The sequence below is a fragment of the Kovacikia sp. CALU 1929 genome (assembly GCF_056784235.1).
The window spans coordinates 1-44,580 of record NZ_JBXBCF010000096.1; the positions used below are offsets into that span (position 1 = coordinate 1).

The window sequence follows — 44,580 nt, forward strand, 5'->3', positions numbered from 1 at the left end:
GACAGGTTTTGCAGAGGTAATTTTGTTTACCTCTTTGCTTGCCGTTCTTACTGATGTCAGTTGAGCCACATTCGGGACATTGCATCGGTTTCACCCTGATTTCATATTCCCATTATGCAACGCCTAAATTTGATTTCACCTACCTATTTATCTATCCCCAAACAAAAGGAAAGAGGCGTAACCTTTACGCCTCTACTTGCTTAAAGTTTATCCCCCAGGCATTTGCTGCCAGTGCCTGGGTAGGCACAACAAATTTCCCTGTACCCCTGATTCTGTAAGCCGTACCCCTTTTGTACCCTCCCTAAAAAACTATCCGAAAAAGTCCTGGGTTTAGGGTTGGGCTTTGGAAGTTTGTTTCGAATAAGCTTTAAGCCAGAGCGGGCACCGGAATATTCAAATGAGGGTAGAGGGGAAACCGAGAACAAAGGTTAGCCACTCGTTTCTGGCAATCCTGGGCGATCGCCTCGTCTTCAGGATTCAGTAGCCGATCAGCAATAATATTGCCAATCTCAGTAAATTCGGCAGTTCCCATGCCGCGTGTGGTCATGGCGGGAGACCCTAACCGCAGACCGCTGGTGACAAAGGGCGACTCTGGGTCAAAGGGAACGGTGTTTTTGTTGGCTGTAATGTTCACTTTACTCACCAGTTGGTCTGCCACTTTGCCGGTCATACCAATCGATCGCAAGTCCACCAGCATTAAATGGTTATCGGTGCCATCAGAAACAATCTTGAAACCCCGATTTTGCAGTTGGGTTGCCAGGGCACGAGCATTGTCAATCACCTGTCCACAATAGGTTTTGAACTCTGGCTTGAGTGCCTCACCAAAGGCAACCGCTTTAGCTGCAATCACATGCTCCAGAGGTCCCCCCTGGCTACCTGGGAAGACTGCTTTGTCAAATTTCTTGCCCAGTTCAGGATCACGGGTAAGGATTAAGCCGCCGCGAGGACCACGCAGGGTTTTGTGGGTAGTGGTCGTGACGACATCGCAGTAAGGGATAGGGTTTGGGTGGTGACCACTGGCAACTAGTCCAGCAATGTGAGCAATATCTGCCATCAGATAGGCACCCACTTCGTCAGCGATCGCTCGAAACTTATCAAACTCGATTACACGGGAATAGGCAGAGTAGCCACAGATAATCAGCTTGGGACGATGCTGAAGCACCAGATCCCGGATCTGGTCATAGTCCAGTCGCTCCGTCTCTTTGCTAACCCCGTAATGCTGCTTATTGAACCAAAGACCCGACACATTCACGGGAGAGCCATGGGTCAGGTGCCCCCCGTGGGACAGATCCATGCCCATGAAGGTGTCTCCCGGTTGCAACAGCGCTAGGAAAACGGCAAAATTTGCCTGTGCCCCAGAGTGGGATTGCACATTGGCATGGGCAGCTCCAAACAGTTGCTTAATCCGATCAATCGCCAATTGCTCTGCCTGGTCAATAAATTCACATCCTCCGTAATATCGCTTACCCGGAAGCCCTTCGGCGTATTTATTGGTCAGTACCGAACCCTGGGCAGCCATTACAGCGGCAGAAGTAAAGTTTTCGCTGGCAATCAGTTCCAGGTGATCCCGCTGGCGCTGAAGTTCGTGTTGTAGAATTTCGGCGATCGCCGGATCGGTTTCAGTCAGAAAATCTAGGTTCGTTCGAGTCACAGCAATAAGCCCCTCAGAAAACATTGAACTGGATCAGCAAGCGATAGCGGATGAAAGAGGTTAAGGATCAGGGTGGAAAGGCAATAGTCCAAGCGCGACACCTGCCACTTGTCCCTATCCCGATGGCTCCTGGCATACCAGCAAGCCATGCAAGATGGGTGCCTACTAACCATCCTAACGACAATTGCAGGGGTAACAAATCTCACCCGGACAAATCATAATACTTTGAGCTGATTCAATTAAGCCATTATTAAGTTGACAGAGATTTTTCATGTTTCCAGATTGACTCAGGCGATACTTTGGAGATCGGTTCAAGCATATTAAGCTTGTGTGTATGCTCCCGCCTTTTGTGGAGGCAGGATTAGAATGGAATCAGGGAATTGGGAGTTTACAGGAGGTGTGCCATGCTTGTCATCCTCATGGACGATCAGCTAATTCCCCCTCAAAAGGTTTGCCAAAGTTGCTTGATGGCTGATCAGAGTGGTCAACCCCGCTGGAACGGAGGGCAGCTTCGCTGTGGTCACGCCATTCACAAGTTAAGTGAGCAACAGCCAGAGCAGTTTGAGTGTGCTATGGGCTTTCGGATTGCCAATATTGAGTAAAGAGCTGGTGTTCATTGATCGGTACTAGCGTACTGACCAATGAACGAGAACCAACTTTAAAGCTAAACCTTCTCCAGCACTGCCACTTTTTCTAATTTCAGCTTAGAACGCTTCACAGGTTCGGGAACGGGTACCGGATAATCCCCCGTGAAGCAGGCTGAGCAGAAATTGTCAGGGTCGTTGTGGGTTTCTCCTAACATGCCTTCCCAACTCAGGTAGCTGAGAGAATCCACTCCAATCTGAGCGGCAATTTCTGCGACCGATTTGGTGGCGGCAATTAACTGATCTTGATTGTCTGTATCAATACCGTAAAAGCAGGGGTGAGTTACGGGAGGGGAAGAGATCCGCATATGAACTTCAAGTGCGCCTGCATCCCGCAAGGCTTTGACAATTTTGCGGCTGGTTGTGCCGCGAACAATGGAATCGTCAACAATCACGACCCGTTTTCCATTCAGCACATCTTTCAGCGGGTTTAGCTTCATACGAATGCCTGATTCCCGCATCGTCTGGGTTGGTTGAATGAAGGTACGCCCCACATAGCGGTTTTTAATTAACCCCTCGGCATAAGGAATACCCGATGTTTGGGAAAAGCCGATCGCCGCCGGAATGCCTGAGTCGGGCACTGCAATCACCAGATCTGCTTTGACTGGAGATTCTGCTGCCAGCCGCCGACCAATTCGCATCCGATAACTGTAAAGGCTTTCATCATCCATCACACTATCGGGGCGGGCAAAGTAAATCATTTCAAAAATGCAAAGCTTTGGCTTTGGCTGCTGCGCCCAATGAAAGGACGCCAGTCCTTCCTCGGTGATCCAAACCAGTTCACCCGGTTCCACATTTCTTAAAAACTCTGCGCCAATGATATCCAAGCCACAGGTTTCAGATGCCAGGACATAACGGGTTGGATCCGTCGGTGAATGCTGGGGCAACGTGCCAATCACCAGAGGGCGAATTCCGTTGGAATCGCGGACACCCATCATGCCAACAGGCGTGCCAATTACCAGGCTAAAGGCTCCCTGACAACGATTGAAGGCACTAATAGCACCCTCCAGCCAGCTTTTGCCCGTGCTAATTTCCTCGGAAATCGCCAGCACAATCAGTTCCGAATCCGTTGTGGTAAGCAAATTGTAGTTACTCCGCAACAGATCTTCCCGCAGTTGAACCGTATTCACCAGATTGCCATTGTGGGCAAGGGCTAGAGTGCCCAGGCGAGTTTCAGTAATCGCTGGTTGGGCATTGACTACCCGGCTAGAACCTGTCGTGGAATAACGAGTATGCCCGATCGCAAGATTACCTGGCATTTCACCCAAAATGGTTTCGCTAAAGACCTGGGAGACTAAGCCCATATCCTTGTGTAAACGAACCCGCTCTCCTTCATAGACAGCGATCCCAGCGGACTCCTGCCCCCGATGCTGGAGGGCAAACAGCCCAAAATAGGTGAGCTTAGCAACGTCCTCTTCTGGGGCAAAGACCCCAAAAACCCCACAGGCTTCCTCTGGTTTATCTGGTCGGTCTGAGGTGGAAACCGACAAATCAGGGTTGGACTGAGCCGTGGGATCACCGGCAGAAAGAGGAGAGTGAGAGTTCATGCTTCAGTTCAACTCCTGTAAGGAATGGGTTCAGAACGAGGTCGCTTAGAACGACACCTAAAGATTTATGAATCTTAAGATTACTTTAATCTTCTCATCATCTAACGCTTACATCCTAACAATTTGAAAAGATTTTCTGGCTGATATATCCCTATCTGACTGATTTGACCCACCTATGAGTCAGCTTTTCAGGTAGCGATCAATTGCGTTGTGCCAGCGATCGCCCATCTCCTTAAGTCCAACCTTGATTAAGGGAAGGTTATCAGCAGCCACAATCCGCAGGATGGCATCTTGATTAACCACTGATCCCAACCTCTGCCAGTCATGTCCTAACTGTTGGTTCAAGTAGGATTCCCAAATTTCCTGGCGGTTGATTGGCACAGAAACTAAAATTCGTGCGCCACCTTCAGCGAACAGCAGGTGATCCCAACGGGAGGGAGGGTGGTGGGGTGGCGGGGTGGTGGGGTGGGGAGAAGAGGGGGAGGTTTGTGGGCTGTGGCTCATTGGGAGATGAATGGTTGCTCCCAGTCCACCGCTAATGCAGCACTCCGCCAGGGCAATCGCCAGTCCACCTTCAGCACAATCATGGGCAGAGTGAATCCACCCCTGGCGAATTCCGACACGGCAGGCTGTCTGTACGCGGCGCTCCAGATCAAAGTCAACAACTGGGGGTTGTCCCGCCACCAGTCCATGAATGATGGCTAAATACTCTGAACCTCCCAAGGTTGCACTCTGATCAACGGATTGCTCATGCCGTTTTTCCAAACGCAGTCCCAGCAAATAAATCAGGTCAGTCTCGGCTTTCCATCCCTGACCACAGATTTTGGTCAGATCGGGAATCATTCCAACCATGCCCACTACAGGGGTGGGGTAGATGGGTTGGGGGGTGCCATCCGCAGCCAGCGTTTCATTGTAGAGAGAGACATTGCCGCCTGTAACCGGCGTACTGAACTCACGGCAGGCTTTTGCCAGTCCCCGGCAGGCTTCTGCTAGTTGCCAGTAGCCGATCGCCTTCTCCGGGCTACCAAAATTCAAATTATCCGTCACCGCAACCGGGTCTGCCCCCACGCAACTCAGATTACGGGCAGCTTCAGCGACCGCAGCCTTAGCCCCTTCAAACGGATTCAGATAGACATAGCGAGAATTGCAGTCCACCGTAGCTGCAACACCTTTGTTGAGCGTTTTGGGTTGAGAATTTTGAGTCGAGAGTTTTGCGTTGAGAATTTTGAGTTGAGCGTTGAAAGTTTTGCGTTGAGAGGTTTGAGTTACTCTCGGCTCCTCCGCTTCCTTAACTTCCCCAACTTCCTTAACTTCCCCATCCCCAACTTCCCCAACGCTCTCCTCCAGTGAGCGAATGCGAATAATAGTGGCATCTGCTCCACCGGGAAGCATGACCGTATTGTTCTGCACTTGATGATCGTACTGCCGGTAAACCCAGCGCTTAGAGGCGATCGACGGGGTTGCCAACAGTTGCAGCAGGATGTCATTCCAGGTCTGAAACTGGTTCTGAACTTCGATACCCTTTGGGCTACAGGGTGGCAGGCTGTCTTCGGACCATGCCCAGGCTTGGCGGGCATATTCCGGTGGTTGCTTCAGGAGTTCCCGCTGGTAAATTGGGGTATTGTCTGCCAGGGCAGTGGCGGGAATTTCGGCAGCGACTTCTCCTTCAAACAGGATACGAACGATCGGGTCAGAAATCACCGTTCCAGCAACGACGGCATGAAGTCCCCAGCGCTCAAAGATGTCAATCAGTTCCTGTTCTCGCCCGTCATGGGCTACAAACAGCATCCGTTCCTGGGATTCGGACAGCAAATATTCGTAAGGCACCATGCCCGTTTCACGCACCGGGATCTTGTCCAGGTCGAGTTCAATTCCAACGCCGCCTTTAGCTGCCATTTCAGAGGTAGAGCAGGTGATGCCGGCGGCTCCCATGTCCTGGGCAGCGACCACAGCGCCCGTTTTGAATGCTTCCAGACAGGCTTCAATCAGGGATTTTTCCAGAAAGGGATCGCCTACCTGCACAGCAGGGCGATCGTCCATCGACTCATCACTCAGTTCGGCGCTGGCAAAGCTGGCTCCGCCCATGCCATCCCGCCCAGTGGTGGAGCCAACATAGAGAACTGGATTGCCGATGCCTTTTGCACCAGATTTGACAATCTCTAATGTCTCCATTAGCCCTAGTGCCATGACATTGACCAGGGGATTGCCAGAGTAAGCGGGGTCAAAATAGATCTCGCCGCCAACGGTGGGGACTCCGACGCAGTTACCGTAGTGAGCAATGCCTGAGACAACACCACTAAACAATCGACGGGTACGGGCATCCTCCAGGGAACCGAAGCGGAGGGAGTTCAAAATGGCGATCGGGCGGGCACCCATTGTGAAAATGTCTCGCAGGATGCCACCCACGCCAGTGGCAGCCCCCTGGAAGGGCTCAACCGCCGAAGGATGGTTATGGGACTCAATTTTAAATGCCAGCCGCAATCCATCGCCTAAATCCACCACTCCTGCATTCTCTCCGGGACCCACCAGAATGCGATCGCCCTCAGTCGGAAATTGCTTCAGCAGCGGGCGGGAGTTTTTATAGCAACAGTGTTCCGACCACATCACCCCAAACATACCGAGTTCCGCCTTGTTGGGATGGCGACCTAAGCGTCGAACGATTTCTTCATACTCCTCTGGTTTAATGCCCTCAGCGGCAATTTCTTCAGGGGAAAAGGGAGCGGATGCGAGAGCAGTCATAGGAGGTGAGTTTTGGGAATGCCAGTAATCAACGAAATGGCTCTATTCTATCGGGATTTACATTTCTTCAGGTATTGAGTTTCAAAGTTTCTTCAGGTTGGGGATTGGGGACAGTTGAAAGTTGAAAGTTGAGAGTTTATAGGCGATGACAATGGGTAATTGATGGCTGTTGGTCATTGGTTCTTGGTCATTGGTTCTTGGTCATTGGTTCTTGGTCATTGGTCGTCTGTAAATATCACTGACCACTGACCACTGACCACTTTCTAACAACTAACAACCCTTCACCCCTGACTCCTGACTTCTGACTCCTCACCCAAAGCTGTTGCAAGTCCAGTTTTTTGGAGTATAAATAGGACGCGAGTACTATCCCTCGCCCCCCAACTTCCATGATTAAGATCCTCCATCTGTCTGATATTCACCTGGGAAGTGGTTTTTCCCACGGGCGCGTGAATCCCGAAACGGGACTCAATACTCGCCTGGAAGACTTTGTTTGCACCCTGGGATGTTGCATGGACCGGGCGATCGCTGAACCCGTAGACCTCGTCCTGTTTGGTGGCGATGCCTTTCCCGATGCTACGCCGCCGCCCTTTGTGCAGGAAGCCTTTGCCAGCCAATTTCGCCGCCTGGTGGATGCTCAAATTCCAACGGTTTTACTGGTTGGCAACCATGACCAGCACGCCCAGGGCACTGGCGGCGCAAGCCTTTGCATCTACCGTACTTTGGGAGTGCCAGGGTTTGTCGTTGGCGATCGCCTGAAAACGCACCTCATTCAGACTCGTAACGGTGCCGTTCAGGTAATTACCCTGCCCTGGCTGACCCGTTCGACCCTGCTCACCCGTCCAGAGGCAGAAGGGCGATCGATGGGTGAAGTTGGACAGTTGTTGATTGATCGTCTGCGCGTTGCCCTGGAAGGAGAAATTCGTCAACTTGACCCTACCGTTCCCACGGTCCTGCTGGCACACCTGATGGCAGACAATGCCCGTTACGGGGCAGAGCGCTTTCTAGCAGTGGGCAAGGGGTTTACCGTTCCGGTTGCCCTGCTTGCTCGTCCCTGCTTTGACTATGTGGCATTGGGGCATGTTCACCGCCACCAGGTTCTCTGTGAACAGCCGCCTATCATCTACCCTGGCAGCATTGAGCGTGTCGATTTTAGCGAAGAAAAGGAAGATAAGGGGTTTGTCTTAGTTGAACTGGAGCAGGGCAATACCCGATTTGAGTTTTGCCCTCTGCCGGTTCGCCCCTTCCGCACTATTGAAGTGGACTTGTCTGAAGCAGAAGACCCCCAGGCAAAACTGCTGCGAGCGCTAAAACCAAAACTGATTCAGGATGCGGTGGTTCGCCTGGTCTACCGGCTCCGCTCGGAGCAAATTGACCAGATTGAAAACTCCATGCTGTATGAGGCATTGAGTCCTGCCCATAGCTATACGATTCATCCAGAACTGGTCAGCCAGCTTGCCCGTCCCCGCTTACCAGAACTGGGCGTTGGCAACACTGTTGACCCAATGGAAGCGCTCAAAGCATACTTGACCAACCGGGAAGACCTGCGAGAGCTTGCCACAGATATGCTGCAAGTTGCTAAAGGTTTACTATCCAATGGGCAGGAGGACTGGCTGCAACGGACAGGGTTAGCAGCAGAATCCATAGCTGCAAACTCTATCACTGACGCTGAAATGCCAGAGGAACCGGATACTCAGCTACGCCTGCTGTGAAGGCTTACGCAGACCTCGGAGGTTTGAGCCAGAATAAGCATCCTCAGTAAGATCATGCCTAAACCTCCGAGGTCTTGGTCAAACGCGATCGCTCTTTTACCTATCTGGGGCACTTTATAGAAGTCCCCCAGCGCCCCCGGCAACTTTGCCCATGAGAAGCAGGTTAAAGAGAACAGTCATTCGCCCTGGTAAGCAGCCTTTGGCAGAGGCGGTTCAAGAGTTTTGGGATTATCGCGATCTACTATGGATGCTAACTGTTCGCCAAGTCAGTTTGCGCTATAAACAAACCGTAATCGGAATTGCCTGGGTATTGCTGCAACCGCTGGTAGCGATGGCAATTTTCACCGTTATCTTCGGCTACTTTGCCCAGCTTGCCACCGATGGGCTACCTTACCCCATTTTTATCTACTCTGCTCTGGTGCTGTGGACGCTTTTTTCGGAAGGTATTTCGCGGGCTGGCACCAGCTTGATTGCAGACGAAAAACTGATCACAAAGGTTTATTTCCCTCGCATCATCATTCCTCTAGCTGCGATCGGTTCTGCCTGGGTTGATTTTGTCGTATCTCTGGTGGTGCTAATACCGCTGATTTACTTCTATGGACTCAGACCCACCTGGAGCTTGTTGCTGCTCCCCGTAGCCATGCTGATTACGATGATGCTGTCCTCCGGTGTAGGCATGATGATGGCAGCGTTAAATGTAAAATACCGAGATTTTCAGTACACGGTTCCTTTTCTGCTACAAATCTGGCTGTATGCTTCGCCAGTGGTCTACTCCACCAGTATCGTCCCAGAATCAGTGCGTCCGTTTTATTACCTCAATCCAATGGCTGGGCTGATTGACCTATCCCGGTTTGCCATCACTGGACAGGGCAGCATTCCCTGGATGGGACTGGGAATTTCTGTGGCAATGGCGATCGCTTTTTTCTTACTCGGCTCTGCCATATTTCGGCAAGTCGAGCGCAGCTTTGCAGATATTATCTAGGAGAGGTATGAATCCCATCATTTCAGTTAGAGATCTGGGCAAATCCTACCGAATCCAGACGCGGGAGCGAAAGCGCTATCATACCCTGCGAGACGATCTGGCAGAAGCATGGAATGGATTGCTGCGGGGCAAATGGGGGCGATCGCAAACCGAGACCTTCTGGGCACTGAAGGACATTGACCTGGACATTTACCCTGGTGAAGTAGTAGGGATTATCGGGCGGAATGGTGCGGGTAAAAGCACCCTGCTGAAAATCCTGTCGCGGGTGGTTCAACCGACAGTGGGTGAGGCGATGTTAAACGGTCAAATTGCCTCTTTATTAGAAGTAGGAACTGGATTTCATCCTGAGCTGACTGGGCGGGAAAATATTTTCATGAGTGGTGCTGTTTTGGGTATGCAGCGTTCAGAAACTCGGCGCAAGTTTGACGAAATCGTAGCATTTGCCGAAGTTGAGAAATTTTTAGATACGCCTGTAAAACGGTATTCATCGGGTATGTATGTGCGACTTGCCTTTGCCGTTGCCGCCCATTTAGAACCTGACATTCTTCTGGTTGATGAAGTGTTAGCGGTAGGAGATGCCGCTTTTCAGAAGAAATGTTTGGGCAAGATGGAAGACGTAGCCACCAAAGAAGGGCGAACCGTATTGTTTGTTAGCCACAATATGGGAGTTATCCAGTCTCTTTGTAAAAAAGCCTATTGGTTAGAGCAGGGAAAGCTTGTTGATCAAGGAAAGACTACTGATGTGATTAATAACTATTTGCAGTCTTCTATTTCAACAAAGACGACACCCCTTTCAGAGCGGCATGATCGTTCAGGCGATGGCTCTGCACAATTCACATCACTACAAATCAATAGTACGGATGACGATGGTGTAATTCGATGCGGTAGTCGCTTGAAATTTACAATTAAATACCAAAGCCAAAAGCCAATTCTTTATCCTCAATTTCTGATTGGAATTTATGATTACTCCAATACAGGTATATTTTTGCTAGATAGTGATGCGGTTGGGAAACTGCCAGAATCGCTGCCGTCTGAAGGGACGATTACTTGCATTACCGATCCGATCAATCTAACTCCTGGTCAGTGTTATATCAATATTGCCTTACTCAAAGGGGGCGCAATGGCTGACTACATCCAACACGCCGCCCAGTTTGATGTAGAAATTGGTAGTGTCTATGAATCTGGCAAAATCCCTCCCCGCAGTTGGGTAATGTGCGTTTTACAACATGAGTGGTCATGCAATGGAAACTAATGTGACTAAAATTCATCTTTCTCACAATGACGTTGCTTTTCATCCTTTGTCCTACGGGGACAGAAATGGCAGGCTTTTTTATTGGAAAGATGAGCTGTATCGTGCAGTATCAGTACGCAACGCCTCTCTCTACCTGGAGCTATTCAGCAAGGGTATTGTGCAGAGTTTAGTGGACAAGAAGATGTTAATACCCACTCAAATTGCATCTCTTGAACTAGACAACTACGCTCTTGTCTTGCAACATCAAAAACTTCCTTTTGTTTCCTATGCCTATGAATGGGGTGCTGCCATGCTCAAAGATGCAGCCCTCCTACTCATTGCTCTGAATTTAGAACTTGCACCCTATGGTTTGTGTCTTCAAGATGCTCATCCCTGGAATATTTTATTTAATGGGACGACTCCATACTATGTAGATTTTGGCTCAATCGCACCGGTAGAGACCATTAAGCCTTTCCCAGCATACGAAGAATTTTGCAACTTCTTCCTGTATCCCCTTCTACTGATGAGTAAAGGACATCAGAGGATAGTGCGATCGCTGTTAAAAGATGAACAAGGTGGAGTTCATCGATCTAATTTTGTTGCATTGAGTCACCCACCTTTGACAGGTTTATCATTGACGAAATTGAGAGAAGCTGCGCTTTTAACTGCCAAAAATATTTTACCGAAACAGCTTCGCTCCAACCTCAGAGACTATCTTTCTACAAGGACCAAACTTGCAACTTCTAGCGTTACGATAAAATCTCGAATAGTTTTTCTTGAGCAGCTAAGACAAAAGATTGAAAACATTCCCGTATTAGAATCTAAAACCGAATGGTCAAACTACTATGACAATTTCTTTCCACCATTCTCTCCTGGTAATGAATGGACGGAGAAACATCATAGTGTCTTTCAAGTCTTATCACGCCTGAAGCCTCAGTCTGTACTGGATATTGGCAGCAATCGGGGTTGGTATGCTCAACTTGCAGCGCATTGCGGGAATCAAGTGGTCGCTTTCGACGTAGATGAGGCATCGGTCAATAAGCTATATCAGGACGCTAAGAAAAATAGTTTTTCTATTCTTCCGCTAGTCATGAGTTTTAGCCAACCCTCGCCTGAATATGGCATATGTGGACAGTGGTCTGAGGCTGCAATGACTCGGTTCCAATGTGATATGGTTTTTGCCCTTGCTCTAGTGCATCATTTGGTCTTTAAGCAACTGCTCAATTTCGATCAAATTGTGCAGGGTCTAGCTTGCTTTTCCAAGCGATCGCTACTAGTAGAATTCATCCCAGCAGAAGATCGCTTTGTCCAAGAGTGGTGGACTGAAGAATACAGATGGTACACGCTAGAGAATTTTTTAACTGTTTTGCGGCAATATTTTTGTGAGGTTGAGATTTTAGAATCCGATCCTTCGCCGCGAGTACTTTTGCTGTGTAGCAAGTAATTATTTGGCAATTAAGAATTAGAAGCAGTTTTTATGCATTCATTTAAATCATTGGTTAAGGAATTAATTCCACCTGTTCTCACAAGAATGTATCAACGTGTGTCAAAGCCTTATGGCTACTTTGGTGATTATCATTCCTGGCAAGAAGCCTATCAAAAGAGTACAGGTTACGATGCTGAAATGATTTTAGAAAAGGTAAAAAGCTCTCTCTTGGAGGTTAAGTCAGGGAAAGCGGTTTACGCACGGGATGGAATGATTTTTGATCAACTTTATTATCCATTTCCTTTACTAGCTACCTTTCTAAAAATTGCTGTAGAGAATGACAACAAGCTAAACATTTTAGATTTTGGGGGTTCTTTAGGCACTTCTTATTTTCAGTGTAAGAACTTTCTTTCAAGCCTCAAGGATTTAAAGTGGAGTATTGTAGAGCAAGCTAATTTTGTCACCTGTGGAAAGCAATTCTTTGAGGACGATACCCTAAAGTTTTTCTATGACATCATCACCTGCTTGAAAGTAGAAAACCCAGATGTGATATTACTATCAGGTGTGATTCAATGCCTGGAAAACCCCTATGGCTTTTTAGAAGAATTAATAGGCTATAATTTTACACATATTGTTATTGATAGAACTCCATTTATAAAATCAGGAAAAGATCGGCTCACAATACAAAAAGTTTTACCTGAAATCTATCCTGCAAGCTACCCTTCCTGGTTTTTTGATTTAGAAAAATTCCTTAGCTTTTTTTCGGCGGAATATGATTTGATGTTTGAATTTGATGCGCTTGACCGGGCAAACATCCCCTCTCAATATAAAGGTTTCTACTTTAGAAAGAAGTGACGACTAACTTCTCTACTACTGAACATTTCTGCACCTTGTTTGATAGCAATTATTTGCCTCAAGGTCTTGCGCTTTATCAATCTCTGATAACCCATGCTCCAAATTTTCACCTTTGGGTGGTGTGTATGGATGAACTGGTGGAACAACAGTTGCAGCAGCTTTCCCTGCCGCAGGTTACAGCCATTCCTTTGAGCCAGGTAGAAACAGCAGAATTGTTGGCTGTCAAGTCTCAGCGCAGTCGGGGTGAATATTGCTGGACCCTAACCCCATTTACCTTTCAGGCAGTTTTCGATCGCGATACCACGGTACAACAGGTAACCTATCTCGATGCTGATTTGTACTTTTTCGCTAATCCCAGAGTATTACTGCAAGAACTGGCTGAGGATCGGCATGTGTTATTTACTGAGCACGCCTATGCCCCTGAGTATGACCAGTCTGAAATTAGCGGACGTTTTTGTGTGCAATTTCTCACCTTCAGACGCACAGCAAAAGCTGTCAGGGTGATGCAGTGGTGGCAAGATCGCTGTCTGGAGTGGTGTTTTAATCGGGTTGAGGACGGGAAATTTGGAGACCAAAAATATCTCGATGCCTGGACAGAATTGTTTGGTCAGGATGTTCAAATCGTTCAGCAAATTGAGAAAACGCTGGCTCCCTGGAATGTTCGTTTTTTTGAACAAAGGTTAGCGGGAAAGTTGGCCCCTGTTTTTTATCATTTTCATGGTTTGAAAATTACCAGTTCTGACAAGATTCAGCTCTATTCCCAGTATCAGATTGGCAAACAGGGGCTAAAGCTTTACGACGTTTATATCAGAGCAATTCACACCAGTTTGCAACAACTTCAGTCTATTCAAGCTCCAATTCCCTACTTACCCCTGTCTGGGGAAATCAAAGAAGTGTTGCGTCGTTGGAAGCGATCGCTGACTCAAGAGACAAAGTTTTGCAGAATTGGATGATGGTTCTAATGCCTGATTCAAACCCCACCCTTTCCCATGAATGCTCTATCTGAGAAAACAATCACCATCATCATTCCGGTTCACAATCGGAAACTCCTCACCCTGTCATGTTTAGAAAACCTGAAACACACTGGGGATCTAGAAAAATTCCAGGTGTTGATTGTGGATGATGGCTCAACCGACGGAACAAGTGAGGCAATTTGTTCACAATATCCAGAGGTAGAAGTCCTGAAGGGAGATGGCAGTTTGTGGTGGACAGGGGCGATCGCCCTGGGGATGAAACACGCCTATGAGCGGGGAGCAGAGTACCTGATCTGGTTGAATGATGACTGCCAGCCCTCCCCCCATACCATCAGCAACTTAGTACAGTTTTGCCAGGAACATCCAGGGGCGATCGCGGGTGCCCAGGGAGTAGAGCGGGATCAACCAGAGCGCCTTGCATTCGGTGGCAAAGTCAAGACCTGGAAAGGGTTCCGTTTTTTGCAGGTTCCTCCAGGGCAAGTTCAGGAGTGTGATTTGTTGAGTGGCAATCTGGTGTGTTTGCCCCGTGCTTTAGTGGATGCGATCGGCTATCCGGATCCTAAAATCACTCCCCACTATGGGGGTGATTCCCTGTTTTTAATCCGAGCAAAGAAAGCCGGATTTCACATTTTTGTGGATGCCCGGTATCCCGTTCTCAATTCACCAGGTGAACCCAGGCTCTATCCTGCAAACTGGCTAACTACCGGGGGAAAACCCTCGAGACTTTTGAAAATGGTGTTTGTGCCCCAATCAGGTTTAAGTTGGCGGGTATGGTGGCAGTTGAATTGGGAAGCCTATTCGGTATGGGGAGTTGTGATGTTTATCAAGAAGTTCAGTTCGATTCTCCTGATTACTTTGTTGCGATACTTACCCCTTCATCTGCGAAAAAAATGTTGACGAGCTAATTCAGCAACTTAAAAAATTCCATTCCAAGTTGGAAAATTAATAGAATTATGGAAACCGCTAACCCTACCGTCAGTGTCGTGATGACCTGCTATTCAGAAGGCGAATTGCTATTTGAGGCAGTTGCAAGCATTCAAAATCAAACGGTACAGCCCTTAGAAATCATTATTGTGAATGATGCTTCCACTGATCCAGAAACAATTGAGGTGTGTCGTCAGTTAGAAGCCAATTCTCAAATCGATCTCATTTGGCGTAAACAAAATGGGGGACCATCCGTTGCCAGAGATGATGGATTTCGGGCTGCCAGAGGCAATATTTTTATTCCCTTAGATGCAGATGATGTGTTGCCACCGAACGCGATTGAACTCATTAGTCGAACATTTCAGACCCATCCTGATGCTGGATTTGTCTATGGCAAGTATTGTCGGCAAAGTTCGCCGGAAGACAACACGATTGTGGAACTCGGTGATATTTCCTTGAAACGAATGCTGAGTTCCCGCCGATTTTCTCCCAGTTCTCAATGGAGTCTGATTGGCACAACGCCCCTGCGGCGATCGCTGTGGGAAGCGATCGGTGGTTACGATCCCGCCTTTGGCAAGCAGGACTTACATGATGTGGAGTTTTGGATTCGTGCTATATCTGCCCCTGGTTTTCGCTATTACTATATTCCAGAGGTTATTTACATCTGGCGCAAATATTTAGGTAGTAATAGTCGCCAGGTTACACCTCTCTCCTGGTATCGGATTGCCCAAAAATACTTCGATATCTATTGCCAAAATGGACTGGAATATCGTGCCTATGAACTATTACTGCTGGGTAGTAAATGGCTCAATCATTCAGACGAGATGCGGAAGTATACTAGAGAACTTCTGCGTTGTATTGGAAAAGGACAATTTCGCTTTTCTACCCTAACTGTGCTGTTGATTCCAGCCTTTCTCCTGCGCTTCATGGGCAGTTACGCCGCCAAGAAGCGTTAGGACTCAAGGCAAAAAGCAGAGGGTAGAAGACAAAAAGGGGAATTCACTTTCATCATTGGTGGTGAACTCAAGATCATGCACAACTGCATTGATCCTCATCCTTCCTTCTGCACTCTGCCTTCATCCTTCGCTCTTCACCCTTTCCCCGCTGCCTTTATCCTTCTGCCTTAAAACCTACCCCAGTGCCACATCCAAAAACATCATCACGACGAACCCTACCATAATGCCGATCGTCCCTTCCTTCTCCAACCCTTTACGATGGGACTCCGGGATAATTTCGTCACTGATCACAAACAGCATCGCTCCGGCAGCAAATGCCATTGCCCAGGGCAATATGACATTACTCACACTAACCACAGCAGCTCCGACCAATCCCCCAATGGGTTCAACCAGCCCAGTTAACAGGGAAACCAGTAGCGCATAACGTGCCGTGTACCCTTTAGAAACCAGGGCAACGGCAACCACCAGTCCCTCTGGCATATTCTGTAAGCCAATGCCGATCGCGACGGGTAAGCCTGTAGAGGCATCTCCACTGCCAAAACTGACCCCCACTGCCAGTCCTTCTGGAAAGTTATGCAGGGTAATAGCGATGATGAACAGCCAGATCCGCGCCAGCGCAGCATCATGGTTCCCATCTTCGCCTTTAAAGAAGTGTTCGTGGGGAAAGTTAGCGTGGATAAAGTTCAGACACCAACCCCCAAACAGAATACCCAGCACCATAATCAGAGCTGCGATCGCCTGGGAATTTCCCTGCTCAACGGCTGCTGCCGTTCCTGGCACAATCAACGAAAATGCGGTTGCTGCCAGCATCACGCCGCCCCCAAACCCCAACAAGATCCCTTCTGCCCGTTGGCTGATTGTAGGAATGAACAGAACTGGCAACGCCCCAATGAAGGTTCCTAATCCAGCCAGCAGACTGGCAACAAACCCAAGCAAAATCGTGTTCATGGACAAGTAGCGGTAGGGGTTGAGGATAGACGATCTTCCCGCCTGAGCATATCAGCTTCCGTAACTGGAACACAGCAACAGGACGGACACTATGATTGAATGAAGGACTATCACCCTTACCAACGGAACCTATGACCTTCTTTCAACCGCTATTATCGATACAGACTGAAAATGCTAACAAATACTTTTTCCCCTGGCGGGTGGTTTATCGCTTGTGTTCCTTCCTGCTGGTCATTCTAAGTTGCTGGACTATGGTTGGAACTGCCCCTGCGTTTGCGGGTCTGCACGACGATCGCTTTGATGGCGAAATTTTTGCCCTCTACGCCGGAAATGGTTCTCTGGTGCCTCCCAGGGTTACTCTAGCAAACGCATTTCAGCGCAAACGCCCAATCCTGTTGGTCTTTTACGTTGATGATAGCCAGGACTGTAAAGAGTACTCCCTGGTTGTTTCCCAACTCCAGCAGTTCTATGGCAAGGAAGCTGAAATTATGCCGGTCCGAGCAGACGTGTTACCCCAAAAGCAAACCTATACCCCGACTGAGTTTGGCTACTACTACCGAGGTTTGGTTCCCCAAACAGTAGTGTTTGACTCATCTGGTAAAGTGACGCTCGACGAAACTGGACAAGTTCCCTTTGAGCGGATCGATGATGTATTCCGCGAAGCGTTTAACTTGCTACCACGAACAGAATCCGTGGAGTTAAAACGGCGATCGGTGAATGAGCTGACGACGGAGTTAGTGAAATGAGGAAAGATGAGGGAAGGGATGAAGGATGAAGGATGAGGGATGAGGGATGAAGAGATTTGACTCAGTCTTTAGCCTTTAGCCTTCATCCTTATCTAAGGGTCGCCTGTTACCTATCGTCATCACAGAATCAAACCTACATGAGGGGTTGGCTGATGTCAGTGGTCTACAGTACTGAGGACTTGATCAAGATTTTGGCAGATGAACGCCGTGCCTGTATCAACGGTCAACGTTTGAGTCTGAAAGCCAGTCCTTCGGGGTTCAGTCCCTTCATCGACCAGTTTTTGAAAATGGATGGTATTCAAAAGTTCACGGCTTACAATGACTTTCGGGCGGCCGTTCACCAGTACCAGCGGGAGCATCAAGTATCGGGGATCATCTGGCAAAGTCTGACGGTCAAGGAAAAAACACTTTGTTTCCCTAAGGTGGATGACCAGTTAGTTGGGCTACCAAGTGATTTGATTACCCTACGGGCGGCGAAGGATGGGATCATTGCTTTTTGGCATGAGGTAACCGTGAATATGGACTTTTACCTCAGTCTGAACGGGGGGAAGTTGCACCAGCCAATCACCGGTTCAGATGTCGATAGAGTAGTACAGCGAAGCGAGTGGGCAAGCCTTTGTAAGTTGGGTAAGGACCCATCCTTAGAACTGATTTTGCAATTAGGGTGGGGCAAGCCCGATCAGGCATCTTTCCGCCAGGGATGGCCCGACTCAGGTAGTGAGTGTGTTCATGCGGTAATCCCTGGCAGTCATCCAATTGGATAGAACTTTTACTTATTTGAACCATTTGTGTTGAACTTTTATTAGAAGTGAACTTCTGTTAAATGCCGTCTTCCATCAAACATTCGTAATGCTATCTTTTATATAGACACAAAGAGCGAACATCCTCTTCTAAAGGCGGCTCAAGGGACTGTGTCTCCTTCCCAGAGCACCTGCGTGAGTCAGTTGATCTGTAAGCAAGTTGATTGTCTGTCATAATCACGTTTTGCTGATCATTGCGTACTCTGTGTAACGCTTATTAACTGGCTTTGTACCAGTTGGCTTGTTAGTCTACTCCACTAAAAAAAGGAGGGCTGTGTTTTTGCCTTATAATCTGGCGATCGCAGGATTGGTTTAGTTAACTTCATCGATTGATTTAGTTCTTAACCTCACTATGTTTTAACCTGGCAGATCCCTGCCAGGTTTTAGATTTTTTAAGGTTAATTTCCCGATTTATTTTATGCTTGTTTTCATGTGAATTGGATAAGCTGAAATCGAGGCTTTTAAGAGGCAGCTCAAATGGCAATCATCTCCCAAATTCCTACTAAAAAACCGATGTGGCAAGCAGCGGTATTGTTTACTCTAATGTTTTGGCTTAGCGGTAGCTTAATCTTAGATACTGTCGTCATGCCAGTACTTTATACGTCTGGAATGATGGGTGAATCTGGATTTGCAGCGACTGGGTATTCTCTGTTCTGGGTATTTAACCGAGTTGAACTATTATGCGCGGCTGTCGTTTTAACCGGAATACTCATCCGCTATCGACTGTTGAATGTAGAGAGCAGATTGGATCAAAAACCAATCTTTCTGGCAGCTATTCTATTAATGGTTGCTTTAGTCTACACCTATGGCTTAACTCCCCAAATGAGTAGCCTGGGGCTTCAGCTTAACCTGTTTAATGCACCGGCAGAGACTCCCATCTTAATGAACTCTCTCCATGTTGGCTATTGGCTGCTGGAACTGTTGAAACTGTTTGTGGGAGCCATCTTACTGAGAACCTGTATGGATTCTGAAGAAGTTTTGCAGTAGTTAGTCCCCCAAGTTTCAAACCCCCAGAATCTCAAAGATTCTGGGGGTTTGGTTTTGGTCAATGCTTTTCTAATTCAAACCAAGCTCAAAATTGGGTAGAGAGGGTTTCAAACGCTGGAGAAGTGTTTAATGATTCATTGGAAGTTGGAAGACGACGCAAAGTTCTTAACTCTGCTTCCAGGTTCTCGATCCGTTCTTGAAGTTGCTGGTTTGCCTCAGTTAGTTCCTGAGCCTTAGAACTGAAGTGGGGATTATTTTCCCACCAGTTAATGCCAATTTCCTTCGCTTTATCGACAGAGGAAATGAGCAAACGGATACGAATGTTGAGCAGTTCTGTATTGGCAACGGAAACGGAGATGTCGCCAGCAATGACGATGCCCTTATCTAACACACGCTCTAACACATCTGCCAGCGTGGAACCCTGAGTAGAAGTGCTCATTGCTCTGGCAGAATCTTTGCTGGAAAGGGCGGAACCGGGAAGTCCCCTGGTTGGGGTTGCAGTTGCCATGATTAAGCCTCCGTGAGTTTGTAGAGGCGATCGCGCAGCACAATGTCGCCCTTCTCGATTAGAATTCGTAGGGTATCCACCGTTTGGAACCGATCCAGTTTCAGAGCACGTTCGATCTGGCTCAATCGGGCACCAGCAGATTTTTTGAGAAAGTTCACGATTTCCTGTTCATAGGCGGTTGCTGTGGTTTCTGGAATCGTTTTTGCTTCAGACGGGATGGTTTGTTGAACTGGTGCTTCAGGTGCTTCAGCGATCGCCCCAGGCTCTGTTACCACCAAGTCTGGGGAACTAGCCTCAGCAGCAGACAGTCCTAACAAATCCAGTTCGCTAAAGCCAAATCTGGCGGGATGGTTCAATAAATCCCAGAGAATTTTGGTTGCCTCTTCCAACGGCAGTCCTGACCGTGACAGCATGACATCACAACAAACATCCCGAAAATCAGCATTCTCTGGAGTCACGATAATCTCGTGATCCTGACAGACTTTCGCCAGCATCAGGCAAGAGCGTAAACCAGAAGTTTTTTCGTTGCCGGTAGCAGTTCGGAAGGCTTTCACCAAACGGACAATCAATAATGCACTTACCCGCTCAACTTCAGTTTTTTGAACGACGATTTCTTGCTGGGTCAGTTCATCGGGTTCAGGGATGTTAATCGTCACTAGCCTATCCAGCAAGGCATCCTGAGTGGCATGAACGCCGACATACTCTTCTGGGTTTGAGGTAAAGATGGCGCGGAAATGAGGGCTGACCCGAATATATTCACTCCGGTTATTGCTGGGCGGTAACACTAAGAGTTTCTCTTCCAGAGCTGAAAGCAAAACGTTGTTTACCTCTGGGCGAGAACGGTTGAACTCATCATAGACCAGAGTAAAACCCTCACGGCAGGCTAGGGTGAGGCGAGAATCAACCCAGTTCTGTCTTAGTTCATCTTCAACTTTGACCACGCTGTGGATATAGTTATCAACAACCTTTTTGCGGGTGTAGCCGGACTGATTGCCAATCAGATCAGATGTTTTGAATTCGTCATCCCCAAAGATCAGCATAATGGGGTGGGCAAGCAGGTCTGCCAGATGCAATGCGAGCGTTGTTTTTCCGGTTCCGGCGGGTCCCCGCAGGTGAACAGAATAACCCGACTGAAGATAGCGCAGGGCACGATTGGCAATTCGTTCAACAGCAGGAGTGCTGACAAAGCGGCGGGGGCTGGCACGAAGTACAGTTGTCACAGTTGAACCTCAAAGGGAAGAATGAAAGATGAAGGATGAAGAACTTTTAGCCTTTATTTAGCCTTCAGCTTTCATCCTTCATCCTTGTAAAGGTGCCTTTTAAGCAATTTGCTCTTGGGTGAGATAGATGCGATCGCGCTGGGTAATCAGTCCCTTTTTAATTAATGCTCTCAGGGCATCGACAGCCTGAAAGCGGTTAATTCCCAGGGAAGATTCAATTTGGGTCAGACGTGCGCCATGAGCATCGTGGATGAAGTTATAGACTTCTTTTTCGTAGGCAATGCCTTCGTTGACAGGAGGTTTGACAGGTTTTGCTGGCAATACGGCAATAGAATCACCGTGCTGAAATGCTCCAATCCTGGTTGGTACTGGAATAGAAGGTACGGATGCAGGTGGTTTGCTGACAGGCGGAGAGACTAATTTAGCAGTGGGTTCTTTGATTGAAATCGGTTGGGGTGTAGAAGCAGTTGCACTGCCCCAAACTTGATTTGATAAAGTATCCCGGAACTGACGAAGTTCGCTACGAAATGTGGCAAAGCGTTGAAACATTACCTCCACGTCGGCTTCACGGTCTAACCGACTTTGGGCTAATTCTTGCTGCAACTGCTCTGCGCGGTGTTCACGGATGGCTTCTACCTGCTCCAGGTAGCTGTGTACCTCAGTCCGGAGTGCTTGCACAAAGGCAGTCAGTTCGGTTTCGAGTTGCTGCGCCATCAATACCCTGTCAGCGGTTGTTTCTGAGAGGAACTGTGCCATTTCCTGCTGAATTTGTTGCACAAATGTATTGAGTTGCAGGGCAAGCTCTTTTGCCTGAATCTGACGGCGATCGCTGGCAGCCTCTAAAAAATGTTGTACCTGGTTTTGCAGTTGCCCACAGAACTCCTGTAGCCCTGCCTGAAATTGTTGAAACTGGGCGCGACGTACCTGGTCATCGGAGGCGATCGCTTCCCGAAATAAGCTAAGCTCATCCCGCAGTTGGGCAGCTTTTATCTGACGTTCCTGCCGGGCAGTTTCCAGTGCCTGCTGAACCCTATGTTGTCGTTGCACAACCTCTTGCTGGCGCTGTTGTCGCTGCTGTTGCCAGAACTCTTTTAGGGACATGGTTAATTCTCCCAATTGCATAAGTAAGCTGGGAAACCCGGTTGGATTTCCCAGCACAGAACCACTAAGCAGCAGGAACAGCCGCTTGAGCCGTTAAACCAACGGCTTCAGCGTACTTCAGATAGGTTTCAACTGAAGCAATCACAACACGAGCTTCAATTGCTAGCAGTTCAATCCCAACCAAAGATACACGAACCCAGGCATCCACAACGATGCCTTTGTCTAAAATGCGGTCAACAACTTCAGCCAAGCTAGAGGAAGAGTTTACTTTTTCGACAGCCATTGCTTTATTCCCTATGAAACGGACTAAATGGAACCTTGGTGTGCCTCCCCGCCGCCCGTCGATGGGTTTGATGGGGTTTATTGGCTTCCGAATCTACAATAGACGCACGAACTCGGAGAAAAACCGTCGCAAACACGGAAACTCACTCACAGTTATTTTGGTTGAACCGCACAATTACTGAGATATTTAAACTTCTTGAAGAAGTCGACATGAACTTTTACCAAACTTTTGAAAAAAAGCTTCCAGCCTGAGTTGTTACTCTGCCTTCTCTAGCTTTTGATTAGCTGCCGGATCAGTGTTTACCGAGGAAGTTCAGCCTAAAGTAGCAAACTATTTACTCAACATTTAGTCAAAATATCGAAAACAATCGAGTCATATCTTTATTTTTTACAGTCATTGCTATCTGGCTTGACTACAACTGGTACCCAATATCCGATACCAATAGACCTACTGCTGGCATTGAAGCGTTAAACATATATAGCGTTTCCTTTCTGGGTGAGGTACATCTTATCTGTTTGAATCGAGGGTTCTACGGCTATCCACGTACCTCACTGGATTCAAAAACGCTATAGGTAAATATTGCATCTCTGACTTATGAAAGATGATGAGCCGCCTGCACCTTAGATACCTTCCTAGAGATAGCAAAGTAACTGAATAGTAAAGATGCATGAGGAAAAGACAATGTCAGACACAACATTAAGAAGAGACCTGCCAGAGATTGATCCAACAGAGATTGAGGATCAACGAGCATTGATTGCGGCTGAACATCGCTCATTTCTTGAAAAGGTCATGAGCCAGGGCAAGTTCGCAGACCCTTATGATGCCAGAGACTTCACTGAAGTTGTCTTCCGTGTGATGCGAGATTTAATGAGTACGGAAGCATCGGAACGGGTTGCAGACGAACTGCACCAAGAGGTGATGGAGACAAAGGAAAAAAGGCTTCAGATGGAAGTGTCCGATCTCTGGAAAGATACGAACCCAATTGTGAGCTTTTTGAGTCAGGTGCGTCCACCCTGGCAAGGTCCAGGCATCTTCAAGATTGACTCCGATCGCTTCTTTTTCCGAGTGGCTAATGAAGGCGGATTTGAGAGAGGGTTTGAAAACAAGGACGCTGAACGCAAACACGCTGTCAAAGCGGTCTTTTCCGCCACTAAGGACGAATTATCTGAACAGCGGATCCAGGAGATTGCCAGTTGGCTACCCGAAAATGGAGTTCGAGAACTCTGGGAAGAGGCTTAGGAAATTGAAAAAGGCAGAGGGCAGAAACAGGGCTTTAGCATTTCCATCTGCCTTCTGCCTCCTCGTTCTGTGCTATCTAAAGTAGGACTTTAGATGTTGCCTTCTGCCTTAACTAAAGCATCACCCGTTTGAACATCGAACCACTGCGTCAGGTCAGGTGGGAGGGTAAGGGTTAAGTCGCGATTAGACCAGTGAGCGGGTGGCAGCAATGCCCGCAGAATAATTGGCTCTCCCTGGGAATTAGATACCCGCATACTCGCCAGGTTGTTCATGCCCAGGTTTTCGACTAAAAATACTTTTCCTTTGACTATAGGTGAAGAGGGCATTTCCTCCGATTCAACGGGGTAGAGGTGGTCGGGGCGGATTCCCAGAACAACCGTTGAGGGCGGGGCAGCCAATTTGGGTAGCGGAATTTTGAAGTCTCCCAACAGGGCATAGTTTCCCTGGCAGGGTAGCGTCAGTAAATTCATCTGAGGACTACCGACAAACCCCGCAACAAACTGGTTTGCTGGGTGGTTGTAAATATCTTCAGGGGCAGCCAGTTGCTGCACATAGCCGCTATTTAGAACGGCAACTCTAGTAGATAGGGTCATTGCCTCTGTTTGATCGTGGGTAACGTAAACCACAGGAGCGTTTTGGGATAAGAAGATTTGCTTTAAATCTGCCCGCACATGTTCTCGCAGGAGGGCATCCAGGTTGCTCAGCGGTTCATCCAGCAGAAATACATCGGAACGCCTTACCAGGGCACGCCCTACAGCTACCCGCTGCCGTTGCCCGCCGGAAAGTTTGCCGGGTTTACGTTGCATCAGTTCATCCAATCCCAGAATGCGGGAAACCTCTTTAATCCGTTGATCAATCTCTCCCTGGGGCACTTTTTTCAACCGCAGACCAGCGGAGAGGTTGTCGTGTACGGTCATGTGGGGATAGAGCGCGTAGCTCTGAAACACCATCGCAATGTTGCGATCGCCCGGTTTCAAATACGTCACATCCCTGTCACCAATTAACACCTGTCCCTTTGTTGGTTCCTCCAGTCCGGCAATCATCCGTAATACGGTCGATTTACCACAGCCAGACGGTCCCAGTAAGGTCAGGACTTCCCCATCTTCGACCGCAAGGCTGACATCCTTAACCGGGACAATTTTTGGGGTAAAGGTTTTGTTGAGGTTGATCAGTTGGAGCTTAGACATTGTATTAGGTGAGGAGTGAGGGGTGAGGGGTGAAAAAACAGGTCAAATAGTGGTTTGCTGTTTTTGAATTAGGGATTTACGAAGTCCATTAACATTCGGTCAATAGCTGCCAATTCATGATCTAAAGATTTATAGGTAGATTCAGATAGATAACCAATGTGATAAGCAATTTCAAGTTGAGTGTCTATTTCACTAATGGAGCCAATTGCGATTCGGACAAATTGAATAAATTCTGTAATCCTTCTTGCAGCTCCCTCAGCTAAATTACTAGAAATCGATACAGCCGTCCGCCGCATTTGGGATGCCAATCCATAACGTTCGTAGTCAGGAAATGAGTTTGTCACTTTATAAATTTCAGTCGCAAAATCAATACTTCTCTGCCAAACCTCCAGCTTTCTATGTGGTTTTTCCATTGCTTCAATCTCCTTTGCTCCTCACTCCACCCTGCGGAAACGCCAAAGACGAACACTCTTCACCCCTCATCCCTCACTGCTTATCCTTTCACTGCCCCTGCCGTTAAGCCTTGAATGATTTGTCGCTGGAAGAAGAGTACCAGTATTACCAGGGGAAGGGTGCCCACCACAGTAGCGGCGGCGATCGGACCATAGGGAATTTCAAAGGTTGTGGTGCCGCCAATTTGGGCAGAGGCAACTGGAATCGTTTTCATGGTTTCTTCAGTAATGAAGGTGAGGGCAAAGATGAATTCATTCCAGGAAAAGATGAAAGTGAGAATGCCGGTCGTCACCAGGGCAGGGAGTGTGAGCGGCATGACAATTTTGATTAGCATTTGCAAGGTGCTGTATCCATCCACTCGGGCAGCATCTTCCAGGTCTTTAGGCAACTGTTCGTAAAAACTCCGCATGACCAGAATGGTGAGGGGCAGGTTAATGGCGGTGTAAGGGATAATCAGAGCCAGGTAGCGGTTGCCCAGATTAAACGCTTGAACAATTTCTAAAAGTCCCTGGAGCAAAAGAATGCTGGGAAATAGCGTAATTAGCAAAATACCCGCCTGGATAATTCTGCCCCCCAGGGGACGGAGACGTGCCAGGGCATAGGCAGCAGGAGCACCAATCACCAGACAGGTAATAGTTGAAGCGACCGACACAAAAGCACTGTTAAAGATATACCGAACAAATGGACGACGGGTGAATAACTCAATGTAGTGATCAAGCGTCAACCGAGTGGGAAAGTAAACATTGGGGATGGCGGAAATGTCTTCATTCACCTTAAACGAGGTCAACACCTGCCATAGGATAGGCGCAAGGCAGAAGACCACGATCGCTACCACCACCAGCCAAAAAAGTATTGCTCCCAACGTTAATCTACGAGGTCTTGCTGGAGGGGACTCTGAAGCAATGGGAATGTTGGAATCGAGAGTGGTGCTCATGGGGGAGAGATTTGAGTTGAAAGTTTTGAGTTGAAAATTGAAAGTTTTGAGTTTTGAGTTGAAAGTAAAGAGTTTTAAGTGGGTAATTGAGAGTTGAGAGATTTCAGCTTTCGGGATTACAGGCTATTGACCAGTGACGAACGACGAATGACCAATGACCAATGACTAACAACTCCACCCTGCGGGAACGCCGTAAGCGAACACCCCACACCACACACTCCTCACACCGTTTTGGATCGGTAACGGGAAATCAAATAGGCACAAATCAAAACTGCGATAATTAGTAGCAGAAAGGTGACAACAACCATTGCCGCACTGTAGCCAAAGTCCAGATAGCGCATGGCAGTGGCATAGATGTAGAGGGACACCACCTCTGTTGAGCCGCCAGGACCGCCGCCGGTCATCACTGCCATCAAATCGAAGATGCCGAATGCCTGGGCAAAGCGGAACAGCATAGCAATGATGATTTGAGGCATCAGCAGCGGTAGGGTGATGCGGTAAAAGCTCTGCCAGGGAGTTGCCCCTTCCAATGCATGGGCTTCGTAAAGGTCGCCAGGGATAGACTGTAACCCTGCCAGCAGCAGAATGCTAATAAAAGGAGTCGTCTTCCAAACATCTGCAACGATGAGAGCAAGGTTTGCGGTAAAGGGGGAACCGAGCCAGTTAATCCCTTGTTGAATCAGTCCCAGGCGCAGCAGAATGTCATTGGCGATGCCGTACTGATCGTTGAAAATCCACGTCCAACCGAGGGCAATCAGAGCTGTGGGAAGTGCCCAGGGCAGGATGGCGATCGTCCGCACGACATTTCGCCCCCGAAATGCCCGGTTCAGCACCAGGGCAATCCCCATTCCCAGAATCAGTTCCAGGACAACGGTGATTACTGTAAATCGGGTTGTAATCCAAAAACTCTGCCAGAAGCGTCCGTCACCTGCAATCCGGGCATAGTTGTTCAGTCCAGCAAAGATAGGCTCTAAGCCAGTTGCCAGGTTTTGGTCAAATAGGCTGAGCCAGAGCGATCGCCCAATCGGGTAGGCAAATACCAGCAACAGCATAATGACAGACGGGATGAGCAAGTAAAGCCCAGTTCGCCGGTCCCGCGCTCGAATTGTATCGACTTTGATGGATGACATTGGGAAGTGAGGGGTGAGAAGTGGTGGTTAGTGGCTAGTGGTTAGTCATTAATCATTGGTCATTGGTCATTGGTCATTTTCAACTCTTAACTTCATCCTTTATCCTTCATCCTTCATCCTTCACGCTGCTTGATTTCTCCGTCCTGCCTCTAACAGTAGGCGGGTTTCTCTGGCGGCTTCTTGCATGGCCCGTTCAGCCGTTATTTGGTTAGTCAGGGCAGCACTCAGGTAGCGTTGCAAAATATCTGAAGCCTGCGCATACTGGGCGATCGGAGGACGTAAAACAGCCCTTTGAACCACTTCTAAAAACTGAGGGAAGTAGTTGTACTTAGCAACAATATCCGATTCAGTAAATAGATCCCGGCGGCTTGGCACGTAGCCTGCTTCCAGAATGAACTGTTTTTGGGGTCCCCCCTGAGTCAGAAACCGAATGGCTTGCAAAGCTTCTTTGCGATGCCGAGAAGTCTTTGAGATACCCAGACCCCAGCCGCCCAGACAGGAGCCGCCCTCATTTCCTTTGGAAGGGATCATCGGCATGATGCCAAGCCTCCCCTGAATCGGAGAATTGTCAGCATTGGCAAGCGACCACACGTAAGGCCAACTGCGGAGAAAAGCCGCTTCCCCATTTTGAAAAATACGCCGGGTGTCTTCCTCGATATAGGTGGTCACGCCAGGAGGAGATACCCCTTCCCGGATCGTTCCTAACAGAAATTCCACTGCCCGAATTGCCTCTGGACGATCCAGCCCTACGTCCAAAGTGTCGGGATTCACCCAATAGCCGCCAAATCCTTTCAGGACTTCAACAAACATGGCGGCTGCCCCTTCATACTGACGACCCTGCCACAGGTAACCCCACCGCACCAATCCTTTACTTTGTAAATCTTTCGAGATTTTGATTAGTTCCTCGAAGGTTTGTGGTGGTTGATAACCTGCCTTTTCCAGGAGATCAGTGCGGTAGTAAAGCATTCCGGCATCCGAACGGATGGGCAAACGATATAGCTTGTCCTGGTATTTACCTCCCTCTACATCGGGTGCAGAAAAAGCTGCCAATTCTCCCTGGGAAAACTCATCGGTTAAATCTACCAACCAGCCTGCTGCGGCAAATTTTGGGGTCCAGATCACGTCCATGTTGATCAGGTCGTAGGGGGAATCACCCAGCAGAAAGGCAGAGGTGTAAAGGTCCTCAATCAGGTTGGTCGCATTCGGTCCTTCAATGATTTGTAGTCGAATGCCCGGATTTTGCTCTTCAAAGGCTTTCACCATCACCGCATTCCAGGGAGGCACATCTGGAGCCGCCATTAATACTCTCAGGGTTATCGGCTGGGAAAGTGCATGGGCAATAATCAAACCTGCACTGATGAGGAAAAGGGCCAAAAAGCTAAACCAGCGAACTAGGCGGGATGGTTGCCAGTGTTTTTGGGGGGATGGTTTCAAACCTGAAAAGGGTGCCATGAGTCATCACAAATGACATTGTGCCGTTGAGTAAATTAGCCTTCTTCTGTAAGATTTCTACAAAAGGCTGATCTTCGATCGCGTTGCCTATGCAACAGGAAGTAGGCATAAGAATAAAAAATTTGTAGCATGAAACACATCTCTCTCTAGAATTATTTGAATCGAGAATTTTGTTAATTTTGCTCAAGAAACTAATAGTTTGTTTAATTAATTCAAGCAGTGATCCTAATTGACTCTTACTAAAGCTCTCATGAGATATTGCATATTCCCCTAAAGCAGATGGAACCTGGGGTGTATTTAGATCCAGAAGACCCAGATGAATGCTAAGAAACAAAAAAGCACGTCAAAATTAAAAACGCCTCAGACAGGTGTCTTGAGGCGTGAAATTCTTAAGCTTTTGTATTTAGAGAAAGAGTTAAAGATATTTCTCTAATGTATTTGCCAGAGTTGTCTTCGGAACTGCGCCAACGACCATATCGACTCGTTGACCACCCTTGAAAATCATCAATGTTGGAATACTGCGAATGCCATACTGACTGGCAACGCTGGGATTTTCATCCGTATTGACCTTAACAACCTTGATCTGCCCTTCGTACTGCGCTGCAATCTCATCAACAATTGGCGCAACCATACGGCAGGGACCGCACCAGGGAGCCCAGAAATCTACTAGAACTGGAACTTCACTTTCAAGAACTTCTTGCTTAAAAGTGGAATCTGTGACAGACGCGGCTGCTGACATTCTTGAAATCCTTGCCTATATCGTTTTATGGAATTCTACCATAGCGAAAACAAGGCTCTGGTGCTGAATCGTCTATACATTTAGACATATTTGGTGGCTAGGAATGACTAATGAGTAAGGTAGGTGGTGAGTAGTAAGTGTTAGAGGGGGCAGAAGAGAGAAGTCAGCAAGCAAGTCCCGCAGGTGAAATGACCCACAATACTTAACCCAAAACTCTTAACGCTCTTCAAAACTCTTAACGCTCTTCCATCACCTCTACCGATCCCTTTGGTCTCTTGCTCCCCTTTAAAGAGGAACCGCCCGAACGAAACGTTCAGGCGGAGTGTGGTGTGAGGAGTGAACGGAAACATGCGTCTCCGCTTTCTTCATTCTAAACGACCCATTTATGTTTTCCAGGGTTTCTTAAGGAGAGTGGAAAAAGTCTTAAGAATTTGATCAGAAAGTCTTGGAAGAGAATTGCAATCCTGACTTCTGGCTTCTGAGTTCTCTCCTATTTCCCCATTCCCAATTGCTGGGCTTTCTGGTAAACCTTTCCTTCAGTTAACAAGGATGGGGCAATCACTACTTCAACCTGTTGCATTTCTTTAATATCTTTTGCCCCTAAAGTGCCCATGCTGGTTTGCAGTGCGCCCAAAAGATTATGGGTACCGTCATCTAACTGAGCCGGCCCGCGTAGAATTTGCTCTAGAGTGCCCGTCGTACTAACCCGAATACGAGTACCGCGCGGCAAAACGGGGCTGGGGGTTGCCATACCCCAGTGGTACCCACGACCGGGAGCTTCCTGAGCACGGGCAAAGGGTGAGCCTATCATAACGCCATCGGCACCGCAGGCGATGCACTTACAGATATCGCCCCCAGTGATTAAACCACCGTCAGCAATGATGGGGACGTAGTTGCCAGTTTCGCGATAGTAGTCTTCGCGAGCAGCCGCACAGTCTGCGATCGCGGTTGCCTGGGGCACACCCACGCCCAGCACCCCACGTGAGGTGCAGGCAGCACCGGGACCAATTCCAACCAGCACTCCGGCGGCTCCTGCCTTCATCAGGTTGAGGGCAACCTCGTAGGTGACACAGTTGCCAAGCACCACTGGGATGGGCATCTCTTGACAGAAGTGAGCGAGGTCAAGAGGGGTGACAGATTCGGGCGACAAATGGGCAGTTGAAACAACAGTTGCCTGGACAAAGAAGAGATCGGCTTCAGCTTTAGCAACTGCCGCCCCGTATTTGAGCGCTCCGGCGGGAGTCGCACTGACCGCAGCAATTCCACCCTGCGCTTTAATATCTTGAATTCGCCGTTCAATTAATTCTGGCTTGATCGGCTCCGCATAAAGACGCTGCATCAGGGTGACAAAATCTTCCTTACCCACAGAGGCAATTTCGTCCAAAATCGGGTTGGGGTCTACGTAACGGGTCTGGATCCCTTCCAGGTTCAGTACTCCCAGTGCCCCCAGTTTGGATAGCGCGACTGCCATGCCCACGTCAACGACTCCATCCATTGCGCTGGCAATGATCGGAATTTCACGGTCAATACCGCCGATGCGCCAGTGAGTATCTGCCAGGGATGGGTCAAGGGTTCTTGGTCCTGGAGCCAGCGCAATTTCATCAATACCGTATGCTCTGCGGGCAGATTTGCCCCTTCCAATTTGAATTTCCACCGTTGTGCGTCCCCAGGTCTGCTTAGTTGATCTGCTTTAGTTAAACAAAGGCATTGAGAAACTATCCAAAAAACTTCTTGGGTTGAATACCCAGTTTTAGTAGCCCGGTCTTTTGGAATAGGCTTTCAGCCCAGTATTTAAGTTAGGGTAACAAATTTTGAAGGCAGCTTCTCAGGACGGTGACTAACTGTTGCAGGTGAACCGTTTTGTGAGTTGCCATGACAGTTAAACGGAGGCGGCTTGTGGGCACAGTCGGAGGACGAACGGCAGAGGCGAAGATGCCGGACTCAAGCAGCGATCGCCCCAGTTGCAGCGCTGTAGCAGGACTGTCTACCTGAAGGCAAAGGATCGGTGAGACGGAGGAAAGGAGGGTAAAGGCTGAAGGGGTAAAGGAATGAAGGGAAAGTTCCTGGGCAAGGGTTTGTTGGAGCCATTGGACGTTTTGCCACAGGTGATGTCGGCGTTGGGGTTCCTGCCGGATGATTTGAACCGCCGCCAGAGCAGCGGCAGTGTCTGCGGGGGATAAACCCGTCGTGTAGATCCAACTCGCAGCACGGTTTCTGAGGAAATCGATCAGGCGGTTAGAGCCTGCAACATAACCACCCAGACTACCCAGAGCTTTGCTGAGGGTGCCCATTTGAATCAGGGATCGCCCGCTACAGCCAGCGTGTTCCACACAACCTGCACCAGTTGTCCCCATAATTCCAGTCGCGTGCGCCTCGTCCACCAGGAGCATGCTGTTAAATTGCTCTGCTAAATCTAATAGCTCTGGGAGGGGACATAGATCACCATCCATGCTGAAAACGGTATCGGTCAGAATCAAACAGCGCCGGTAGCGATCGCGCTGCTTCACTAACAGGGCTTTGACACTGGCAGAATCACCATGAGGATAGTCCAGGCAAGTTGCTCCGCTGAGGATGGCACCGTTTTTTAGACTGGAGTGATTGTACTGATCGGACAAGACCAGGTCGCGTTTGCCGACCAGGGCACTGATAGCGCCCAGATTTGCCAGATAACCAGAGCTAAAGACCAGGGCATCTTCCGTCTGCTTTAGATGGGCGATCGCCCGTTCCAATTCCCGGTGCAGTTCCCGATGTCCACTAATCAGGCGAGAGCCAGTGCTGCCAGTGCCGTATTGCTGGGTAGCCGCGATCGCCGCTTGAATCAACCGCAGATCCCCTGCCAAACCCAGGTAATCGTTACTGGCAAAGTTGATAACCGACTTCCCTTCCAACGTAATGACTGCTCCAGGCAGCCCCTCAATCGTCTTAACTGAGCGATGCCAGTTGGCTCGGTGTATCGTTTCCAGTGCCGAGTCTATCCAGGCATAGGGATCAGTTGCAACACTCATCTGTCCAGCCGTTCCTCCTCGGATGGGGCTTCCTTATACCGAATTTCGGCGCTTTTACCTCTGACGGGTGGCAGACGGTCAACCAACCCCATTTCAAAGGCAATGCTGGGTAGCTGTCCGGCGTAGTAAACCCCAGGTTCAAAGACTCTTCCTGGCGTAAAGCAAAACTGCCGCAGTTCCACCAGGTCACTGGGTCCAAAAAGTCCTTGATACAGTCGGTGTTCCATTGACATCGCAAATTTTCCAACGTGCGCAAGAATTGCTATATCTACAGTCTGACCTCAATTTATTCCGCAAGCCCTTGCAGTTGCATGTAGCTAAGGAGCCAGTTGGCGATCGTTGCTCGACGGGTTTTGCGGGGCACCAGTTCGTTCACTTTGTAGCCTTCAAACCCCAGCTTTTCTTTCAGCAATTGCTTGTTCTCCGGCGGGATAGAACGGGTCAGCTTCACCGTTGCCGGACGGCTCTCAATGAAGTTGGGCGGCTCTGGATAAGCCTCCTGCCACTCAGTCGCTACGGCAGAACTATCCCACGTATTAGTGTTTGAGTTGAACTGGTAGCCCAAACAATTCCAAACAAGCGCGTTTGCTGTGACATCGTCTACCGTATCGTTGATAATGCCCCAAATGGTGTCAGTGCTCAGGGGGGGCAATGAGTTAAGCGGACTTAGTAAGGTCATACCAGGCTCGAAGATAGAGGTGCGGTATAGGGTAGGAACTAGGAGTTTGGCGTTAAGAATTTTGAGTTGGCGATACTCATTTCTTCATTCTTCACTCTAAACTGCTCTCCGGTACCCCTTACCCTGTACCTTATACCCCATACCCTACACCCTATTCCTATGGAACTGATCCGTATCCACGCTTTCGTCTCTGGCGTTGTTCAAGGAGTGGGTTACCGCTTTACAACTCAGGATGTTGCAACACAGCTTGGAGTCAGAGGTTGGGTGCGAAACCTTCCCGATGGACGGGTGGAAGCTATCTTTGAGGGACCCAAAGAACAGGTGGAGGAAATGGTGCGCTGGTGTTACCAGGGACCTCGTGGAGCAATTGTGCGGAATGTGGATGTAGAGCATGAAACACCAGAAGGGCTGAAGGGATTCGAGATTCGACGTTATTAGTAGCAAAAATTAGACCAAAAATAGCCCTGATGATTTCCCTTCCTAGACCCTGTAAAACCCCAAAAGCTCCCCCGATTAAGTCTCAAGGGATCAAGACAAAACTTGTGCCTTTGATCCTGGCGAATGTCCAGTGGAATGGCAAAGGTCGCTGGATTGAGCCATTTCTTGGATCGGGGGCTGTTCTTTTTAACATTCAACCGGATAAAGCATTGATAGCAGAAACCAATCTCTATCTCATCGAGGTTTATAAAGCAATTCAAACGGGTGAAATGTCGCCTACTTCACTCAGGAAATTTTTAGAAGGAGAAGGGGCAAAGCTAGAGTTTCAAGGTGAAGAATATTATTATGAAGTGCGTGAAAGGTTTAACACTTCAGGAGATCCATTCGACTTTGTTTTTCTGAATCGTGCTTCATTTAATGGGGTGATTCGGTTTAATTCAAAAGGGAAATTCAACGTTCCTTTTTGCAAGAAAACAGATAGATTCCGGTTGGCTTATATCACCAAAATTTGTAATCAAGTCGCCTGGGCCGCCAATATGTTACAGGGTAAAGACTGGACTTTTATTGTGCAAGATTGGAGAGAAACGCTTGCTTGCGTAACCTGTGATGACTTTGTTTATCTCGATCCGCCCTATGTTGGCAGACATACTGATTATTTCAGCAAGTGGAGCGACGCTGATGCCGATGAGTTAGCAGAAGCTATTAAAAAGCTATCCTGTGGCTTTGCTTACTCTATGTGGAAGAAAAATAAATATCGTGAAAATGAGCATTTGAGTAAACACTTCTCAAACTATCCATTTGTGACCTATCACCACCACTACCATGTGGGTTCAACAGAAAATTTGCGAAATGCAATGGAAGAGGCTCTCGTGATAAGCCCCAAATATCTAGCGTCTCATGCCTCCCGGCAAAGGCTTTAAGCGGGTACTTTAAAAGCCCAGATCCAGGTGCATTGGTATCTATTCACGCAGGATTCCGCAGGGTAGACGTGTCTATAACAGACAAGATCTGCCTCCGCAGGTTACGGAACCCCTTGATTTCCTCAGTCCACGTCGGCGGACCTGGTTCGTGTAGTCGAGGGTTTAACCGGCGAAAACTTTTCTTTACTCCTTGCAATAGCTGCCAAACCCTTTGCCCATATTTGAGTCAGAGTCGCCACACTTCACAACTCCTAATACTTTCTTCCCCCTCCACCCTTTTACCCACGCCCCCTTGATCCTTACCCCGTAAGGACTTCCAGCTTCCAGCCAATCCCCTCTCAGCCAAATTCTAAAAAAAAATTCAGAGGTTGATATGTTAGCCCGGTTAGCGGGGTACGTTACATCCAGGAGTTAGAACCAAGTACCCCGCATCTTAAAGGAGAAACCTCTCATGAAATCTGAATTCAAAGCAAAGTTCATCCAGCACCTGGCTCAAAAGAAGCAAGAAGAAGGCTTCACCCTGATTGAACTGTTAGTCGTTATCATCATCATCGGTATTCTGGCTGCTATCGCACTGCCTTCTTTCCTGAACCAGGCAAACAAAGCGAAGGAATCTGAGTCCAAGCAGTACGTAGGTTCTATGAACCGCACCCAGCAAGCTTACTTCCTGGAGAAAAACACCTTCACCAGCGATATTGGTCGTTTGGGTCTGGGTATCAAAACTGATAGCGTTAACTACTCTTACTCTATCCCAGTAGTAGGTAACTCAGGGGTCAAAAACGTGTCTTATCCCAAGAACACCACTACCCTGCGGGCACATACTGGTGGAGTTCAAATCGGTGTCACTTCTGAAGCTGCTGGAGAAGGCGAAGCAACCACCCTGGCAATTCTGTGCCAAAGCTCGAAGCCCGCTGCTGGTGACCCCGCAGGTGTAGGTTTCTCTGGTGCAACCACCAGCGCAGGTCCTAGCTGTGCTGGTACCTTTGAGCCTCTGCTCAACTAAGAGAGGGGATCATAACTCCTTGGTAGCGATTTTTCGTTAGAGGCTGATGAGAGTGGGTAGTGACTACCCACTCTCATTGTTTTTGGGAGTCTGACTTCTGTCTCTTCCCAAACCTCGCTGATTCCTGGACAATCAAGAACGTTAGTCTGCACGTAAGAGATTGAGAAATGGATCCCCAACTGGCTCAACTGTTTGTAAATGGCGTTTCGGTGGGCAGCATTATTGCCCTGGCTGCCGTTGGACTGACACTGACCTATGGGATTCTGCGGCTATCCAATTTTGCCCACGGGGATTTCATGACGTTAGGAGCCTATATGACCCTGGTAGCAAATGCGACCGGGTTAAATATTTGGCTCTCGATGATTCTAGGAATTTTAGGGACGATCGCCGGGGTGTTACTGAGTGAGAAACTGATCTGGTCTCCCATGCGCACCCAACGGGCTTCTTCCACAACGCTAATCATTATTTCGATTGGACTGGCACTGTTTCTCCGCAATGGCATCATTCTGGTCTGGGGTGGCAGCAATCAACGCTACAACCTGCCAGTTGCCGAAGCCATATCATTTCTGGGGTTGAGAATTCCTTACTACAATCTCGTGGTGATGGGAATGGCAGTACTGGCGATCGCTGCCCTTCACTACCTGTTACAAAACACTCGCATTGGCAAAGCCATGCGGGCAGTTGCCGACGATATTGACCTTGCCCGCGTTACGGGAATTAATGTGAATCAGGTCGTCATCTGGACCTGGGTCATTGCTGGTGGACTGACCGCCCTCGGTGGCGGAATGCTGGGACTAGTTCAGGCAGTGCGCCCCAACATGGGTTGGTTTTTAATCCTACCGATGTTTGCGGCTGTCATCCTGGGTGGCATTGGAAATCCCTATGGCGCGATCGCGGGTGCCCTTATCATTGGCATTGTTCAGGAAATTAGCACCTACTGGCTCCCAACGGAATACAAGCTGGGGGTTGCCCTGGCAGTGATGGTTTTAGTGCTGTTGGTTCGTCCCCAGGGTTTGTTTAGGGGAACCTTGTAGCAGATCAGGATGGGAAGGAAGAAGGCAGGAATCAGAAATCAAAAATCAGGAGCCAGAATCCAGGATTCAGAATGACTTATCCATTCTGGCTCCCAGTTTCTGGCTCCTGGATTCCTATTCCACGAAAAACCTATCTTAAATAGCCGTAGTAGTAAGCTGCCACGACAAAGTTAATCGCCAGCAGAAGCAATGCCCAACTTGCACGGAACACATAAGTGGGTTTTTTAGCTTGAGCCATGAAAACTCTCCTCGTAAGAATGGATTGACCTTCTTAAGAAATAGCAAACAGTGTCGCAATCATTCGTGAATTTCGGTTAAGAAAATGGGTGGCAGGTGATAGGTGGCAGCGGACTAAAACTCTCAACTCTCAACTCTCAACTCACCCTCCGCCTCTTCCCCCGCGTGGTAGGAACTCCGCACAAGGGGACCAGAGCGGACATGAGAAAAGCCCATTTCGTGAGCGATCGCTCCCAGATGGTCGAACTCAGCAGGTGTCCAATATCTCTGGACGGAGAGATGATCCAGGGAGGGGCGCATATACTGTCCAATGGTGAGGCGATCGCATCCGCTCGCCCGTAAGTCCACCATTGCCTCAATCACTTCGTCCTCAGTCTCTCCGTGTCCCAGCATCAGCCCAGACTTGGTGGGAATAGATGGGTCGAGTTCTTTGACGATTTGCAGAACCCGCAGCGATCGCTCATACTTTGCCCCCCGTCGTACAGGACCCTGCAAGCGGCGAACGGTTTCAATATTATGGTTATAGCAAGCAGGCTTTAGGGTAACGATGGTAGAAATTCGCTGTCGTTGCAGGTCGTCTAGTGATAGCCCTCCATCCTGCCTGCCCCAGAAATCAGGGGTTAGTACTTCTACCTGAGTGCCAGGATTGGCTGCACGAATCTGGGCGATCGTTTCTGCAAACCAACCTGCTCCCCCATCGGCTAGATCATCCCGGGCAACGGAAGTGAGTACCACGTAGCGCAACCCCAATAGCTTCACCGATTCGGCAATTTTCTCAGGCTCCTCTGGGTCAAGCGGCATGGGGGCATGTCCCTTATCTACCTGGCAAAAGGCACAGGCACGGGTACAGGTTGGACCCATTAACAGAAAGGTAGCCGTGCCCTGGGCATAGCACTCAGCCCGGTTAGGACACCGCCCTTCCTCGCAGATGGTATGGATCTGGCGTTGCTTGATAATACGCTGCACAGCAGAAAGCTCACTGGCTTTGCCCACCGGACGGCGCAACCAGTCTGGCATACTCTCAATTTCAGCCCTGCGACGGGAGGAATTTGAAGAAATTGGAGAAAAATTCGTTTCAGTGGGCATAAAGTTGGGAATAATAGCCGTTGAACAGGATAGAGAAATGGAAAAAATTGCAACGCAGGAGGTGTGAAACCGGCAACCTGGCAGCAGCCAACGAAAAGGAATCCTTCAAATTCTAAAGGATGGCAACCAGCCCATTGCTGGAACAAATTTTACAAAACTAACCGTTCTAAAACCTTAGAGGATGTTTAGAAGTACCAAAATGTCATGCTGTAGCTTGCTTTCCACCGGGTAGCAGCTCAATTCGGAGCTAAAGCCCTGGATTCTAAACCTTTGACAGGCTTTACCAACATTCCGTTTCGCTCCATTTAGAATGACAAAATCGGCTTCTAAGCCATCCTCTTGTGAGAATCATTCTGCGCTGTAGACGCTAAACTAGTTGATGCTGTGGCAAATTCAACGGTTAAACCTCACCAAGCTAGAACCCCGAAGTTTTTCCTGGGAAAAATCTCCAGTCCTCAACTTGAATCAGGTTTATCCCCAAATTCAGCCCTCTAAGTTGAACAGTTTCGATAAATTGTTAATATTTACTTCAATTTGTGGAAAAAGCCAGTTTTTCCCTTTCAGGGTTTCATCCTCCCTCCGGATCGAATAGCCGTCATGTTGAAAAACTGTGACCTTTAACCTTACTCATTCGTCTTTGCAGTCACTACCAGAGGAGTTCAGTTGTGGCAAGTCACAAGATCCTGGTCATCGATGACAGCAACGTCATCCGGAATATGGTGCGAGATATGTTGCCAAAGGGCAATTTTGAGGTGCTGGAGGCTAAGGACGGCGTTCAGGGGCTTAATCTAATCCGACAGGAGCGCCCCAACTTGATCATGCTCGATTTCTTGCTGCCTCGCATGAGCGGCTGGGAAGTTTTCCAGCAAATCCAGGCAAGCCAGGAACTCCAAACAATTCCGTTGGTGCTCATGTCTGGTCGAAAAGAAGAGGTGACAGAGAAGCTCCAGGAGCCGTTTGAGTTTTTTGAATTCGTTCAGAAGCCGTTTGATCAGAAGGAACTGATTGATGCGATTAAGACAGCGATGGCGAAGGCAAAACGCCGTCCTGCTGCGATCGCGGTGGCTGCGCCCAGCGGGACAGGTGCCCCAGCGGGAGATATCCAGGCTTTGAATGAAAAAATCGTCCGAATGCAAGCCGAGATTGACGGGCTGAAGAAGCAGATGGCTCAGATTCTGGCATTTATCAAGCAGAAGTTGAGGTAGTTACTCCTTAAAGCCTATCTGAAAAGCCCTGGTAGACTACGGCGTAAGTTGATAACCCTGGTTCAGCCAGGGCAAGGTTTGGAGTGCGAATTAGGTCAGCATATCCAGGTTTTCCCTTGTGAGTACTGGTGGCTCACCAAAGGAACTTTGCCTGGTAACCTAAACCCAGAAAAACCAATTTGCGGGGTTTTGAAAGGTTGAAATTAATCCAAAAAGTTTTCAGATAGGTGTTTAATCCAACTCACGCCGACCCTCCAGCGCTCTGGCGAGGGTTACTTCGTCTGCGTACTCCAGATCACCACCCATGGGTAGCCCGAAGGCAATTCGGGTCACACGGGTAAACGGCTTGAGTAGATGACCCACATACAGAGTGGTAGTTTCACCCTCAACACTCGGGCTAATGGCAATAATGACTTCCTCAATCTTCTGTTGACTAACCCGCCGCACTAACGGCTGGATGTGAAGCTGATCGGGACCAATCCCATCCATTGGTGAAATTAATCCACCCAGGACATGGTATTTGCCCCGATACTCGCGGGTTTTTTCCAGGGCAATCACATCCCTTGAGTCGGCAACAACGCAGATCAGGTTGTTGTCCCGGTTAGGGGCACGGCAAATCTCACAGACAGGTTCAGCAGACAGATGAAAGCAGACAGAGCAGTAGCCCACCTGCTGCTTTGCCTCCATCAATGCCATTGCCAGGGCTTTCACCTCATCCTCTGGACGTTTGAGGATATGGAGCGCCAATCTCTGAGCAGATTTGGGACCAATGCCAGGTAAATGTTGAAGTTGCTCAATTAAACGAGCAAGGGGGCGTGTGTAAACCGTTGCCGTTCCTCCAGCTATTTATAGTAATTTTAGCGTTACTCCTTACTCCTCACCCTGGTGGCCATCCCATCTGCCGCCCTCCCAGGATGTGAAGGTGGAGGTGATACACGGTTTGACCGCCGTCGGCCCCGTTGTTGATGACGATACGGTAACCGTCTGTTAGTCCTACCTGGTCTGCAACTCGTTTGGCGGTCAGTAGCAGGTGCCCCATGAGAGCGTGATCCTGGGACTCGGCATCTGCCAGTTTGGCGATGGGCTGTTTGGGAATGACAAGGATATGGACAGGAGCTTGAGGATTAACGTCTCTAAAGGCGATCGCCAGATTATCTTCGTAAACAATGTCAGCGGGGATTTCCTTGCGGGCAATTTTGCCAAAAATTGTATCGGTTGTTTCGCTCATGCTGAATGAGGGGATGGGTGAGGGGGTGGATGGGTAAGGCGGCGGATGAGTGGGTGGGTGGATGAGTAGGTGAGTGAATGGGTAAAACTTTCGCAGGGAAGCACTAGTGGTCTGTCAAGAATTATTTTTGGGTTGAAAACCCCAAACTAATCACCCCTTTCACATTCCAGACTCACAACCACAAAATTGACAAACCACTAGATGAAATTTTAGAGGGAGATGGCGGTTTTCTCACGTCGTTTTGCTACTTGTGAGGCTGTGGAGGGAAAAAGTCCCTGATTTCCAAGGGGGTGGGTTCGCCCCCTTCGACTGTCCTCTGGACAAGTCGATTAACCCACAGGTTAAAAGTTGAGCAATGAGCACAGTCGGAACCTAACCATATGACACCGCGAACAAATGTTGCCTATCGCCTGCTATTGAGCTTCTGAACGGAGACTCGATCTCTCTTAATACTCTGAAGGCGATTTAATATATCTGTATGTTCCAAACCGTTTAAATTGTTTTTGCGGTGACTTGGCTTCAGGGTTCTAGGGTTAACCTCCCAAAGTTCATACCCATTTTCCTATCTGAGGTTTCTGTGTCACAACGTAACAATTCTCGTTTCTTGTTAAGAAATGTTGCAGGCTTTTGATCCCCTTGTTAGCTTGATTTCGTGTCTAACCCGGGTTCAGACCAAGAAACCCAACGATGAGTATAGGACTCAAAGGAGGACTGTTATGTTGACCCTAGCGCTTGTTGTCTTTACTGGTTGGCTACTAGCTGCCACGATCGGAAGCTGGGCGTACTTCGCTGGTGAAGGTAGTCCAGACGATTCAAATGCGTAGATTTTCCTGTTGAAGCGCTTGGCGCTGTGTGTTCGTAATGAGTGCTGAGGGCTTCCCTGGTGAGTGATCGGGGAAGCCCTTCCTGATATAAGTGATGTAAGCTAGTGGTCTGATTGGTCGAATTTGATTCATCACTGTGGCACAGGTTGTTTTAGAGAACGTTTACAAAAGCTTTCAAAAGGGGGCAATGGATCGGAAGCAGGGAACAGGGGCAGAGTCTTTATTACTGACTGCCCATGCCCCCTCCCATCCTTTAGCTGTCCTTCGCGCCATCAACCTCACCATTCAGGATGGGGAGTTTATGGTGCTGGTGGGTCCATCGGGCTGTGGCAAAAGCACATTGTTGCGTTTGATTGCTGGATTGGAGGATCTGACGGGAGGCAATATTTATGTCGGCGATCGCCTGATCAATGACCTTCCTCCCAAAGAGCGTGACATCGCAATGGTGTTCCAAAACTACGCCCTTTATCCCCACATGACGGTATATGACAACCTGGCGTTTGGGCTGAGAAGAACAATGAAGCCGGGAAGCCAGGACGGAGTGAGAGACCAGCAGCCAGTTGGGAAAGCCTTTAATATCGCACGCGAACCGGAAATTAAGAGCTTTGAAAGGAATCAGGGGAGTCATTCATCCCGTTCATCCCTGCCACTGTGGGCAGAGAACTTTTTGATTTCTTCAACCCGGAAGTTACCCAAGGGGCTGCACTATCAATCGGAGCGGGAAAAGGAAATTGATCAGCGAGTGCGGCAGGTGGCTCAGGTGCTTCAAATTGAAGCATTTCTGAACCGGCTACCGAAACAGCTTTCGGGAGGTCAAAAGCAGCGGGTAGCGCTGGGGCGGGCGATGGCGCGATACCCTCAAGTTTTTCTAATGGATGAGCCACTGTCAAACCTGGATGCCAAGCTCCGGGCGGAGACTCGATCTCAAATCGTGAAACTTCAGCGACGGTTAGGGACAACGACTATTTATGTCACCCATGACCAGACAGAAGCCATGACTATGGGCGATCGGATTGCGGTCATGAATGCGGGACAAATTCAGCAAATTGCCTCCCCTCTGGAGTTATACAACCGTCCGGCAAACCGCTTCGTTGCGGAGTTCATCGGTTCTCCCCCCATGAACTTTTTGCCCGTCCAGTTCAAAGCTCCTCTATTGATTACCCATCCCCAATTTCGCTTGACCTTACCCGAACCCTGGGCAGGTTGTCTCCAACAATACGATGGACAAACCCTGACCCTCGGTATTCGCCCAGAGCATCTCAGTATCAGTCCCCCCGCTCCCAAAAACCTGCCGGTTCAGGTTGAACTGGTAGAGGCATTAGGCAGCGAAACCTATCTGTTTGTTCGTCTGGTTAGTTCTGACTCAGCAACGCCCTCTCTCCAGGCACGGATTGAGAGCGATCGCCCCGTCCAAATTGGCGAACAACTCTGGCTTTCCCTGGCACCGGACAGGCTTCACTTATTTGATAGTGAGACTGGGCAGGCATTGTGTCCAGATTAGGGAATGAACTCTGGCAGTTTCCCAGCCAAATAGCCTGCGATCGCTGCTACCAGAACCACAGCAATGATCATGCCAAACCCAATCCATAGGAGGGGAATTCCTCGCCAGGAGATAATCTCTAAACTGCCCGATGGCAGAAAGGTAATTTGAAACCTTGCCAGCGGCGGAAGCGGTTCAACTCCACCTGGTTCAATGGGAGAACGGAGTAGATCGGGTAAGGGAGTTTGATGGACGTGATCCAACGCAGATTGATCGAGGGATTCGTAAACGGCTATTACCCCAGTTTCATCCACTCCGATCTGATAGATGAGGGGGCGATCGCTGCTAATTTCCTGGTTCCATGCCTGGTTCAGCCGTCGCTCTAACTGTTCCACTAGTGACTGAACTTTTCCATAATCCCGTATCTCTGGTGCTGTTGCCAGTAATGAGTGGCGGGAATAGACTGTTCCAGTCGTTCGTTTGGACAGGAAACAGAGGGCGATCGCCTGAGTGGTGCCAAATGCCCCCGCCCCCAGAACCCTGGCATCCAGAGGTAACAAAAGTCCTGTCTGGGAGAGGAACAGGCTGCCTGCAAATAAACCAAATGCCAGCAAAATGGCAATCGATGGCAAAAAAATCCATCCCCAACTGGGCTTGGCATACACACGCAACACTAGCCATTGGGCGAACCCCAGCCAGAAAGCACAAAGAACCGCCAGTATGACCCCTATCAACCCACCCATCCAGAAAAGATTTTGGGACAACAGGGTCGCCAGTCTAGCAAAAATCATGTCACGCCACCCTTGTAGTGTGATCATGAACAGCACATAGCCTGCTGCGTTTGCCAGAATCCAAAGCCAGTCAGGTACATATCGGCGCAGAACCAGCCATTGGGTCGCTCCCACGATTAACCCAGAAACCAGCCCCATAACCAGTGTCCCCAGCATTCCCTGGGGTTGCCAGAATGCAGAGATGAAGGGAGTTCGGAGCGAACCTAAAATGCCTTCCACCAGTAGCCAACCGAAGCCGGTCGCCAGGACATACAGAAGTGTAAATTTAAGCCGATCAAATGGAGGAATCAAAAATTGGTGAAACTGCATCCGTTGGAGCGGTGGCATATTTGAGGAGGAACCCAGGTGCGATCGCATAAGTCATCCTTCTAAAGAGAGGTAGAGGACTTTTGCATAAGTGTTAAAGTTTGGGGTTAGAAAACAGAGTTTTGTTTGACAGAACTCTAATTTCCCCAGAGGAAGCTCAAGGAAAAACTGTAGCATCTACAGCCTCTACCTGGGGCTTTGCTAATACTTCGCAAAGTCCTGAGATCTTGGTCCCTTGACTTTTTCATAGATAGGCGGGAACTATGGCAGTAGCGGCAGTCACGTTTAGGACAATTGCTCAAGACTAAACCTCAACCCAGAAATCATTTCACTGGACACCTGACACCTACCACCTGACATCTACCGCCTACCACCTCCTATCCCGCTGTACATCCCACTTGAAAACCTTTCGGGCAACTAGATGACACAACAGAAACGAGCACTAATTACTGGCGTCACTGGACAGGATGGCTCATACTTGAGCGAACTGCTACTGGAAAAAGGCTACGAAGTCCACGGCATCATCCGTCGCACCTCCACCTTCAACACCGACCGGCTCGACCACATCTACGAAGACCCCCACAAGCTCGATGCCCGCCTGTTCCTTCACTACGGCGACCTCACCGATGGCACCACCCTGCGCCGCATCCTGGAAGACGTCAAACCCGTCGAGATCTACAACCTCGGTGCTCAGTCCCACGTCCGCGTCAGCTTCGATGCCCCGGAATATACTGTCGATACTGTCGGCATGGGCACTCTACGGGTGTTGGAGGCAGTCAGGGACTATCAGCAGCGCACGGGCATCCAGGTCCGGTTCTACCAGGCAGGCTCCTCCGAGATGTTTGGCAAAGTGCATTCGTGGAAACAACCCCATCTCGTTCTTGACGAAATAAGATGTTTTCCCCAGAGCGAATTTCTAGTTGCGGGTTTTTCTGGGCGTAATCGTTGAGTTCAACCCCCTGACTGGGTGCCTCTTTGA

The 44,580-nt window shown here is 48.8% G+C and carries 44 protein-coding genes; 20 read left to right on the forward strand and 24 right to left on the reverse strand.

Annotated features, from left to right (window positions below):
- Together AC1S52_RS26555 and glyA are read right to left on the reverse strand one after the other, a co-directional pair.
- Positions 1-85: transposase (locus tag AC1S52_RS26555; protein ID WP_482032093.1), on the reverse strand; the 85-nt coding region annotated here is incomplete at its 3' end.
- 282 nt (positions 86-367) lie between these two features.
- Positions 368-1,651 (reverse strand): serine hydroxymethyltransferase, encoded by a 1,284-nt coding sequence (gene glyA / locus AC1S52_RS26560; protein ID WP_482032054.1) that lies wholly within the window; start codon positions 1,649-1,651, stop codon positions 368-370.
- Positions 1,652-2,055: 404 nt separating this feature from the next.
- Between glyA and AC1S52_RS26565 the strand changes: the two genes are divergently transcribed.
- Positions 2,056-2,253 (forward strand): hypothetical protein, encoded by a 198-nt coding sequence (locus AC1S52_RS26565; protein WP_482032055.1) that lies wholly within the window; start codon positions 2,056-2,058, stop codon positions 2,251-2,253.
- Positions 2,254-2,315: 62 nt separating this feature from the next.
- Here AC1S52_RS26565 and purF read toward each other — a convergent pair whose 3' ends face one another.
- Positions 2,316-3,842: an amidophosphoribosyltransferase gene (purF, locus tag AC1S52_RS26570; RefSeq protein ID WP_482032056.1), complete on the reverse strand. Its 1,527-nt coding sequence runs from the start codon at positions 3,840-3,842 to the stop codon at positions 2,316-2,318.
- Between the two features lie 180 nt (positions 3,843-4,022).
- A complete protein-coding gene (gene purL / locus AC1S52_RS26575) occupies positions 4,023-6,581 on the reverse strand; it encodes a phosphoribosylformylglycinamidine synthase subunit PurL (protein ID WP_482032057.1) in 2,559 nt (852 codons plus the stop codon).
- Between the two features lie 386 nt (positions 6,582-6,967).
- On the opposite strand from purL, the gene sbcD reads away from it, so the two are divergent.
- The 8 genes from sbcD (at position 6,968) to AC1S52_RS26615 (ending at position 15,638) form a co-directional block, all read left to right on the forward strand.
- Positions 6,968-8,290 (forward strand): exonuclease subunit SbcD, encoded by a 1,323-nt coding sequence (sbcD, locus tag AC1S52_RS26580; protein ID WP_482032058.1) that lies wholly within the window; start codon positions 6,968-6,970, stop codon positions 8,288-8,290.
- A gap of 151 nt (positions 8,291-8,441) precedes the next feature.
- Positions 8,442-9,272, forward strand: coding sequence for an ABC transporter permease (locus tag AC1S52_RS26585; RefSeq protein WP_482032059.1), 831 nt, complete (start codon positions 8,442-8,444; stop codon positions 9,270-9,272).
- Between the two features lie 7 nt (positions 9,273-9,279).
- Positions 9,280-10,524 (forward strand): ABC transporter ATP-binding protein, encoded by a 1,245-nt coding sequence (locus AC1S52_RS26590; RefSeq protein ID WP_482032060.1) that lies wholly within the window; start codon positions 9,280-9,282, stop codon positions 10,522-10,524.
- Entirely contained in the window at positions 10,514-11,947 is a 1,434-nt protein-coding gene (locus AC1S52_RS26595) for a class I SAM-dependent methyltransferase (RefSeq protein WP_482032061.1), read from the forward strand. The genes AC1S52_RS26590 and AC1S52_RS26595 overlap by 11 nt, the downstream gene beginning before the upstream one ends.
- Positions 11,948-11,980: 33 nt before the next feature.
- A complete protein-coding gene (locus tag AC1S52_RS26600; RefSeq protein WP_482032062.1) occupies positions 11,981-12,784 on the forward strand; it encodes a methyltransferase, TIGR04325 family in 804 nt (267 codons plus the stop codon).
- A gap of 125 nt (positions 12,785-12,909) precedes the next feature.
- The gene (locus AC1S52_RS26605) at positions 12,910-13,737 is read left to right on the forward strand and encodes a hypothetical protein (RefSeq protein ID WP_482032063.1); all 828 of its coding nucleotides are present in this window, start codon (positions 12,910-12,912) and stop codon (positions 13,735-13,737) included.
- A 36-nt stretch (positions 13,738-13,773) separates the two neighbouring features.
- A complete protein-coding gene (locus tag AC1S52_RS26610; RefSeq protein ID WP_482032064.1) occupies positions 13,774-14,655 on the forward strand; it encodes a glycosyltransferase family 2 protein in 882 nt (293 codons plus the stop codon).
- A gap of 56 nt (positions 14,656-14,711) precedes the next feature.
- A complete protein-coding gene (locus AC1S52_RS26615) occupies positions 14,712-15,638 on the forward strand; it encodes a glycosyltransferase family 2 protein (protein WP_482032065.1) in 927 nt (308 codons plus the stop codon).
- Between the two features lie 174 nt (positions 15,639-15,812).
- Here AC1S52_RS26615 and AC1S52_RS26620 read toward each other — a convergent pair whose 3' ends face one another.
- Positions 15,813-16,448, reverse strand: coding sequence for a ZIP family metal transporter (locus AC1S52_RS26620; protein ID WP_482032094.1), 636 nt, complete (start codon positions 16,446-16,448; stop codon positions 15,813-15,815).
- A 269-nt stretch (positions 16,449-16,717) separates the two neighbouring features.
- Between AC1S52_RS26620 and AC1S52_RS26625 the strand changes: the two genes are divergently transcribed.
- From AC1S52_RS26625 to AC1S52_RS26635, 3 genes are all read left to right on the forward strand, one after another.
- Positions 16,718-17,332 carry a thylakoid membrane photosystem I accumulation factor gene (locus AC1S52_RS26625; RefSeq protein WP_482032066.1) on the forward strand — a complete coding sequence of 205 codons (615 nt, stop codon included), beginning with the start codon at positions 16,718-16,720 and terminating at the stop codon, positions 17,330-17,332.
- Between the two features lie 152 nt (positions 17,333-17,484).
- On the forward strand, positions 17,485-18,096 hold the full coding sequence (locus tag AC1S52_RS26630) for a hypothetical protein (RefSeq protein WP_482032067.1): 612 nt from the start codon (positions 17,485-17,487) through the stop codon (positions 18,094-18,096).
- 513 nt (positions 18,097-18,609) lie between these two features.
- On the forward strand, positions 18,610-19,119 hold the full coding sequence (locus AC1S52_RS26635) for a hypothetical protein (protein WP_482032068.1): 510 nt from the start codon (positions 18,610-18,612) through the stop codon (positions 19,117-19,119).
- An 85-nt stretch (positions 19,120-19,204) separates the two neighbouring features.
- On the opposite strand, the gene gvpJ is transcribed toward AC1S52_RS26635, so the two are convergent.
- The 4 genes from gvpJ to gvpA all read right to left on the reverse strand — a co-directional run bounded on the left by gvpJ (position 19,205) and on the right by gvpA (position 22,231).
- A complete protein-coding gene (gene gvpJ, locus AC1S52_RS26640) occupies positions 19,205-19,627 on the reverse strand; it encodes a gas vesicle protein GvpJ (RefSeq protein WP_482032069.1) in 423 nt (140 codons plus the stop codon).
- A gap of 2 nt (positions 19,628-19,629) precedes the next feature.
- Positions 19,630-20,847 carry a gas vesicle protein GvpN gene (gene gvpN, locus AC1S52_RS26645; protein WP_482032070.1) on the reverse strand — a complete coding sequence of 406 codons (1,218 nt, stop codon included), beginning with the start codon at positions 20,845-20,847 and terminating at the stop codon, positions 19,630-19,632.
- Between the two features lie 99 nt (positions 20,848-20,946).
- Positions 20,947-21,948, reverse strand: coding sequence for a hypothetical protein (locus AC1S52_RS26650; RefSeq protein ID WP_482032071.1), 1,002 nt, complete (start codon positions 21,946-21,948; stop codon positions 20,947-20,949).
- A 64-nt stretch (positions 21,949-22,012) separates the two neighbouring features.
- Positions 22,013-22,231, reverse strand: coding sequence for a gas vesicle structural protein GvpA (gvpA, locus tag AC1S52_RS26655; protein ID WP_009768191.1), 219 nt, complete (start codon positions 22,229-22,231; stop codon positions 22,013-22,015).
- Positions 22,232-22,912: 681 nt separating this feature from the next.
- Between gvpA and AC1S52_RS26660 the strand changes: the two genes are divergently transcribed.
- Positions 22,913-23,470, forward strand: coding sequence for a DUF2267 domain-containing protein (locus AC1S52_RS26660; protein ID WP_482032072.1), 558 nt, complete (start codon positions 22,913-22,915; stop codon positions 23,468-23,470).
- Positions 23,471-23,559: 89 nt separating this feature from the next.
- Here the strand turns inward: AC1S52_RS26660 and AC1S52_RS26665 are convergent, their stop codons facing one another.
- The 10 genes from AC1S52_RS26665 to AC1S52_RS26710 form a co-directional block, all read right to left on the reverse strand.
- Positions 23,560-24,657 carry an ABC transporter ATP-binding protein gene (locus AC1S52_RS26665; RefSeq protein ID WP_482032073.1) on the reverse strand — a complete coding sequence of 366 codons (1,098 nt, stop codon included), beginning with the start codon at positions 24,655-24,657 and terminating at the stop codon, positions 23,560-23,562.
- Between the two features lie 68 nt (positions 24,658-24,725).
- Entirely contained in the window at positions 24,726-25,070 is a 345-nt protein-coding gene (locus AC1S52_RS26670; RefSeq protein ID WP_482032074.1) for a four helix bundle protein, read from the reverse strand.
- 80 nt (positions 25,071-25,150) lie between these two features.
- On the reverse strand, positions 25,151-26,044 hold the full coding sequence (locus AC1S52_RS26675) for a carbohydrate ABC transporter permease (protein WP_482032075.1): 894 nt from the start codon (positions 26,042-26,044) through the stop codon (positions 25,151-25,153).
- Positions 26,045-26,265: 221 nt separating this feature from the next.
- On the reverse strand, positions 26,266-27,174 hold the full coding sequence (locus AC1S52_RS26680) for a carbohydrate ABC transporter permease (protein ID WP_482032076.1): 909 nt from the start codon (positions 27,172-27,174) through the stop codon (positions 26,266-26,268).
- Positions 27,175-27,294: 120 nt separating this feature from the next.
- Positions 27,295-28,626 (reverse strand): ABC transporter substrate-binding protein, encoded by a 1,332-nt coding sequence (locus AC1S52_RS26685; RefSeq protein ID WP_482032077.1) that lies wholly within the window; start codon positions 28,624-28,626, stop codon positions 27,295-27,297.
- Between the two features lie 415 nt (positions 28,627-29,041).
- Positions 29,042-29,365 carry a thioredoxin gene (gene trxA / locus AC1S52_RS26690; RefSeq protein ID WP_223049913.1) on the reverse strand — a complete coding sequence of 108 codons (324 nt, stop codon included), beginning with the start codon at positions 29,363-29,365 and terminating at the stop codon, positions 29,042-29,044.
- Between the two features lie 490 nt (positions 29,366-29,855).
- Positions 29,856-31,019 (reverse strand): GuaB3 family IMP dehydrogenase-related protein, encoded by a 1,164-nt coding sequence (locus AC1S52_RS26695; RefSeq protein ID WP_482032078.1) that lies wholly within the window; start codon positions 31,017-31,019, stop codon positions 29,856-29,858.
- Positions 31,020-31,161: 142 nt separating this feature from the next.
- Positions 31,162-32,370: an 8-amino-7-oxononanoate synthase gene (gene bioF / locus AC1S52_RS26700; RefSeq protein WP_482032079.1), complete on the reverse strand. Its 1,209-nt coding sequence runs from the start codon at positions 32,368-32,370 to the stop codon at positions 31,162-31,164.
- Positions 32,367-32,603, reverse strand: a complete 237-nt coding sequence (locus tag AC1S52_RS26705) for a hypothetical protein (protein ID WP_482032080.1) — start codon at positions 32,601-32,603, stop codon at positions 32,367-32,369. Before AC1S52_RS26705 ends, bioF begins: the two co-directional genes overlap by 4 nt.
- Positions 32,604-32,656: 53 nt before the next feature.
- Positions 32,657-33,049, reverse strand: a complete 393-nt coding sequence (locus AC1S52_RS26710; protein WP_482032081.1) for a DUF1823 family protein — start codon at positions 33,047-33,049, stop codon at positions 32,657-32,659.
- A 159-nt stretch (positions 33,050-33,208) separates the two neighbouring features.
- Here AC1S52_RS26710 and AC1S52_RS26715 point away from each other — a divergent pair, with 159 nt between their 5' ends.
- From AC1S52_RS26715 to AC1S52_RS26730, 4 genes are all read left to right on the forward strand, one after another.
- A complete protein-coding gene (locus tag AC1S52_RS26715) occupies positions 33,209-33,487 on the forward strand; it encodes an acylphosphatase (RefSeq protein WP_482032082.1) in 279 nt (92 codons plus the stop codon).
- Positions 33,488-33,516: 29 nt separating this feature from the next.
- Positions 33,517-34,407: a DNA adenine methylase gene (locus tag AC1S52_RS26720; protein WP_482032083.1), complete on the forward strand. Its 891-nt coding sequence runs from the start codon at positions 33,517-33,519 to the stop codon at positions 34,405-34,407.
- A 451-nt stretch (positions 34,408-34,858) separates the two neighbouring features.
- Positions 34,859-35,410 (forward strand): type IV pilin-like G/H family protein, encoded by a 552-nt coding sequence (locus tag AC1S52_RS26725; RefSeq protein WP_482032084.1) that lies wholly within the window; start codon positions 34,859-34,861, stop codon positions 35,408-35,410.
- Between the two features lie 167 nt (positions 35,411-35,577).
- Positions 35,578-36,444: a branched-chain amino acid ABC transporter permease gene (locus AC1S52_RS26730; protein WP_482032085.1), complete on the forward strand. Its 867-nt coding sequence runs from the start codon at positions 35,578-35,580 to the stop codon at positions 36,442-36,444.
- 130 nt (positions 36,445-36,574) lie between these two features.
- On the opposite strand, the gene psaX is transcribed toward AC1S52_RS26730, so the two are convergent.
- Together psaX and lipA are read right to left on the reverse strand one after the other, a co-directional pair.
- Positions 36,575-36,682 carry a photosystem I protein PsaX gene (psaX, locus tag AC1S52_RS26735; RefSeq protein ID WP_482032086.1) on the reverse strand — a complete coding sequence of 36 codons (108 nt, stop codon included), beginning with the start codon at positions 36,680-36,682 and terminating at the stop codon, positions 36,575-36,577.
- A gap of 122 nt (positions 36,683-36,804) precedes the next feature.
- Positions 36,805-37,767: a lipoyl synthase gene (gene lipA, locus AC1S52_RS26740; RefSeq protein WP_482032087.1), complete on the reverse strand. Its 963-nt coding sequence runs from the start codon at positions 37,765-37,767 to the stop codon at positions 36,805-36,807.
- A 665-nt stretch (positions 37,768-38,432) separates the two neighbouring features.
- Here lipA and AC1S52_RS26745 point away from each other — a divergent pair.
- Entirely contained in the window at positions 38,433-38,972 is a 540-nt protein-coding gene (locus tag AC1S52_RS26745) for a response regulator (protein ID WP_482032088.1), read from the forward strand.
- Positions 38,973-39,203: 231 nt separating this feature from the next.
- Here AC1S52_RS26745 and recR read toward each other — a convergent pair whose 3' ends face one another.
- Both recR and AC1S52_RS26755 read right to left on the reverse strand, forming a co-directional pair.
- Positions 39,204-39,818, reverse strand: coding sequence for a recombination mediator RecR (gene recR / locus AC1S52_RS26750; protein WP_482032095.1), 615 nt, complete (start codon positions 39,816-39,818; stop codon positions 39,204-39,206).
- Positions 39,819-39,849: 31 nt separating this feature from the next.
- The gene (locus tag AC1S52_RS26755) at positions 39,850-40,200 is read right to left on the reverse strand and encodes a histidine triad nucleotide-binding protein (protein WP_482032089.1); all 351 of its coding nucleotides are present in this window, start codon (positions 40,198-40,200) and stop codon (positions 39,850-39,852) included.
- 960 nt (positions 40,201-41,160) lie between these two features.
- On the opposite strand from AC1S52_RS26755, the gene AC1S52_RS26760 reads away from it, so the two are divergent.
- Entirely contained in the window at positions 41,161-42,525 is a 1,365-nt protein-coding gene (locus AC1S52_RS26760; RefSeq protein WP_482032090.1) for an ABC transporter ATP-binding protein, read from the forward strand.
- On the opposite strand, the gene AC1S52_RS26765 is transcribed toward AC1S52_RS26760, so the two are convergent.
- Positions 42,522-43,652, reverse strand: a complete 1,131-nt coding sequence (locus tag AC1S52_RS26765) for a hypothetical protein (protein ID WP_482032091.1) — start codon at positions 43,650-43,652, stop codon at positions 42,522-42,524. The genes AC1S52_RS26760 and AC1S52_RS26765 overlap by 4 nt on opposite strands.
- A 370-nt stretch (positions 43,653-44,022) precedes the next feature.
- On the opposite strand from AC1S52_RS26765, the gene AC1S52_RS26770 reads away from it, so the two are divergent.
- Complete coding sequence (locus AC1S52_RS26770) at positions 44,023-44,550, forward strand: GDP-mannose 4,6-dehydratase (RefSeq protein WP_482032092.1); 528 nt, start codon at positions 44,023-44,025, stop codon at positions 44,548-44,550.
- Positions 44,551-44,580 lie beyond the last annotated feature (30 nt).

Excerpts from the sequence above, each read along its gene's own strand:
- AC1S52_RS26650 (WP_482032071.1), bottom strand. The coding sequence starts at position 21,948 with ATGTCCCTAAAAGAGTTCTGGCAACAGCAGCGACAACAGCGCCAGCAA.
- AC1S52_RS26625 (WP_482032066.1), top strand. The coding sequence starts at position 16,718 with ATGACCTTCTTTCAACCGCTATTATCGATACAGACTGAAAATGCTAAC.
- AC1S52_RS26620 (WP_482032094.1), bottom strand. The coding sequence starts at position 16,448 with ATGCTGGCAGCAACCGCATTTTCGTTGATTGTGCCAGGAACGGCAGCA.
- AC1S52_RS26680 (WP_482032076.1), bottom strand. The coding sequence starts at position 27,174 with ATGTCATCCATCAAAGTCGATACAATTCGAGCGCGGGACCGGCGAACT.
- AC1S52_RS26615 (WP_482032065.1), top strand. The coding sequence starts at position 14,712 with ATGGAAACCGCTAACCCTACCGTCAGTGTCGTGATGACCTGCTATTCA.
- AC1S52_RS26630 (WP_482032067.1), top strand. The coding sequence starts at position 17,485 with ATGTCAGTGGTCTACAGTACTGAGGACTTGATCAAGATTTTGGCAGAT.
- AC1S52_RS26565 (WP_482032055.1), top strand. The coding sequence starts at position 2,056 with ATGCTTGTCATCCTCATGGACGATCAGCTAATTCCCCCTCAAAAGGTT.
- AC1S52_RS26725 (WP_482032084.1), top strand. The coding sequence starts at position 34,859 with ATGAAATCTGAATTCAAAGCAAAGTTCATCCAGCACCTGGCTCAAAAG.
- AC1S52_RS26685 (WP_482032077.1), bottom strand. The coding sequence starts at position 28,626 with ATGGCACCCTTTTCAGGTTTGAAACCATCCCCCCAAAAACACTGGCAA.
- AC1S52_RS26610 (WP_482032064.1), top strand. The coding sequence starts at position 13,774 with ATGAATGCTCTATCTGAGAAAACAATCACCATCATCATTCCGGTTCAC.
- AC1S52_RS26765 (WP_482032091.1), bottom strand. The coding sequence starts at position 43,652 with ATGCGATCGCACCTGGGTTCCTCCTCAAATATGCCACCGCTCCAACGG.
- bioF (WP_482032079.1), bottom strand. The coding sequence starts at position 32,370 with ATGAGTGTTGCAACTGATCCCTATGCCTGGATAGACTCGGCACTGGAA.
- AC1S52_RS26665 (WP_482032073.1), bottom strand. The coding sequence starts at position 24,657 with ATGTCTAAGCTCCAACTGATCAACCTCAACAAAACCTTTACCCCAAAA.
- AC1S52_RS26720 (WP_482032083.1), top strand. The coding sequence starts at position 33,517 with ATGATTTCCCTTCCTAGACCCTGTAAAACCCCAAAAGCTCCCCCGATT.
- AC1S52_RS26605 (WP_482032063.1), top strand. The coding sequence starts at position 12,910 with ATGGATGAACTGGTGGAACAACAGTTGCAGCAGCTTTCCCTGCCGCAG.
- psaX (WP_482032086.1), bottom strand. The coding sequence starts at position 36,682 with ATGGCTCAAGCTAAAAAACCCACTTATGTGTTCCGTGCAAGTTGGGCA.
- AC1S52_RS26670 (WP_482032074.1), bottom strand. The coding sequence starts at position 25,070 with ATGGAAAAACCACATAGAAAGCTGGAGGTTTGGCAGAGAAGTATTGAT.
- sbcD (WP_482032058.1), top strand. The coding sequence starts at position 6,968 with ATGATTAAGATCCTCCATCTGTCTGATATTCACCTGGGAAGTGGTTTT.
- AC1S52_RS26710 (WP_482032081.1), bottom strand. The coding sequence starts at position 33,049 with ATGACCTTACTAAGTCCGCTTAACTCATTGCCCCCCCTGAGCACTGAC.
- lipA (WP_482032087.1), bottom strand. The coding sequence starts at position 37,767 with ATGCCCACTGAAACGAATTTTTCTCCAATTTCTTCAAATTCCTCCCGT.
- AC1S52_RS26585 (WP_482032059.1), top strand. The coding sequence starts at position 8,442 with ATGAGAAGCAGGTTAAAGAGAACAGTCATTCGCCCTGGTAAGCAGCCT.
- gvpJ (WP_482032069.1), bottom strand. The coding sequence starts at position 19,627 with ATGGCAACTGCAACCCCAACCAGGGGACTTCCCGGTTCCGCCCTTTCC.
- AC1S52_RS26660 (WP_482032072.1), top strand. The coding sequence starts at position 22,913 with ATGTCAGACACAACATTAAGAAGAGACCTGCCAGAGATTGATCCAACA.
- purL (WP_482032057.1), bottom strand. The coding sequence starts at position 6,581 with ATGACTGCTCTCGCATCCGCTCCCTTTTCCCCTGAAGAAATTGCCGCT.
- AC1S52_RS26770 (WP_482032092.1), top strand. The coding sequence starts at position 44,023 with ATGACACAACAGAAACGAGCACTAATTACTGGCGTCACTGGACAGGAT.
- AC1S52_RS26730 (WP_482032085.1), top strand. The coding sequence starts at position 35,578 with ATGGATCCCCAACTGGCTCAACTGTTTGTAAATGGCGTTTCGGTGGGC.
- AC1S52_RS26675 (WP_482032075.1), bottom strand. The coding sequence starts at position 26,044 with ATGAGCACCACTCTCGATTCCAACATTCCCATTGCTTCAGAGTCCCCT.
- trxA (WP_223049913.1), bottom strand. The coding sequence starts at position 29,365 with ATGTCAGCAGCCGCGTCTGTCACAGATTCCACTTTTAAGCAAGAAGTT.
- AC1S52_RS26705 (WP_482032080.1), bottom strand. The coding sequence starts at position 32,603 with ATGTCAATGGAACACCGACTGTATCAAGGACTTTTTGGACCCAGTGAC.
- AC1S52_RS26635 (WP_482032068.1), top strand. The coding sequence starts at position 18,610 with ATGGCAATCATCTCCCAAATTCCTACTAAAAAACCGATGTGGCAAGCA.
- AC1S52_RS26715 (WP_482032082.1), top strand. The coding sequence starts at position 33,209 with ATGGAACTGATCCGTATCCACGCTTTCGTCTCTGGCGTTGTTCAAGGA.
- AC1S52_RS26755 (WP_482032089.1), bottom strand. The coding sequence starts at position 40,200 with ATGAGCGAAACAACCGATACAATTTTTGGCAAAATTGCCCGCAAGGAA.
- purF (WP_482032056.1), bottom strand. The coding sequence starts at position 3,842 with ATGAACTCTCACTCTCCTCTTTCTGCCGGTGATCCCACGGCTCAGTCC.
- AC1S52_RS26600 (WP_482032062.1), top strand. The coding sequence starts at position 11,981 with ATGCATTCATTTAAATCATTGGTTAAGGAATTAATTCCACCTGTTCTC.
- gvpA (WP_009768191.1), bottom strand. The coding sequence starts at position 22,231 with ATGGCTGTCGAAAAAGTAAACTCTTCCTCTAGCTTGGCTGAAGTTGTT.
- AC1S52_RS26595 (WP_482032061.1), top strand. The coding sequence starts at position 10,514 with ATGGAAACTAATGTGACTAAAATTCATCTTTCTCACAATGACGTTGCT.
- AC1S52_RS26590 (WP_482032060.1), top strand. The coding sequence starts at position 9,280 with ATGAATCCCATCATTTCAGTTAGAGATCTGGGCAAATCCTACCGAATC.